This is a genomic window from Stenotrophomonas sp. JAG2, from assembly GCF_041080745.1.
Classification (GTDB): Bacteria; Pseudomonadota; Gammaproteobacteria; order Xanthomonadales; family Xanthomonadaceae; genus Stenotrophomonas; species Stenotrophomonas maltophilia_AA.
This window is the reverse complement of sequence record NZ_JBEUMH010000007.1, coordinates 227,371-283,357: the sequence shown is the minus strand read 5'-3', so window position 1 is coordinate 283,357 and position 55,987 is coordinate 227,371. Positions and strand designations below refer to the sequence as shown.

Annotated in this window: 51 protein-coding genes, 1 pseudogene and 2 riboswitches (2 of these 54 running past the window's edge); of the genes and pseudogenes, 26 read left to right on the top strand and 26 right to left on the bottom strand. The window is 68.4% G+C overall.

Annotation, left to right across the window (positions count from 1 at the left end; translation table 11 throughout):
• Both AB9O74_RS11670 and AB9O74_RS11665 read left to right on the top strand, forming a co-directional pair.
• Positions 1-362, top strand: partial view of a DUF6817 domain-containing protein gene (locus AB9O74_RS11670; protein ID WP_369349400.1) — the 3' portion only. The gene continues 190 nt to the left of window position 1, outside the view; 362 of the gene's 552 nt are visible here — the last part of the coding sequence; the start codon falls outside the window, past its left edge; its stop codon occupies positions 360-362.
• Positions 362-979 (top strand): hypothetical protein, encoded by a 618-nt coding sequence (locus AB9O74_RS11665; RefSeq protein ID WP_319210658.1) that lies wholly within the window; start codon positions 362-364, stop codon positions 977-979. Before AB9O74_RS11670 ends, AB9O74_RS11665 begins: the two co-directional genes overlap by 1 nt.
• Positions 980-1,010: 31 nt before the next feature.
• Here the strand turns inward: AB9O74_RS11665 and AB9O74_RS11660 are convergent, their stop codons facing one another.
• From AB9O74_RS11660 to AB9O74_RS11645, 4 genes are all read right to left on the bottom strand, one after another.
• A complete protein-coding gene (locus AB9O74_RS11660) occupies positions 1,011-1,571 on the bottom strand; it encodes a TlpA family protein disulfide reductase (RefSeq protein WP_369349399.1) in 561 nt (186 codons plus the stop codon).
• The gene (locus tag AB9O74_RS11655) at positions 1,568-3,928 is read right to left on the bottom strand and encodes a protein-disulfide reductase DsbD domain-containing protein (protein ID WP_369349398.1); all 2,361 of its coding nucleotides are present in this window, start codon (positions 3,926-3,928) and stop codon (positions 1,568-1,570) included. Before AB9O74_RS11655 ends, AB9O74_RS11660 begins: the two co-directional genes overlap by 4 nt.
• Entirely contained in the window at positions 3,928-4,266 is a 339-nt protein-coding gene (gene cutA / locus AB9O74_RS11650; protein ID WP_346489049.1) for a divalent-cation tolerance protein CutA, read from the bottom strand. Before cutA ends, AB9O74_RS11655 begins: the two co-directional genes overlap by 1 nt.
• Positions 4,267-4,338: 72 nt before the next feature.
• Positions 4,339-6,123, bottom strand: a complete 1,785-nt coding sequence (locus AB9O74_RS11645; RefSeq protein WP_369349397.1) for an endonuclease — start codon at positions 6,121-6,123, stop codon at positions 4,339-4,341.
• Positions 6,124-6,416: 293 nt separating this feature from the next.
• Here AB9O74_RS11645 and AB9O74_RS11640 point away from each other — a divergent pair, with 293 nt between their 5' ends.
• Entirely contained in the window at positions 6,417-6,704 is a 288-nt protein-coding gene (locus tag AB9O74_RS11640) for a co-chaperone GroES (protein ID WP_019183551.1), read from the top strand.
• A gap of 99 nt (positions 6,705-6,803) precedes the next feature.
• The gene (groL, locus tag AB9O74_RS11635; protein ID WP_176988040.1) at positions 6,804-8,453 is read left to right on the top strand and encodes a chaperonin GroEL; all 1,650 of its coding nucleotides are present in this window, start codon (positions 6,804-6,806) and stop codon (positions 8,451-8,453) included.
• A 132-nt stretch (positions 8,454-8,585) separates the two neighbouring features.
• Here groL and AB9O74_RS11630 read toward each other — a convergent pair whose 3' ends face one another.
• On the bottom strand, positions 8,586-9,485 hold the full coding sequence (locus AB9O74_RS11630) for a LysR substrate-binding domain-containing protein (RefSeq protein WP_369349396.1): 900 nt from the start codon (positions 9,483-9,485) through the stop codon (positions 8,586-8,588).
• A gap of 173 nt (positions 9,486-9,658) precedes the next feature.
• On the opposite strand from AB9O74_RS11630, the gene AB9O74_RS11625 reads away from it, so the two are divergent.
• The 6 genes from AB9O74_RS11625 (at position 9,659) to aroG (ending at position 14,475) form a co-directional block, all read left to right on the top strand.
• Positions 9,659-10,294 carry a glutathione S-transferase family protein gene (locus AB9O74_RS11625; RefSeq protein WP_369349395.1) on the top strand — a complete coding sequence of 212 codons (636 nt, stop codon included), beginning with the start codon at positions 9,659-9,661 and terminating at the stop codon, positions 10,292-10,294.
• A 16-nt stretch (positions 10,295-10,310) separates the two neighbouring features.
• Positions 10,311-11,360, top strand: a complete 1,050-nt coding sequence (locus AB9O74_RS11620) for an LLM class oxidoreductase (RefSeq protein WP_369349394.1) — start codon at positions 10,311-10,313, stop codon at positions 11,358-11,360.
• 177 nt (positions 11,361-11,537) lie between these two features.
• Positions 11,538-12,032, top strand: a complete 495-nt coding sequence (locus tag AB9O74_RS11615; RefSeq protein WP_369349393.1) for a MarR family winged helix-turn-helix transcriptional regulator — start codon at positions 11,538-11,540, stop codon at positions 12,030-12,032.
• Entirely contained in the window at positions 12,029-12,769 is a 741-nt protein-coding gene (locus tag AB9O74_RS11610; RefSeq protein WP_369349392.1) for a DNA alkylation repair protein, read from the top strand. Before AB9O74_RS11615 ends, AB9O74_RS11610 begins: the two co-directional genes overlap by 4 nt.
• Before the next feature lie 14 nt (positions 12,770-12,783).
• A complete protein-coding gene (locus AB9O74_RS11605) occupies positions 12,784-13,131 on the top strand; it encodes a DUF6616 family protein (protein ID WP_176988045.1) in 348 nt (115 codons plus the stop codon).
• A gap of 270 nt (positions 13,132-13,401) precedes the next feature.
• Positions 13,402-14,475, top strand: a complete 1,074-nt coding sequence (aroG, locus tag AB9O74_RS11600) for a 3-deoxy-7-phosphoheptulonate synthase AroG (RefSeq protein WP_369349391.1) — start codon at positions 13,402-13,404, stop codon at positions 14,473-14,475.
• Positions 14,476-14,544: 69 nt separating this feature from the next.
• Here aroG and AB9O74_RS11595 read toward each other — a convergent pair whose 3' ends face one another.
• From AB9O74_RS11595 to AB9O74_RS11580, 4 genes are all read right to left on the bottom strand, one after another.
• Positions 14,545-17,670, bottom strand: coding sequence for an efflux RND transporter permease subunit (locus AB9O74_RS11595; RefSeq protein ID WP_369349390.1), 3,126 nt, complete (start codon positions 17,668-17,670; stop codon positions 14,545-14,547).
• Positions 17,667-20,774 (bottom strand): MdtB/MuxB family multidrug efflux RND transporter permease subunit, encoded by a 3,108-nt coding sequence (locus AB9O74_RS11590; protein ID WP_369349389.1) that lies wholly within the window; start codon positions 20,772-20,774, stop codon positions 17,667-17,669. The genes AB9O74_RS11595 and AB9O74_RS11590 overlap by 4 nt, the downstream gene beginning before the upstream one ends.
• Positions 20,771-21,886 (bottom strand): MdtA/MuxA family multidrug efflux RND transporter periplasmic adaptor subunit, encoded by a 1,116-nt coding sequence (locus tag AB9O74_RS11585; protein ID WP_369349388.1) that lies wholly within the window; start codon positions 21,884-21,886, stop codon positions 20,771-20,773. Before AB9O74_RS11585 ends, AB9O74_RS11590 begins: the two co-directional genes overlap by 4 nt.
• Before the next feature lie 254 nt (positions 21,887-22,140).
• Positions 22,141-22,758, bottom strand: a complete 618-nt coding sequence (locus AB9O74_RS11580; RefSeq protein WP_121040317.1) for a trimeric intracellular cation channel family protein — start codon at positions 22,756-22,758, stop codon at positions 22,141-22,143.
• Positions 22,759-22,849: 91 nt separating this feature from the next.
• A riboswitch (glycine riboswitch) is annotated at positions 22,850-22,941 on the bottom strand.
• An 8-nt stretch (positions 22,942-22,949) separates the two neighbouring features.
• Positions 22,950-23,043: riboswitch (glycine riboswitch) on the bottom strand.
• A gap of 44 nt (positions 23,044-23,087) precedes the next feature.
• Between AB9O74_RS11580 and AB9O74_RS11575 the strand changes: the two genes are divergently transcribed.
• From AB9O74_RS11575 to AB9O74_RS11565, 3 genes are all read left to right on the top strand, one after another.
• Positions 23,088-23,357: a GIY-YIG nuclease family protein gene (locus AB9O74_RS11575; RefSeq protein WP_176988051.1), complete on the top strand. Its 270-nt coding sequence runs from the start codon at positions 23,088-23,090 to the stop codon at positions 23,355-23,357.
• An 86-nt stretch (positions 23,358-23,443) separates the two neighbouring features.
• Positions 23,444-23,788: a ribonuclease E inhibitor RraB gene (locus AB9O74_RS11570; RefSeq protein ID WP_176988052.1), complete on the top strand. Its 345-nt coding sequence runs from the start codon at positions 23,444-23,446 to the stop codon at positions 23,786-23,788.
• A gap of 53 nt (positions 23,789-23,841) precedes the next feature.
• Positions 23,842-24,276: a nuclear transport factor 2 family protein gene (locus AB9O74_RS11565; protein WP_176988053.1), complete on the top strand. Its 435-nt coding sequence runs from the start codon at positions 23,842-23,844 to the stop codon at positions 24,274-24,276.
• A 48-nt stretch (positions 24,277-24,324) separates the two neighbouring features.
• Here the strand turns inward: AB9O74_RS11565 and AB9O74_RS11560 are convergent, their stop codons facing one another.
• Complete coding sequence (locus AB9O74_RS11560) at positions 24,325-25,617, bottom strand: NAD(P)/FAD-dependent oxidoreductase (protein ID WP_176988054.1); 1,293 nt, start codon at positions 25,615-25,617, stop codon at positions 24,325-24,327.
• A 162-nt stretch (positions 25,618-25,779) separates the two neighbouring features.
• On the opposite strand from AB9O74_RS11560, the gene AB9O74_RS11555 reads away from it, so the two are divergent.
• Both AB9O74_RS11555 and AB9O74_RS11550 read left to right on the top strand, forming a co-directional pair.
• Positions 25,780-26,541, top strand: coding sequence for an NYN domain-containing protein (locus AB9O74_RS11555; RefSeq protein ID WP_123730048.1), 762 nt, complete (start codon positions 25,780-25,782; stop codon positions 26,539-26,541).
• A gap of 76 nt (positions 26,542-26,617) precedes the next feature.
• On the top strand, positions 26,618-27,238 hold the full coding sequence (locus AB9O74_RS11550; protein WP_176988056.1) for a glutathione S-transferase family protein: 621 nt from the start codon (positions 26,618-26,620) through the stop codon (positions 27,236-27,238).
• Positions 27,239-27,251: 13 nt separating this feature from the next.
• Here AB9O74_RS11550 and AB9O74_RS11545 read toward each other — a convergent pair whose 3' ends face one another.
• Complete coding sequence (locus AB9O74_RS11545; protein WP_369349422.1) at positions 27,252-29,432, bottom strand: primosomal protein N'; 2,181 nt, start codon at positions 29,430-29,432, stop codon at positions 27,252-27,254.
• Between the two features lie 437 nt (positions 29,433-29,869).
• Here AB9O74_RS11545 and AB9O74_RS11540 point away from each other — a divergent pair, with 437 nt between their 5' ends.
• The 4 genes from AB9O74_RS11540 to sppA all read left to right on the top strand — a co-directional run bounded on the left by AB9O74_RS11540 (position 29,870) and on the right by sppA (position 34,897).
• A complete protein-coding gene (locus tag AB9O74_RS11540; RefSeq protein WP_369349387.1) occupies positions 29,870-30,874 on the top strand; it encodes a hypothetical protein in 1,005 nt (334 codons plus the stop codon).
• Positions 30,867-31,430, top strand: coding sequence for a DUF3106 domain-containing protein (locus AB9O74_RS11535; RefSeq protein ID WP_369349386.1), 564 nt, complete (start codon positions 30,867-30,869; stop codon positions 31,428-31,430). Before AB9O74_RS11540 ends, AB9O74_RS11535 begins: the two co-directional genes overlap by 8 nt.
• Positions 31,431-31,549: 119 nt before the next feature.
• Positions 31,550-32,914, top strand: coding sequence for an MATE family efflux transporter (locus AB9O74_RS11530; RefSeq protein WP_176988059.1), 1,365 nt, complete (start codon positions 31,550-31,552; stop codon positions 32,912-32,914).
• A gap of 75 nt (positions 32,915-32,989) precedes the next feature.
• Positions 32,990-34,897 (top strand): signal peptide peptidase SppA, encoded by a 1,908-nt coding sequence (sppA, locus tag AB9O74_RS11525; RefSeq protein ID WP_176988060.1) that lies wholly within the window; start codon positions 32,990-32,992, stop codon positions 34,895-34,897.
• A 73-nt stretch (positions 34,898-34,970) separates the two neighbouring features.
• Here the strand turns inward: sppA and AB9O74_RS11520 are convergent, their stop codons facing one another.
• On the bottom strand, positions 34,971-35,213 hold the full coding sequence (locus tag AB9O74_RS11520) for a hypothetical protein (RefSeq protein WP_369349385.1): 243 nt from the start codon (positions 35,211-35,213) through the stop codon (positions 34,971-34,973).
• 154 nt (positions 35,214-35,367) lie between these two features.
• On the opposite strand from AB9O74_RS11520, the gene AB9O74_RS11515 reads away from it, so the two are divergent.
• A complete protein-coding gene (locus AB9O74_RS11515) occupies positions 35,368-36,144 on the top strand; it encodes an SDR family oxidoreductase (RefSeq protein ID WP_019183576.1) in 777 nt (258 codons plus the stop codon).
• Positions 36,145-36,217: 73 nt separating this feature from the next.
• Here the strand turns inward: AB9O74_RS11515 and AB9O74_RS11510 are convergent, their stop codons facing one another.
• From AB9O74_RS11510 to AB9O74_RS11470, 9 genes are all read right to left on the bottom strand, one after another.
• The gene (locus AB9O74_RS11510) at positions 36,218-36,871 is read right to left on the bottom strand and encodes a DUF4124 domain-containing protein (protein WP_369349384.1); all 654 of its coding nucleotides are present in this window, start codon (positions 36,869-36,871) and stop codon (positions 36,218-36,220) included.
• 25 nt (positions 36,872-36,896) lie between these two features.
• A complete protein-coding gene (locus AB9O74_RS11505; protein ID WP_369349383.1) occupies positions 36,897-37,700 on the bottom strand; it encodes a DUF4124 domain-containing protein in 804 nt (267 codons plus the stop codon).
• 43 nt (positions 37,701-37,743) lie between these two features.
• Positions 37,744-38,304, bottom strand: a complete 561-nt coding sequence (locus AB9O74_RS11500) for a Sua5/YciO/YrdC/YwlC family protein (RefSeq protein WP_369349382.1) — start codon at positions 38,302-38,304, stop codon at positions 37,744-37,746.
• A gap of 64 nt (positions 38,305-38,368) precedes the next feature.
• Entirely contained in the window at positions 38,369-40,876 is a 2,508-nt protein-coding gene (locus AB9O74_RS11495) for a DNA topoisomerase I (RefSeq protein WP_369349381.1), read from the bottom strand.
• A 194-nt stretch (positions 40,877-41,070) separates the two neighbouring features.
• Positions 41,071-41,979, bottom strand: coding sequence for an RDD family protein (locus AB9O74_RS11490; RefSeq protein ID WP_176988066.1), 909 nt, complete (start codon positions 41,977-41,979; stop codon positions 41,071-41,073).
• Between the two features lie 45 nt (positions 41,980-42,024).
• Entirely contained in the window at positions 42,025-42,756 is a 732-nt protein-coding gene (locus AB9O74_RS11485) for a GYF domain-containing protein (RefSeq protein ID WP_369349380.1), read from the bottom strand.
• Positions 42,757-42,794: 38 nt separating this feature from the next.
• Positions 42,795-43,268, bottom strand: a complete 474-nt coding sequence (locus tag AB9O74_RS11480) for a DUF494 family protein (protein ID WP_088433666.1) — start codon at positions 43,266-43,268, stop codon at positions 42,795-42,797.
• 42 nt (positions 43,269-43,310) lie between these two features.
• The gene (dprA, locus tag AB9O74_RS11475) at positions 43,311-44,450 is read right to left on the bottom strand and encodes a DNA-processing protein DprA (protein WP_369349379.1); all 1,140 of its coding nucleotides are present in this window, start codon (positions 44,448-44,450) and stop codon (positions 43,311-43,313) included.
• A 74-nt stretch (positions 44,451-44,524) separates the two neighbouring features.
• Positions 44,525-45,655, bottom strand: a complete 1,131-nt coding sequence (locus AB9O74_RS11470; protein ID WP_369349378.1) for a LysM peptidoglycan-binding domain-containing protein — start codon at positions 45,653-45,655, stop codon at positions 44,525-44,527.
• Positions 45,656-45,781: 126 nt separating this feature from the next.
• On the opposite strand from AB9O74_RS11470, the gene def reads away from it, so the two are divergent.
• The 5 genes from def (at position 45,782) to AB9O74_RS11445 (ending at position 51,817) form a co-directional block, all read left to right on the top strand.
• A complete protein-coding gene (gene def, locus AB9O74_RS11465) occupies positions 45,782-46,294 on the top strand; it encodes a peptide deformylase (protein ID WP_176988070.1) in 513 nt (170 codons plus the stop codon).
• Between the two features lie 99 nt (positions 46,295-46,393).
• Positions 46,394-47,317 (top strand): methionyl-tRNA formyltransferase, encoded by a 924-nt coding sequence (gene fmt, locus AB9O74_RS11460; RefSeq protein WP_369349377.1) that lies wholly within the window; start codon positions 46,394-46,396, stop codon positions 47,315-47,317.
• 1 nt (position 47,318) lies between these two features.
• Positions 47,319-48,662 carry a 16S rRNA (cytosine(967)-C(5))-methyltransferase RsmB gene (gene rsmB, locus AB9O74_RS11455; protein WP_346489077.1) on the top strand — a complete coding sequence of 448 codons (1,344 nt, stop codon included), beginning with the start codon at positions 47,319-47,321 and terminating at the stop codon, positions 48,660-48,662.
• A 26-nt stretch (positions 48,663-48,688) separates the two neighbouring features.
• Positions 48,689-50,410 (top strand): ArnT family glycosyltransferase, encoded by a 1,722-nt coding sequence (locus AB9O74_RS11450; protein WP_369349376.1) that lies wholly within the window; start codon positions 48,689-48,691, stop codon positions 50,408-50,410.
• Between the two features lie 111 nt (positions 50,411-50,521).
• Positions 50,522-51,817, top strand: a complete 1,296-nt coding sequence (locus tag AB9O74_RS11445; RefSeq protein WP_369349375.1) for an O-antigen ligase family protein — start codon at positions 50,522-50,524, stop codon at positions 51,815-51,817.
• On the opposite strand, the gene AB9O74_RS11440 is transcribed toward AB9O74_RS11445, so the two are convergent.
• Entirely contained in the window at positions 51,802-52,620 is an 819-nt protein-coding gene (locus AB9O74_RS11440) for a glycosyltransferase family 2 protein (protein WP_176988075.1), read from the bottom strand. The genes AB9O74_RS11445 and AB9O74_RS11440 overlap by 16 nt on opposite strands.
• On the opposite strand from AB9O74_RS11440, the gene AB9O74_RS11435 reads away from it, so the two are divergent.
• Positions 52,619-53,677 carry a CDP-glycerol glycerophosphotransferase family protein gene (locus AB9O74_RS11435; RefSeq protein ID WP_354274883.1) on the top strand — a complete coding sequence of 353 codons (1,059 nt, stop codon included), beginning with the start codon at positions 52,619-52,621 and terminating at the stop codon, positions 53,675-53,677. The two genes, AB9O74_RS11440 and AB9O74_RS11435, sit on opposite strands and share 2 nt — an antisense overlap.
• Before the next feature lie 117 nt (positions 53,678-53,794).
• Here AB9O74_RS11435 and AB9O74_RS11430 read toward each other — a convergent pair whose 3' ends face one another.
• The 4 genes and pseudogenes from AB9O74_RS11430 to ribA all read right to left on the bottom strand — a co-directional run.
• Complete coding sequence (locus AB9O74_RS11430; RefSeq protein WP_369349374.1) at positions 53,795-55,321, bottom strand: PH domain-containing protein; 1,527 nt, start codon at positions 55,319-55,321, stop codon at positions 53,795-53,797.
• Positions 55,318-55,770, bottom strand: coding sequence for a PH domain-containing protein (locus AB9O74_RS11425; RefSeq protein WP_369349373.1), 453 nt, complete (start codon positions 55,768-55,770; stop codon positions 55,318-55,320). Before AB9O74_RS11425 ends, AB9O74_RS11430 begins: the two co-directional genes overlap by 4 nt.
• A pseudogene (locus AB9O74_RS11420) lies at positions 55,751-55,882 on the bottom strand (hypothetical protein); the annotation flags it as partial. The pseudogene AB9O74_RS11420 and the gene AB9O74_RS11425, both read right to left, overlap by 20 nt.
• A gap of 43 nt (positions 55,883-55,925) precedes the next feature.
• Positions 55,926-55,987 carry the final stretch of a GTP cyclohydrolase II RibA gene (gene ribA, locus AB9O74_RS11415; RefSeq protein WP_179459941.1) on the bottom strand. 1,054 nt of this gene lie beyond the right edge of the window, so the window shows 62 of its 1,116 coding nt (coding positions 1,055-1,116); the start codon falls outside the window, past its right edge; it ends in the stop codon at positions 55,926-55,928.

Here is a 55,987-nt window from a genome sequence, read left to right as displayed (position 1 = left end):
GAACCAACGCATTCTCCTTCGCCTGCCAGTCGCCGCAGCTGCGTGAGGAGATCGTCGCGGCCATCGGGCGGGAAGCGGAACATCTGGTGTATCTGTTCGCGATCAGTCACAGGCCTTCCGCCTGGTTGACGGCGTTCCATGAGGGCTCCGTCGTCAGTCGTCTGGACGGCAGTCGGCATCCCGTGACCGGCGAGCAGCTGCGCGAGCTGATCGCCATCGAGTGCGCCAACCTGGTCGAGCAGGGCGCGGTGGCGGGTTTTGTCGAGGCGCTGCTGAAACTGCCGGCGTCCCATCGGCAAGCGCTGATCAGCGCCGAGGTCCACGAGGGAATCATTCAATTGACAGAGGAGAGGACGAAATGATGGAACCGGCGCTGGCGATCGAAACGCCCCCCGCGACCGCCCTTTTTGAACAGCGCGGGTATGAGGTCGTCCCCGCACTCATCCCCCGCGAGGTCCTGGACATCGCGTTCCGGTACTACCTCTCGTTCACCAATTGCCCTGGCTACTACACGGTCAAGCCGGGCGTCCAGGCACTTGACCGATATGCCGACGCACTCGGCGAGGCGATGCTGCCCACCGTACAGGCCCGGCTGGAGACCCTGACCGGTTTGAAACTGCTGGCGACCTATTCTTTCGCACGGATTTACACCACCGCGTCAAGGTTGCGCAAACACGTTGATCGCGGGGCGTGCGAGGTCAGTGCCACCATGACGGTCGGCTTCCGGAATGCCGATGGACTCTGGCCCATCTTCGTCGAGTCTGACGGCGTCGACGTGGCCGTTCCCCTGGATGTCGGTGATGCCCTGGTGTACCGGGGAATGCAGGTGCCGCACTGGCGTGAACCGCTGGCCAAGGGCATCTGGTGTCAGCTGTTCTTCCATTTCGTAGAGGCGGACGGCGCCATGCGGGAGCACGCCATGGATGGTCGCGGACGGCTCGGCCCGTGGACGGGTGATCAGCTGCAGCAGGCCGACTGAGCCGGGAATCCCGGCATGCGCAGCACTGTCGTCAGTGCCTCGCCCAGGCCTCGATCTCACCGGCCGCGAACGGCCCCAGCTTCTGTTTCACGATCCGTCCCTGCGCATCGACCAGGACCGAGTACGGCAGCAGGCCCTGCGCGTTGCCCAGCCGCACGCTGGCATCGGCCGGCCCGGGCGTCTCGAGCACGATCGGGTAGGTGACCGGAATGCGGGTCAGAAAATCGCGCACGCCCTCGGGCGTATCCAGCGCCAGCCCGAGCACCTGCACCCCGCCGGCACCCTGGCCGGCGGCAAACGCGGTCAGCGCGGGCATTTCTTCCACGCACGGTCCGCACCAGCTGGCCCAGACGTTGATCAGCAGCGGGCGCCCGCGGAAGCGGGCCAGATCCACCGGCTGGCCGTGGAGGTCCGGCAGGGTGATCGCCGGCAGCGGGTCGCCGGGCCGGGCCGGGGCCACCACCAGGCGCGGCGGTGGCGGGGCAGAGGCCGGACCGGTTTCCCGTCCCGGGAACCACACGCCGGCGCCGATACCGAGCACGGCGGCGATCACGACCACCACGACCGTCCGGCGTGGTGGCCGCGTCCTCATCGCGCGGTCCGCAGCAGCGCTTCTTCCACCAGCGCCTGGGTGAGCACGGTCGGCAGCACGGTCGGCGGTGCGCCGGGGCCGTAGACCACGTACAGCGGCACGCCGACGGCCTTGTGTTCATCCAGGAACGCGGTGATCTGCGGGTCGACATTGGTGTAGTCGCCGCGCATGTAGACCGCGTTGGTCCGGCGCAGGGTGTCGCGGAAGGCGTTGGTGCCGAGCACGGCGCGTTCGTTGGCCTTGCAGGTGACGCACCAGTCGGCGGTCATGTTGACGAACACCACGCGGTTGTCCTGGCGCAGGCGATCAAGCATCTGCGGCGAGTACTCGACCACGTTGTCGCTGGCCGGCTGCGCGGCCTTAGCCGGCGGATCCAGGCGGGTCACGCCCCAGACCGGATACAGCGCGGCCAGGATCAGCAGCATGGCCAGTAGGCCGGCGACGCGCTGGCTGCGCCAGCGGCTGCGCTCGAACCACCACAGCGCCAGCGACAGGATCACCAGGCCGCCCAGCACCAGCGCCATCGCATCCACGCCGCGCTGCTTGCCCAGCACCCACAGCAACCAGATCGCGGTGCCGTACATCGGGAAGGCCAGCACCAGCTTGAGGGTCTCCATCCACGCGCCCGGGCGCGGCAGGCGACGGGCCAGCGAGGGCACGAAGCCAATCAGCAGGAACGGCAGCGCCAGGCCCAGGCCGAGTGCCAGGAACACCAGCATCGCCTGCAGGCCCGGGGCGGCAAACGCATACGCCAGCGCCGGGCCCATGAACGGGGCCACGCACGGGCTGGCGACCACGCAGGCGAGCACGCCGGTGAAGAAATCACCCACCGGGCCGCTGCGCGAGGCCAGCGACTGGCCGACACCGCCCATGCTGCCGCCCAGGGTGAACACGCCCGACAGGCTCAGGCCGACGGCGAACATCAGGTAGACCAGCGCGGCGATGAACCACGGGTGCTGCAGCTGGAAGCCCCAGCCTGCGGCCTGGCCAGCCGCACGCAGCGCGATCACCAGCGCGCCGATGGCGGCAAAGGCGACCAGCACGCCGGCGGTGTACCAGAGCGCATGGCTGCGCGCACGCTGGCGGCTCTCGCCGCTCTGCGCCACGCCCAGCACCTTCAGCGACAGGATCGGCAGCACGCACGGCATCAAGTTGAGGATCAGGCCACCGGCCACGGCGAACAGCAGGAGCACCAGCAGGTTGCCCGGTGCGGCCGCTGGTGCGACCGGCGGCGGCGTGCGCTGCGCGTTGTCCGCGCTCGCATCGGGCGTGGCGGCGGTGTCGCGCGGCACGGCCAGGGCAGGTTCGTTCGGGCGGATCAGCATCGGCTGGCTACCGGCGTCGCCGCGGGCCAGGGCACGCTTGTCACGCGTGGGCAGCGGTGCGATGACCTCGGTCTTCTGCGCGACCTCATCGGCCTTGGCGTTGATCGTGCCTGCCGGCAGCGCCAGCTTTACCCGGCGCGTCATCGGCGGGTAGCAGATGCCGTCGGTCTGGCAGCCCTGGAAGGTGATCACCAAGGTGGCATCGGAGGCACCGGCGGTGCTGCGGCGCAGGGGCAGCGGCACGTCGACCTGGTCGAAATACACCGCCACGTCGCCGAAGTGCTCATCGCGGTGGGATTGGGCGGCCGGCCACTTCGGCTTGTCCGCGCGGATGCCCGGGGCGCCTTCCAGCGCCAGCGAGGTGCGGTCGCGATACAGGTAGTAACCCGGCGCGGGGGTGAAGCGCAGCAGCACGGTATTGCCATCGCCGACGATCGCATCGAAGCCGAACGCGCGCTCGGACGGCAGCGGCAACGCCTGGGCGTTGCTGGTGCCGGGCAGGCGCAGCCCGGTGCCGGTGTTGCCGGCCAACGGGTTGTTGAACGGGGAGGCGGCAGCGCCGGTGGCGGCCGGGGCGCTGCTGGCCGCGCCGCTGCCACCGGCCGGCAGCTTCACCTGCAGCGTGCGCTTCTGCGGCGGGTAGCACACACCCGCATCGGCGCAGCCCTGGTAGCGCACTTCCAGCGTGACGGTGTCGGTGCCGTCGGCGGCCTTGCCCGGCAGCACGCCGGTCAGGCGTTCGCGGTAGGTCTCCACCTCGCCGAAGAAATCATCGTGGTGCTTCTTGCCGGCGGGCAACTGCAATGCCTCGGCATCGAAGCCGGCAGCGGCCTTGACCGTGGTGCGATGGCGATACAGGTAATAGCCCGGGGCGATCTTCCAGCTGATCTCCACCCGGTCGCGATCACGCGCCTGTGCGGTGAGCCCGAAAGCCTCATCGACCGGGAGCAGGTCCTTTTCGCTGACCGCCCAGGCCGGCAGGGAGAGCACGAGCAACGCGCACAGCGCGGCAACACGACGAAACAGCGTCATCAATCACTTTCCTCACGGGTCTGGGCCCGAATCCAATCCAGGTACGCCGGCAGGCCGGCGCGGGTTTCGACCGCGATGCACTCAGGGAGTTCATACGGGTGCAGGGCCTGCACGCGCGCGATCGCGGCCTCCAGGCGGCTGCCGGTGGTCTTGATCAACAGTTGGACCTCAGGGTCCTCGGTGACCTCGCCCTGCCAGCGGTAGGTCGAGTGCGCCCCGTCCAGGCGCGTGACGCAGGCCGCCAGCCGTTCGTCCACCAGCGCATGTGCCAGCCGCGTGGCGCAGGCCACGTCGGGGCAGGTGGTGAACAGCAGGAAGACGGGATCGGCGATCGACATGACCGCCGAGTATAGGACCGTGGGAGGCCAATGGTCCGACCGGCGCCGCGAGGGGGCGCCGGTCGGCCGGGCTCAGTTGGCCAGCTGGCAGGTCGCCGGCTGGGCCGAGGTGAACAGCGCCGGGGTGGCCCACTCCGGGTGGTCGATGAACGGATTGCGGTTGCCCTGGAAACTGAAGATGACCTCGTTGCGGGCGCGTTCTGCCGCGTCCGGCGGGTCTGACAGGTGCCAGTCGATCAGGGTCGAGAGCAGGCCCATGTAGGCCGGCGAGGCCGAGGTCTTGACGATCCTGCTGCGGTCGTCGGTCAGCTCCAGGTCCGGCTCGGACTGCCCGGTTTTGGCATCTTTACCGCCTTCATAACGGATCGCCATGTACATCACCGCACGCGCCATATCGCCCTTGCGGTGGCCCCACACTTCGAACGAGCCGCCATTGCCATCCGGCGTGCGCACCCAGTTGGACGTGCCGGGGTAGCCGCCGCTGCCGCCGCCGAATCCGTTGTTGGCTTCGGTCGCGCGTTCACCGCAGTTGCTGTCGCATTTGGCAAAGGGCTTGTTGCCGCGGTCCGCATTCCACTGCGCATCGGTCAGATACAGCATGTGGGTGTCGGTGTAGGGCGCGTAGGGCAGGCCCTTGTCGCCGGTGGTGCTGGCAAAGCCCAGCGAGTTCGGCCAGGTGTGCTCGCGGTTGTAGGTCAGCCCGCTGCCGGTGCCCGCACGGCCGCTGACCTTCGTGTAGCTGCGGTTGCGGTAGGCATCGAGGATGTTGCCGCTGTTGTTGGGATCTTCGTCGGCGATCTCGAGGATGGTCCAGGTGCTGGTGCCCGAGCCGCTGTAGGGATAGGCGGTGTGGCCCTTGATGGTTTCGTGCAGCGAGCAGCGCAGCTGGCTGGGGGTGGAGGTGTTGACCCTGGCGTAGTACTCCCCGGGCGTGCCGGGATTGCCCGGATCGGGCGTGGTGGCGGTGGCCACGGTGAAGGCGATGCGCGTATCGGCGGCCGGGCGCGCGCCCTGGGCATCCTTCACGCGGGTGGCGCGGATGTCGAAGCGGCACGCTTCACCCGCCACCAGTGCGGTGTTGGTGGCCAGGGTGAAGCGGGTGCCGGTGGTCGGGTGGCTCAGCGCCACGCTGCCGGACTGGCCGCAGCTCAGCGCGAAGGCGCCGCTGGTGAGGGTGACCGGCTCACTGAAGGTGACGCTCAGGTCGGCGGCGGCGGGGAAGGTGCTGGCGCCCTGCTCGGGGGTGGTGGCGGTGACCGAGGGCGCCGTGTTCGGGCCGGTCGGGCCGCCGCCGCTGAAGGTCTGGCCATGGTTGCAGGCGCCGAAGGTCTGCGCGGCCGAGGCGGTCCAGGTGAAATGCGCGTACTGGCTGCCGGCGCCGGTCAGCTGGAGGGAGGTGCCCGGGGCGGTGCCGTTGGTCTCGCTGACCGGGATGTTCTGGCTGGTCAGGCCCGCGGCGGGCCCCCCGGCGGCGGTGATGGTGCCCTCGTAGCTGAGGAACTGGACCACCTTGCCACTGGCATCGACCAGGGCGATGCCGTCGTTCGGGCCGTTCTGGATGCCGTTGGTCGGGTAGGTGACCGTGGCCAGCCGCGCGCTGCCGCAGCTGGCGGTGCCGGCCGGGACTGCGTTGTTGGCGTAGACCGCGGCCGCCGAAGGGTTGCTGCCGTTGTAGAGGTAGAGCCGGTAGCCCGACAGGTCTTCACCGGCGGTGGCGACCACCTCGATCGCCTCGCCGACGTCCCCGGCCGGGGTGCTGTCGTCGTAATGCAGTTCATTGATGAATACATCGGCCCGGGCCGGGCTGCTGGCCAGCGCCAGCAGGCAGGCCAGGGATAGCGGCGTCAGCAACCTCATCTACGGCTCCTTGTGATTGGTCAGTGCCGCTCGAATCTACGCAATCCAGATGACACATCCATGGGACCGTCGCGTTCGACCTTTCGCATTGAGAACTGCGTCAAACATTCACATCCAGGGGCGGCCCGGGAAAAAAATCCGACCGGCTGCCCTTGAAAGGGGAGGGGCCAGCACCATCTCTGCTTTGTCCCGCACCGTCGGGTTTTTTCGTGAGCGTGGCTGGCAGTCGCCCTGTGCGAGTGCTAACATCGCCAGACTTTCCTAGACCAATCAACAACTTAAAAGGGTCTCACATGAGCATCAAGCCGCTTCATGACCGCGTCGTAGTCAAGCCGATCGAAGCCGACGAAATCTCGTCCGGCGGCATCGTGATTCCGGATTCCGCCAAGGAAAAGTCGACCAAGGGTGAAGTCGTGGCCGTCGGCCCGGGCAAGCCCCTGGACAACGGCAGCGTGCGCGCGCCGTCGCTGAAGGTCGGTGACAAGGTCATCTACGGTCAGTACGCCGGCAGCAGCTACAAGTCCGAAGGCGTCGAGTTCAAGGTCTTGCGCGAAGACGACATCCTCGCCATCGTCGGCTGAGTGGGCGTCACCGGGCCTGGCCTGGTGCTGCCGGATGTTGCTTCGTTCCGTCATTCATGAAGCCGGGCATGGCCCGGCTCTACATAAAAGGTAATCGCAATGGCTGCCAAAGATATTCGTTTCGGTGAAGATGCCCGCGCCCGCATGGTGCGCGGCGTCAACGTTCTCGCCAATGCCGTCAAGGCCACCCTGGGCCCGAAGGGCCGCAACGTCGTGCTCGAAAAGAGCTTCGGCGCGCCGACCATCACCAAGGACGGCGTCTCCGTCGCCAAGGAAATCGAACTGGCTGACAAGTTCGAGAACATGGGCGCGCAGATGGTGAAGGAAGTCGCGTCGCGCACCAACGATGACGCCGGCGACGGCACCACCACCGCCACCGTGCTGGCCCAGGCCCTGATCCGCGAAGGCGCCAAGGCCGTCGCGGCCGGCATGAACCCGATGGACCTCAAGCGCGGTATCGACAAGGCCGTGATCGCCGCCGTCGCCGAGCTGAAGAACATCTCCAAGCCGACCGCTGACGACAAGGCGATCGCCCAGGTCGGCACGATCTCGGCCAACTCGGACGAGTCGATCGGCAACATCATCGCCGAAGCGATGCGCCGCGTGACCAAGGAAGGCGTCATCACCGTTGAAGAAGGCTCGGGCCTGGACAACGAGCTGGACGTCGTCGAAGGCATGCAGTTCGACCGTGGCTACCTGTCCCCGTACTTCATCAACAACCAGCAGTCGCAGACCGCTGACCTGGACGATCCGTACGTGCTGCTGCACGACAAGAAGATCTCCAACGTGCGCGACCTGCTGCCCGTGCTGGAAGGCGTCGCCAAGGCCGGCAAGCCGCTGCTGATCATCGCCGAAGACATCGAAGGCGAAGCGCTGGCGACCCTGGTGGTCAACACCATCCGTGGCATCGTGAAGGTCGTGGCCGTCAAGGCACCGGGCTTCGGCGATCGTCGCAAGGCGATGCTGGAAGACATGGCCGTGCTGACCGGCGGCACCGTGATCTCCGAGGAAATCGGTCTGTCGCTGGAAAAGGCGACGATCAAGGACCTGGGCCGCGCCAAGAAGGTGCAGGTCTCCAAGGAAAACACCACGATCATCGATGGCGCCGGCGAGAAGGCCAACATCGAAGCGCGTGTCACCCAGATCAAGACCCAGATCGAAGACACCTCGTCGGATTACGACCGCGAGAAGCTGCAGGAACGCGTGGCCAAGCTGGCCGGCGGCGTTGCCGTGATCAAGGTCGGCGCCTCGACCGAAATCGAAATGAAGGAAAAGAAGGATCGCGTCGACGACGCCCTGCACGCTACCCGTGCAGCCGTTGAAGAAGGCGTGGTCCCGGGCGGCGGCGTTGCGCTGGTCCGTGCGGTCACCGCGCTGAGCGGCCTGAAGGGTGCCAACGAAGACCAGAACCACGGCATCCAGATCGCCCTGCGCGCGATGGAAGCCCCGCTGCGCGAAATCGTGGCCAACGCCGGCGAAGAGCCGTCCGTGATCGTCAACAAGGTCAAGGAAGGCACCGGCAGCTTCGGCTACAACGCGGCCACCGGCGAATTCGGCGACATGCTGGAATTCGGCATCCTGGACCCGACCAAGGTGACCCGTTCGGCGCTGCAGAACGCTGCCTCGATCGCTGGCCTGATGATCACCACCGAAGCCATGGTTGCCGACGCTCCGAAGAAGGATGACGGCGCTGGCGCAGCTGGCGGCGGCATGGGCGGCATGGGTGGCATGGGCGGCATGGACTTCTGATGCAGAGGCCGGCCTTCGGTCGGCACGCATCGGAGCGGTAGGTGCCGACCGTTGGTCGGTACCCGCCAAGCGCCAAAGCAGTACGAAAAACCCCGCCGGAAGGCGGGGTTTTTTTGTGCGCGTGTCACTGGCTCACAGCGCGCTGGTCGCCGCCTCGACTTCCTCCTGCAGCCAGCACAGGAACGCCGCGATGGCCGGATTCTCCCCGGCCCCGGGCAGGGTGACAGCGTAGTACGCAAACCGCGTTGGCCACGGTTGATCCAGCACGACCGCCAGCCGCCCGCTGGCCACTTCGGATTCCACATACAGGTCACGCACCAGTGCGATGCCCTGGCCCGCTTCCGCGGCGCGGATCAGCAGCACGTCATCATCGAAGGCCGGACCACGCTCGATGCGTGGATCGGGCGGCAGGCTGAGCGCGCTGAACCACAGCGACCAGTCGCTGCGGTCTGAATCCTGCAGCAACGGGTACTGCAGGCAGTCCACGGCCGACCGGATCGGTGGGCCATCGGCGAGCAATGTCGGGCAGGCCACCGGCAACAGCACCGGCGCCGCGAGCGGGCGTGAGATCAGGCCGGGATACTCGCCGAGACCGTGGCGGATGGCGATGTCGATGCGGTCGCGACGCAGATCCGCCAGCGCCGACGACGCCTCCACGCGGACTTCGATCGCCGGATGCTGTTCCGTGAAGCGCCCCAGCCGCGGCACCAGCCAGGAGGCGGCAAAGCTGGGCACGGTGCTGATCGTCAGTGTCTGCCGCGCGTGGATGGCATCCAGCATCGCCATGCTGTCCTGGATCTGATCGAACGCACGCAGCAGGGCGGGGTGCACCTGTGCGCCGGCCGGTGTGAGTGCGACGCCCTGCCGCGTGCGGGTGAACAGCTCAACGCCGGTGCGCGCCTGCAGCAGTTTGAGCTGCTGGCTGATCGCGCCCGGGGTCACGCCCATGACCGCGGCGGCGGCCTTGAGGCTGCCATGCCGCCCGGTTTCGACGAAAGCGCGGAGTGCGAGCAGGGGAAGAACGGCGCCCATGACCTTAGATTTTCTCTCTTGAGTGCGCAGGATAAATCGTTCTACAGCACGTGTTGGCGTGCGTAGCATCGTGATCATGTTGAACCGGTCGTGTTTAGTCCAGCTGCATCGGCAGAGCCCCGATGCCGCGACCACGTTCCTCCCGTCATCCATCGCCCGCCAAGGAGACCGCTGTGTCCCCCGCTTCGCTGCACCTGTACACCGACAGCTCGCCCAACGGCTTCAAGATCACCATCGCGCTGGAAGAACTCGGCATCCCGTACGTACTGCATCACGTGCGCATCGACGCCGATGAGCACCGCCATCCCGATTTCCTTCGGTTGCATCCGCACGGCCGCATTCCGGTGCTGGTCGACGAGGCAACGCGTATCACGGTGTTCGAATCCGCCGCCATCCTGCTCTACCTGGCCGAGCAGAGCGGACGACTGTTGCCCCAGGCGCCCCGCGCGCGCTGGGAAGCGATCACCTGGTTGATGTTCCATGCCGCCAGCGTCGGTCCCATCCTGGGCCAGCGCGTGCACGCCGAGATCTTCGCAGAGGAGCGATATGCGCCTGCCATCGAACGTTATCGGCGTTTGAGCGCGGAGTTCTTCGCCACGCTGGACCAGCGCCTCACAGGCCGCACCTGGCTCGTAGGCGAGGAGTATTCCATCGCAGATATCGCCGGCTACGGATGGACCCACATCGCACAGCTCATCGGCTTCGATTTCAGCGCATACCCCCACCTGAGCGCGTGGCACGCGCGGATGTCGCAGCGGCCTGCGGTGCAGCGCGGCGTGCAGCTCCCCGAACCGGCCACCGGCCCCTGATCCAGGAATGACCACGATGAACCTGTTGACCGAAATCACTGCCACGCAGACGCCGCTGGCCGGTGCCTCCGCACCTGCCTTCGCCCGGCATGCCGGCTACCAGCGCATGTTCCGCGAAGGCGCACTGACGCTGGGCGTGTTCCTGCCGTTGCGCTTCTACCAGGGCGACATGCAGGTGCTGGCCGGCCAGGCCGATCTGGTCGCACAGCTGGACCGTGACGGCTTCGCCGCGACTTGGGTACGTGACGTGCCGCTGTTCGATCCCCTGTTCGGCGATGCCGGGCAGGTGTTCGATCCGTTTACCTATCTGGCCTTCCTGGCCGCGCGCACGGAGCGGCTGGCGCTGGCCACCGGCAGTGCGATCTTCTCGCTGCGGCACCCGATCGATCTGGCCAAGTCGGCCACCACCATCGACCAGCTGTCCGGTGGGCGGCTGGTGCTGGGCATCGCTTCCGGCGACCGCCCGGTGGAGTTCCCGGCGTACGGTCTGGAGCACGCCGACCGCGGCCAACGCTTCGCCGACTCGGTGGCGTACGTCAGGCAGTTGATGCAGACCGGTCCGCTGCATATCGATTCGCCACTGGGCGCGCTGCAGGGTGTGGAGCTGTTGCCGAAGCCGGTGGCCGCTGCGATCCCGCTGCTGGTGACCGGCACCTCGCGGCAGACCTTGGACTGGGTGGCACAGCACGCCGATGGCTGGCTCACCTATCCAGACGCGACCCACCACGCAGGCGGTCCGCAGCGCCTGGCCGACAAGATCCGGGCGTGGCGTCGTCTGATCCCCGACGGTGGCTTCCGCCCGCACGTTACCAACGAATGGCTGGATCTGGTCGATGATCCGAACCATCCGCGTAACCCGATCAATGGGGGCTACACGTTGAAGACGGGGCGCAACGGATTGATCGATCTGCTCGGCGAGTGGCAGCGCGCCGGCGTGAACCATGCTGCGCTGGGCATCCAGTTCTCGCAGCGCCCGGCGGCCGAGGTGCTGCAGGAACTGGCCGAGTACGTACTGCCGTTGTTTCCTTCGCATGACGGACCCTCACCGGCCAGCACGCGCTGGTAGGCATGCCCACCGCTCCGCCCTCAGCAGCGGCACCTCTGAGGCGGGAGCAAGCGTCCTTGCGGGTGATCCTGTTGCCGATCTTCACCTGTCACCAGCAGTGCGTAACGTGCGGCGGGCCTTCCACATGCCTTGCAGTGACGATATGATTAGCCGCCGTACTATTCCGGATCCGCCTGCATGCTGGAAATCAAACACCAGGCCTTCCTGACCGAACTGGAGCGACGTGGCCAGCCGGACGCGGGTGAGTTGGCGTTGTGTTTCCAGGTGCTGTCGCTGGCCAGCGCGATCGATCAGGATTGCGCGAGTCGCCTGGCCCCGCTCGGACTGAGCGAAGGACGTTTCGTGCTGCTGTTCCTGCTGCGTGGCGCCGACACCGCGCTCTCGCCCCACCAGTTGGCCGAGCGCGCCGGGGTGACCCGCGCCACCATCACCGGCCTGCTCGATGGGCTGGAGCGCGAGCAGCTGGTGAGCCGTCACAGCGATCCGGAGGACAAGCGGCGCATCCATGTGCAGTTGACCGCGGCAGGCCAGACCCTGGCCGCGCAGCTCTTCGACCAGCAGACGCACTGGATCGCCTCGTTGTTCGCCGACATCAGCCCCAGCGAGCGCCGCACGCTCGGCATGCTGCTGCAACGCGTGTGGTCGCGCACCGACGCGGGGCGCGCCGCATGAAACAACCCATCACCCGCGAGCGACGCGGGCAGCTGGATCGTGGTGAAACCGAAGCCACCCATCTGGCCGAAGTGCTGGCAGTGGACTTCGCCAAGCTCATGGCCAATATCGCGCCCGGCCTGCCAGCCTCGGCGATCACCCCGATGCGCAACGCGGCCAAGCGCGGCATCACGCTGCGCATGCAGGGTGCCGCCACCCTGCTGCGCGTGCATGGACACGGTGACCACGCGCCGTGGTCGCGGCACACCAGCGACACCGTGCGTGGCTGGGCCTGCTATCTGATCGGCAGCGATCCTGCCTTGTCGCTGGAGCTCAAGCTGGATGCGCTGCGCCCGCTGGCCGATGACGCGCACTTCGGCGTGCGTGAGTGGGCGTGGCTGGCGGTACGTCCGCATGTGGTGGCCGAGCCGCTGCGCGTGCTGTCGCACCTGCACGACTGGACCACCGACGCCTCACCCAATGTGCGCCGGTTCGCCTGCGAAGCGCTGCGCCCGCGTGGCGTGTGGGCCACGCACATCACGCTGTTCAAGCAGGAACCACAGCAGGCCCTGCCGCTGCTGCAGGCGCTGTGCTGCGACGCCTCGCGCTACGTGCAGGACTCGGTGGGCAACTGGCTCAACGACGCCGGCAAGACCCAGCCGGACTGGGTCCGCGCGCTGTGCGGCGAATGGCAGCAACAGCACGCCGACGATCCGGCCAACACCTACATCCGCAAGCGCGCGCTGCGCTCGCTCTGACCTCAAGGAATGCCATGTCGCACATGTTGATCGAGCTGTACACCGCCACCCCTGCCTGGACCGCGCTGGATCCGGTATCGCGCGGCGCCTTCTTCGCCCGCATCGGGGCCGGCATGCAGCACGTGGATCCGGCCCGGATCACGCCGGTGGCGATGGGCCGCATCGAGCAGGACGTGCCGCACACCACGGCCGAGCAGTTCTATGCGGTGTGGCAGTGCGCCGAGCGGCTGGATGCCGATGCCCTGCTGGCGGCGATCGGCGCCACCGGCTGGCATGAGTATTTCACCACCACCCATGCGCTGGGTGCCGCGGGAACCCTGCAGCAGCATCTGGCCGAGCTGGCGGCGCTGCCGCGCGGGTGATCGGGCGGTGGGGCGGATGACGGCTGAACGCTCATCGCAGTTGCGAATGAAACAGTTGGCACCTCCAAACCCCTGTGTTATCAATACTCCCCAATGAACGCACGCCCCGCCAATTCCTACTTTTGGTATTACTTTCCGAAGCCACCGGCGGAGGAAGGCATGCGCTCACCCTGAAGAAACCTTCAGACGCATTCCCGAAAGCCGCCAGCGCACCTGGCGGCTTTTTTGTTGCCGCCGCGCTGGGGACCCCCACTTCCAAGGAGTTACCCCATGCCCCCCCATACCGACGACCTGCGCATCCGCAAGATCGAACCGTTGACCCCGCCGGCACAGCTGCTGGCGATGCTGCCCTGCGACGATGAAGCCTCCGATACGGTCAGCGCCTCGCGCGCGGCCCTGCACGAGATCCTGCACGGCCGTGATGACCGCCTCGCGGTAGTGATCGGCCCGTGCTCGATCCATGACCCGGTGGCCGCCATCGAATACGCACAGCGCCTCAAGCCGCTGCGCGATGCCTTTGCTGACGAGCTGGAAATCGTCATGCGCGTGTACTTCGAGAAGCCGCGCACCACGGTGGGCTGGAAGGGCCTGATCAACGATCCGGACCTGGACGGCAGCTTCAACATCAACAAGGGCCTGCGCGTGGCGCGTGGCCTGCTGCGCGACATCAACAAGCTCGGCCTGCCGGCCGGCGTTGAATTCCTCGACGTGATCTCGCCGCAGTACATCGCCGACCTGGTCGCCTGGGGCGCGATCGGCGCGCGGACCACCGAAAGCCAGGTGCATCGCGAACTGGCCTCGGGGCTGTCCTGCCCGGTAGGGTTCAAGAACGGCACCGACGGCAACATCAAGATCGCCGCCGATGCGATCGGTGCGGCCTCCAATCCGCATCACTTCCTGTCGGTGACCAAGGAGGGCGGCACCGCCATCGTCGCCACCGCCGGCAACCCGGATTGCCACGTGATCCTGCGCGGCGGCAAGACGCCGAACTACGATGCCGACCACGTTGAAGCGACCAGCCAGACCCTGGCCAGGTCGCACCTGGCCGCGCGCATCATGATCGATGCCAGCCACGCCAACAGCAGCAAGAATCCGGAGAACCAGCCGAAGGTCATCGCGGACATCAACGCCCAGCTGGCCAATGGCGAAGAGCGCATCGTCGGTGTCATGGTGGAGAGCCATCTGGTGGCCGGCCGGCAGGACCTGGTCGACGGCCAGCCGCTGACCTACGGGCAGAGCATCACCGATGGCTGCATCGGCTGGGACAGCTCGCTGGCGGTGCTGGAAAGCCTGGCCGAAGCGGTGCGTGCGCGGCGGGCGGTGCGGATCAGCGAAGCGGCATAAGCGTGCGTTTATCCGGGGTAGAGCCACCCCATGGGTGGCTGCGTACAGCGCCGCGACGCTTCATGCAGATCATGCAGAAGCAGCCACGCATGGCGTGGCTCTACCCCTGGGGTGTCGCGCGTTCGATGAGCACGCGGCGCGCCTCAGCTTCGCCAACGCAAGATAGATCGCCGGCGTGGTGTACAGGGTCAGCCACTGGCTGACCAGCAGGCCGCCGACAATCGCAATGCCCAACGGCTGACGCATCTCCCAGCCCTCACCGGTCGCCAGCATCAGCGGTAACGTGCCCAGCAGGGCCGCCACGCTGGTCATCAGGATCGGTCGGAACCGCAGTCGTGCCGCCTCGCAGATCGCGTCGTATGACGACAGGCCGCGCTCGCGTTCGGCCGACAGTGCGAAGTCGATGATCAGGATGGTGTTCTTCATCACCACGCCCACCAGCAGGAACAGGCCGAGCAGCGAGATCAGGTTCAACTCGTTGCCGAAAGCCATCAGCGCCAGCAATGCGCCCACGCCCGCCGAGGGCAGGGTGGAGAGGATCGCGAGTGGCTGTACGAAGCTCTCGTACAGCACGCCCAGCACCAGATACACCGCCAGCATCGCGCCGAGGATCAGCCACAGCTGGCGCTCGCGCAGCTTCTCGAAGCCACCGGCCTCGCCACTGAGCCGCGCCTGCACATGGGTGGGAAGCATGATCCTGGCCATGGCCTGGTCCACCGCTTTCACCGCCTGGTCGAGGGTGACGCCGGGCGCCAGCGCGAACTCGATCCAGACCGAGGCGAACTGCTGGCTGTGATAGATCCGGTCCGGCGCCATGCCGTACGCCCACCGCGCGATGGACGACAGCGGCAGGCGCTGGCCGTCCTTGCCGATCACATGGATCTGCTCCAGCGTGGAGGGATCCTGGGTGTAGCGCGGGTCCAGCTCCATCACCACGCGGTACTGGTTGAGGGTGTCGTACAGCGTGGCGACCTGGCGCTGGCTGAAGGCGTTGTTGAGCACCGAGGCGATCATGCGCATGTCCACGCCCAGGCGTGCCGCGGCATCGCGGTCGATGTCGAGCACCACCTGGCGCATGCCTTCATCGCCCTTGGATTCCACATCGACCAGCTCGGGCAGGGCGCGCAGTGCATCGGCCACCCTGGGCGTCCATTGCCTGAGCGGCTCCAGCTCGCCGGAGAGCAGCTGGAACTCGTACTGGCCGCTGTCGCCGCTGCCTTCCAGCTTGATGTCCTGGTCCACCCACAGGAACATGCCGCCGCCGGGAATCTTCGGCATGTTGGCGCGCAGGCGGTCGATCACCTGCTGGCTGGAGACCTTGCGCTCGGCCAGCGGCTTCATCTTGATCATGATGAAGGCGTTGTTGACCCCGCTGCGGCCACCGATGTACCCGATGATGTCGCTGATCGCCGGGTCCGCCAGCAGCAGTTTGCGGTAGGCCTCGATCTTGGGCTGCATGACCTGGAACGAGAGGCCGTCGTCGCCGCGCGCGAAGCCACGCAGCTGCGCGGTGTCCTGCTTGGGCACGATGCCCTTGGGCACCTGCTGGAACAGCCACACGTTCAACGCGATCACGCCGGCGAACAGCAGCAGCGGCAGCGCGAGCCAGCGCAGCATCGTCTGCAGGCTGCCCACGTAGGCGCCGCGCAGGCGCTCGAACAGCGCGGTGCCGGCGCGCTGCAGTCCATTGCCGGGGCCGGGCCGTGCCTGACCGAGCAGGCGCGCGCACAGCATCGGGGTCAGGCTGAGCGAGACCAGCAGCGAGACGCCCATCGCTGCCACCAGGGTCAGCGAGAATTCGCGGAACAGCTTCTCGACGAAGTCATCCAGGAACAGGATCGAGATGAACACCACGGCCAGCGCGATGTTCATCGACAGCAGCGTGGCACCGACTTCACCCGCGCCGCGCAGCGCGGCGGTCATCGGCGAGGCGCCCTCCTCGCGATGGCGGGCAATGTTCTCCAGGACCACGATCGCATCGTCGACCACCAGCACCGCCGCCACGATCAGGGCCATCAGCGAGAGCGTGTTGAGCGAGAACCCGAGCAGGGCGATGATCGCCAGCGCGCCCAGCAGCGAGACCGGGATCGCCACGGTCGGCACCAGCGCCGCGCGCCAGTGGCCGAGGAAGGCCAGCACCACCAGCACCACCAGGGCGATCGCCAGCAGCAGGGTCAGTTCGGCCTCGCGCAGGGTGGCGCGGATCACCGGCGAGCGGTCCATCACCACCTGCATGTCGATGTTGGCCGGCAGCAGCGCCTGCAGCGTGTCCATCTGCGCCTGGATGGCGTCGACGGTCTCGATGATGTTGGCGTCCGGCTGGCGGCTGACGATCAGCAGCACCGCCGGGCGCTCGTTGTGGAAGCCGCTGGCGTAGCGGTCCTCGACGCCTTCGCTGATCCCGGCCACGTCCTCCAGGTAGACCGGGCGGCCATCGCGCATCGCCACGATCAGGCGGCGGTACTCGGCGGCGGTGCGCAGTTGCAGCGTGGCTTCCAGCTGCCACTGCTGGGCTTGGCTGGCCACCGTCCCCAGCGGCTTGAGCGCGTTGGCATTGCGGATCGCCGCGGCGATGTCGTCCAGCGCGATGCGGTGGTGGTTCAGTGCATTGGGATCCAGCGACACGCGCACGGCCGGCAGCGAACTGCCGCCCACCTGCACCTCGCCGACGCCGGGAATCTGCGCCAGCTTCTGCGCGATCACGGTGGAGGCCACGTCGTAGATCTGCCCCGGCGAGAGGCTGTCCGAGCTCAACGCCAGCGCCATGATCGGCGCCTGCGAGGGATTCACCTTGCGGTACTGCGGCATGCCCGGCATGCCGCTGGGCAGCTGCGCGCGCGCCGCGTTGATCGCCGCCTGCACGTCGCGTGCGGCATCGTCCACGTTGCGGCCAAGCGCGAACTTCAACTCGACCTGGGTCGAGCCCTGGGTACTGGCCGAGTCGATCCCGGTCAGCCCCGGGATGGTGCCCAGGGCACGTTCCAGCGGCGTGGCGACGTTGGCCGCCATCGATTCGGGGCTCGCGCCGGGCAGGCTGGCACTGACGTTGATCGCCGGGTAGTCGACCTGCGGCAGCGGCGCGACCGGCAGCAGGCGCAGGCCGAGCAGGCCGGCCAGCACCACCGCCACCGCCAGCAGCACGGTGGCCACCGGATGCTGGACGAACCAGCCAATCGCCCGCGACAGCGGACTCACGCCAGCGCCTCGTCAGCCTCGTCGGTCACCGGCGCGGGGCGCTGGCGGAAGCGGTCGAAGAACAGATAGATCACCGGCGTGGTGAACAGGGTCAACACCTGGCTGACGATCAGCCCGCCGACCATGACCAGGCCCAGCGGCTGGCGCAGCTCCGCGCCCGAGCCACTGGCGAACATCAGCGGGATCGCGCCGAACAACGCGGCCAGCGTGGTCATCAGGATCGGGCGGAAGCGCAGCAACGCGGCCTGATGGATGGCCTGACGCGGCGCCATGCCGTGCTCTCGCTCGGCCTCCAGCGCGAAGTCGATCATCATGATCGCGTTCTTCTTGACCAGCCCGATCAGCAGCACGATGCCGATCACCGCGATCAGGTCCAGGCTGCGCCCGCTGACCAGCAGGGCAAGCAACGCGCCCACCGTGGCCGAGGGCAGAGTGGAGAGGATGGTGATCGGGTGGATGAAGCTCTCATAGAGCACGCCCAGCACCAGGTACATCACCACCACCGCCGCCAGCACCAGCCACAAGGTGCTCGACAGCGACGCGCGGAACGCATCGGCCGCACCCTGCAGGCGCAGCTCCACGCTGGTCGGCAGTCCGATCGCCGCGCGTGCGCCCTCGATCGCCTCCACCGCTTCGCCCAGCGACGCCTCCTGGGCGAGATTGAACGAGAACGTCACCGCCGGGAACTGGCCGACGTGGTTGATCAGCAGCTGCGCGGGGCGCTGCTCGATCCGCGCGATGCCGCCCAGCGGCACCTGCCGTCCGTCCGGCCCGGTGACATGCAGGCGGGCGATCGCATCCGGGCCGAAGGCCACGTCCGGGCGCGCTTCCAGCACCACGCGGTACTGGTTGGCCTGGGTGAAGATGGTGGAGATCTGGCGCTGCCCGAACGCGTCGTACAGTGCGTCGGCGATGGTCTCCACGCTGATCCCCAGGCGCGCGGCAGCCACGCGGTCGATCACCACGTGCGCCTGCAGACCCTGGTTCTGCAGATCACTGGCGACGTCGGCCAACGCCGGTGCCTGCTGCAGATGCGCGAGCAGGCGCGGTGTCCACGTTTCCAGCTGCGCGATGTCCGGGCTGGTCAGGGTGAACTGGTACTGGGTCCGGCTGATCCGGTCCTCGATGCCCAGCTCCTGTACCGGCTGCAGGTACAGCTTGATGCCCGGCACGTGTGCCACGCGCTGCTGCAGCCGCGCGATGATCGCCTGCGCATCGGCGTCGCGCTGCGCGTGCGGTTTCAATTCGATCAGCAGGCGCCCGCTGTTGAGCGTGGCATTGTTGCCATCCACGCCGATGAACGAGGACAGGCTGGCCACGTCCTCGTCGTCCAGCAACGCCGCCGACAGTGCCTGCTGGCGCTGCGACATCGCCTGGAAGGAGATCGACTGCGGTGCCTCGCTGATGCCCTGGATCAGCCCGGCATCCTGCACCGGGAAGAAGCCCTTGGGCACCCACATGTACAACAGCGCCGTCAGCACCAGCGTGGCCACGGTCGCGGCCAGCATCAGCGGCTGGCGCTGCAGCACCCAGTGCAGCTGGCGGTCGTAGACCGCCACGACGCGGTCGAAGGGATCGCCCTGCTGCGCAGATTCGTGCCCGTGGGCATCGCGACGGGTGGCATGCCCGGCCTTGAGCAGGCGCGCGCACATCATCGGCGTCAGCGTCAGCGAGACCAGCAACGAGATGCCGATCGCCACCGCCAAGGTGATTGCGAACTCATGGAACAGCTTGCCGACCACGTCGGCCATGAACAGCAGCGGGATCAGCACCGCGATCAGCGACAGGGTCAGCGAGATCAGGGTGAAGCCGATCTGCCTGGCGCCCTTGAGTGCCGCCTGCATCGGCGTGGCGCCGCGCTCCAGGTGGCGGGCGATGTTCTCCAGCATCACGATCGCATCGTCCACCACGAAACCGGTGGCGATGGTCAGCGCCATCAGGGTGAGGTTGTTGAGCGAGAAGCCGGCCAGCAGCATCACCCCGAACGTGCCGACCAGCGACAGCGGTACCGCGATGCTGGGAATGATCGTGGCCGGGATGTTGCGCAGGAACACGAAGGTGACCATCACCACCAGTGCGATCGCGATCAGCAGCTCGTGCTGCACGCCGCGGATCGAGGCGCGGATCGATTCGGTGCGATCGCTCAGGATGGCCACATCCACACCGGCCGGCAGCGAGGCCTGCAGCTGCGGCAGCAGCGCACGCACCTGGTCGACCACGGCGATCACGTTCGCGCCGGGCTGGCGCTGGATGTTGATCAGCACGGCCGGGGTGGTGCCCGACCACGCGGCCAGCTGGCGGTTCTCGGCGCCGTCCTCGATGGTGGCGACGTCGCCCAGGCGCAGCGGTGCGCCGTCCTTCCAGGCCAGGATCAGGGCACGGTACTCGGCCACCGAGCGCATCTGGTCGTTGGCATCGAGCATGATCGCGCGGGTCGGACCGTCGAAGCTGCCCTTGGGCATGTTGACGTTGGCCGTGCCGATCGCGGTGCGGATGCTGGCCATGCTCAGGCCGTTGGCGGCCAGCGCGGACGGATTGACCTGGATGCGGACCGCCGGACGCTGACCGCCGGCCAGGCTGACCAGGCCAACGCCGGGCAGCTGCGAGAGGCGCTGCGCCATGCGCGTATCGACCAGATCGTGCACCTGCGGCAGCGAGAGCCCCTGCGAGGTCACCGCCAGGGTCAGGATCGGGGTGTCGGCGGGATTGACCTTGCGATACACCGGTGGCACTGGCAGATCGTCAGGCAGGAAGCTGTCGGCGGCGTTGATCGCGGCCTGCACTTCCTGTTCGGCCACGCCGAGCGCGACCTCCAGCGAGAACTGCAGGGTAATCACCGACGCCCCGCCGGAGCTGGTCGAGGACATCTGTTTCAGGCCGGGAATCTGCCCGAGCTGGCGTTCCAGCGGCGCAGTGACCGCGCTGGTGGTGACCTCCGGGCTGGCGCCGGGATACAGCGTGGTGATCTGGATGATCGGGTAATCGACCTGCGGCAGCGCCGCGACCGGCAGCAGGCGGTAGGCCATCACGCCGGACAGCAGCAGCGCCACCATCAGCAGCGTGGTCGCGACCGGGCGCTCGATGAAGGGGCGCGAGAGGTTCATGCGCCGGTCCGCGGCGGGTCCTGCTCCACCACCTCGACCTTGGCGCCGTCGCGCAGGCCGTCGATGCCTTCCACCACCACACGCTCGCCGGCTTTGAGTCCTTCGCGCACCGAGACACGCTCCCCATCGGCCGGGCCGAGCACCACGTTGCGCAGGTGCGAGGTGGCATCTGCGGCGATCACGTAGACGTAGCTGCCCTTGCTGCCGAACTGCACGGCCGCGTTCGGAATGACCACCGCATCGCTGCTGCTGACCTGGAGGCGCACGTTGACGAACTGGTTGGGGAACAGCGACTCATCGGCATTGGCGAACTGCGCGCGCAGCTTCAGCGTGCCGGTGGCGGTGTCGATGCGGTTGTCCAGGCTGGAGAGCACGCCGTCGCCGAGCGCGGTGCGCTCTTCGCGGTCCCAGGCTTCCACGGTCAGCTGCGGATTCGCGCGTGCCGCGGCGACCACCGCCGGCAGGTCCGGCTCGGGCACGGTGAACAGCACGCTGATCGGGATAGTCTGGGTGATGGTGGCCAGCGGTTCGGTATCGCCACTGCGTACCAGGTTGCCGACGTCCACGTTGCGCAGGCCCATGCGCCCGGCCACCGGCGCGGTGATGCGGGTGTACTGAAGTTGCAGGCGCGCTTCATCCACGGCCGCCTGGTCGGTCTGGCGACGGCCCTGCAACTGGCGCACCTTGCTCTGCTGATCACTCAGGTCCTGCGCGGAGACGAAGTGTTTGCTCTGCAGTTCCGTGAAGCGCTTGAGCTGGCTCTCGGCGTTGTCGAGCTCGGCCAGGTTCTGCTGCTGGGTGCCCAGCGCACGCGACAGCTGTACCTGGAACGGGCGCGGATCGATCTCGGCCAGCAGCTCGCCGGCCTTGACGTGCTGGCCCTCGGAGAACGCCAGCCGCAGCAGCTCGCCATCCACGCGGCTGCGGATACCCACCGTATGCAGCGGCGTCACCGTACCGAGCGCCTTCAGGCGCACCACCAGGTCTTCCTGCTGGGCGGTGGCCACACGTACCGGGGTCGGCTGCGGGCCACCGGCCGGGCCGGCGGCGGGCGCGGGCGAGAGCAGCTTCCACGCGGCGAGGGCGGCCAGGCCGACAGCAGCGGCGATCAACAACGGTTTGGCGGAACGACGGCGAGACGACGGGGGCGTTGAAGCGGACATACGCATCCTGCGCACCCTCCACCGGAGCAGTGCGTCCATGGGGACCAGCCAACAGCGGCGGGTCAACGGGGGAGAGGGTGTCTGGCGGGGCAGCGGGTGGAACACCGCCGCGTGGCTGGATGCCGTTCGAACGGAACGGGAGCGCCATGATACAGGGCCGCGCCGCTCAAGCTCCCGTGACCTTGGTCATGCCCGTGGGCGCGTCAATGCACCTCGTCGCGGTACACGAACTTCGGCATTTCCCATTTGAAATGGATCGCCAGCAGGCGGAACAGGAAGCCGCCGCCCAGGCACCACAGCGTCGCCGCGTTGAGCGACACGCCGAGTTCCAGCAGCGCCAGGTAGGCCGCCCCGGTGAGCAGGGTGATCACCGCATACAGTTCTTTCTGGAAGATCAGCGGCACCTCGTTGCACAGCACATCGCGCAGCACGCCGCCGAACGCACCGGTGAGCATGCCGGCGATCAGGATGATCGGCACGGTGTGCCCGCCCTCGCGTGCGACCGCGCAGCCGATCAGAGTGAAGGCGATCAGACCCAGTCCATCGAGCACCAGGAAGGTCCGGCGGAAATGATGCATCCAGCGGGCGACCCAGGTGGCGATCAGTGCCGCGCAGATGGTGAAGCCCAGGTATTCCGGATGTTTCACCCAGCCCAGCGGGTAGTGGCCGAGCACGATGTCGCGCAGCGAGCCGCCACCGAGCGCGGTGACGCAGGCGATGATGACCACGCCGAACAGGTCCATGCGGCGGCGGCCGGCCGACAGGGCGCCGGTCATGGCTTCGGCCGAGATGGCGATGAGGTAGATCAGGGAGAGCAGCATGGGGGTGGCTCCGGGGACACGGCAGGCGGGGACGGAAACGCGCACGCGTCACGCCAGCGCTGCTGCACTGTCGTGGGTGGGATTCCGTTGCCGCTCCCGCTGTCCTTTTGCCTGAGAGTTCGGTGGCCAAGGCCACGTGCCCCTTCGGCGGGTCATTGAAGACCTCTCTCCAGATCGGCGTGTCGGATGCATGGTTGGTGGCTGTGCAGCCACCGGCCTGAGCGATTATGGGAGCCTGCGCCTTCGGCGGGCGCCAGCGCGGCGCCTCTCTCCTGCATCCGGGGCGGATTCTAGCAGCCGCCGGGCCTGCACCGGGCGATAATCCCGGTATGCCCGCTGAACCCGCCCTCTGGTACCTGTACCTGCTTGAATGCCGCAACGGCAGCTATTACGCCGGCATCAGCAACGACGTGGACGCGCGCTTCCAGGCCCATCTGGCCGGCAAAGGGGCGAAGTACACGCGGGCCAACCCGCCGGTGAAGGTGCTGGCGATGCGTGCCTACCCGGACCGCGCGGCGGCCTCGAAGGCCGAGTGGCAGCTCAAGCGGCAACCGCGGGAGCGCAAGCTGGCATGGCTGGCGCTGCCTGATTCCACGTAGCTCCGCGCGCGGGTTGTTTGGGGCTCCGCTGGGGGCATACCATCGAGCATCGTTCGTTGATCCGCTTGCCCAAGCCTTGGAGTCCCATGTCCCGCGATCTGTCGTTGTACCCGGAAGATGAGAATGGCGATGTGCTCTGGAACATGCTGCAGGACGGCGACGATCTGACGATTCCGCGCGAGGTGGATTTCGCGCTGATCTTCCCGACCCAGGACGTGGCGATCGCCTTCGCCGTGCACCTGCTCAAGAACGACCAGAAGGTGTCCTTCGCCGCGTACGAGGGCAACGATGAGTTCCCGTGGCAGGTGGTGGTGCATCCGCTGATGCTGCCGACGCACCAGAACATCTCGGGCTTCGAAGGTCTGCTGGCCAGCGAGGCTGTCTCCTACAGCGGCCAGGTCGACGGCTGGGGATGCCTGTCCCAAGGGTGAGCCACCGCAACGCTGCGTGATCCATTCGAAGGTCCGCCTGCCGGAGAGAATCGATGTCGACGTTGTCCCTGATGCTCGCGGTTGCCACGGCCGCCACACCGGCGGTCCATGGTCCTGATCCGGCCACGGTGGCCGCCATCGAAGCGACCTGTTTCGATTATGTGGATGGGCAGCTGGAAGGAAATCCCGAGCGCGTGGCGCGCTCGCTGCACCCGGACCTGGCCAAGCGCGCGATCCTGGGCGATACGCCGGACGAGCGGCTTGGCCTGCGCCGGATGTCGAAAGAGGAACTGGTCGGGTTGACCAGGGCCGGCGCGCTGAAGACGCCGAAGGCCGCGTGGAACCGGCAGTGCAAGGTGCTCGATGTCGTTGGCAACGCCGCCTCGGTGCGGCTGGAAACCCCGTGGTTCGTGGATTATTTCCACATGGGGCGGTTCGGCGAGCGCTGGGTGATCGTCAACGCGCTGTGGTACAGCAAGCCGAAGTGAGCGATGGCAGCCAGGTGCGTCCGGCTGCCACTGTTGCGGCAAGGAAGATCAGGGCGTCGGCGGTCGTTTCGGCCGACGATCATCCTGTGCATCGCCGAAGATGATCCGCGCGCTGCGCTGATAGCTCCAGTACGCCACCGCCCAGTTCAACAGCACCACGACGCGGTTGCGGAAGCCGATCAGGAAGAACACGTGCGCGGCCAGCCAGAACCACCAGGCCAGCACGCCGGAGAGCTGCAGCCGGCCGAGGTGGACGATCGCGGCCATGCGGCCGATGGTCGCCAGGTTGCCGAAGTCCTGGTATTTGAACGGGCCCGGTGCAGGCTTGCCAGCCAGCCGTGCCTGGATCGTGGTCGCCACGTGCTTGCCCATCTGCTTGGCCGCCGGCGCGACCCCGGGCACCGGTTTGCCGTCGGCCTGGGTCAGTGCGGCGAGGTCGCCGGCGACGAAGATCTCCGGGTGGCCGTCCAGCGTGAGATCGGGCTGCACCGGCACGCGGCCGGCGCGGTCCAGCGGAACGTCCAGCGTACGCGCCAGCGGTGAGGCGGCGACACCCGCGGCCCAGACCACGGTACGGGCCTCGACGAAGCGGTCGCCGAGCTGGAAGCCTTCGGCATTGATGTCGCTGACGGGGGTGCCGGTGAGCACTTCCACGCCCAGCTTCTCCAGCTGCCGGCGCGCCTTGAGCGAGAGCACCTCGGGGAACGTCGACAGCACGCGCGGGCCGGCCTCGACCAGGCGGACCTTGGCCGAGGCGGGATCGATATGGCGGAACTCATTGCGCAGCGTGTGCCGTGCGATCTCGGCCAAGGTACCGGCCAGTTCCACGCCGGTGGGGCCACCGCCGACCACGGCGAAACTGAGCCACGCCGCCTTGCGCGCGGGATCGGGTTCGGCCTCGGCGCGCTCGAAGGCGAGCAGCAGCTTGCGGCGTAGGGCGATGGCATCGTCCAGCGTCTTCAGGCCCGGCGCATCGGCGGCCCATTCGTCGTGGCCGAAATACGCGTGGGTGGCGCCGGTGCACAGCATCAGGGTGTCGTAGGCGATCTGCGTGCCATCGGCCAGGGTCGCGGTGCGCGCCGCCTTGTCGATGTCGGTCACTTCGCCCAGCCGCACTTCAACGTTGCGCTGGTCGCCGAGGATGTGGCGCAGCGGCGCGGCGATATCCGGGGCCGACAGTCCCGCCGTGGCCACCTGGTAAAGCAGGGGCTGGAACAGATGGTGGTTGCGACGGTCCACCAGGGTGATGCGCACGTGCGCCGAGGCGAGGGCACGGGTGGCCCAGAGGCCGGCAAAACCACCACCGATGATGAGCAGGTGGGGCGTGGGATCGCGGGTCATGCTTCACTCCTTGGCGGGCGCCGGAGGGGGGCGGCGCAGGTCGTCTCGTGATGCGGCCCATGGTCGCACGTGAAGCGCGATGTTCACGTCCATGGCCGATACTGGGTTCAGGGGCCATCGCGCTTGCCCGATGGCCGATCCGATCCCCCGCTGGAGACCGAGATGTCCGAACCGGAAAAGCGCATCGCCCTGCTGATCGATGCCGACAACGCGCCCTCATCCAAGATCGATGCGGTGCTGGCCGAAGTCGCCCGCTACGGCGTGGCCAATGTCCGCCGCGCCTACGGCAACTGGAAGAGCCCGCGCCTGAAAGGGTGGGAATCGGTGCTGCACGAATACGCGATCCGCCCGATCCAGCAGTTCGCCTACAGCCGCGGCAAGAACGCCTCGGACATGGCGATGGTGATCGACGCGATGGACATGCTGTACGCCCGCAATCTGGACGGCTTCGCGATTGTCTCCAGCGATGCGGATTTCACCCCGCTGGTGATGCGCCTGCTGACCGACGGGGTCAAGGTATATGGCTTCGGCGAGAAGAAAACGCCGGAGCCGTTCGTCAACGCCTGCTCGAAGTTCACCTACATCGAGGCCCTGGGTCAGCCGCATGCAGCCGATCAGGAGGTGGAGCAGGACAACGAGGAAACCCGCCCACGCAAGAGCGGCCCGGAGCTGCGCAACGACACCCGGCTGGTGCAGATGCTGCGGCGCGCGGTGACCTCGGCCGAAGCCGAGGATGGCTGGTCGCATCTGGGACCGGTCGGCAGCCAGATCGGCAACCAGGCCTCCTTCGATTCGCGCAATTACGGGTACGGAAAACTCAGTGATCTGCTGGCCGCGACCGGCCTGTTCGAGATGAAGAAGGACGGCAAATCGACCTATGTGCGCGCGCTGCCCAAGAAGAGTGCGGCGAAGGCGGCGAAGTAACGGCGTGCGGTTGGGCGTATCGTAGCGGCACCGCGCGACCCCGGTGCCGCGCATCGCCCGATACGAGAGTCCGACCATGCTGAAAATCTGGGGCCGTCGCAATTCCAGCAACGTGCGCAAAGTGCTGTGGTGTGCCGAGGAGATCGGGGCGCCGTACGAGTCGATCGAGGTCGGCGGCGCATTCGGTGGCACGCAGTCGCCGGAATACCGTGCGATGAATCCCAACGGACTGGTGCCGGTGATCGAGGACCATGGCCTGCCGCTGTGGGAATCCAACACGATCGTGCGCTATCTCTCCGCGCGCTACGCGCTGGGCACCTTGTACCCGGAGGACGTGGTGGCGCGCGCACAGTCGGAGAAGTGGATGGACTGGACGACCTCGACCTTCGCCGGGGTGTTCCGCGATCTGTTCTGGGGCACGCTGCGGACGGCCCCGGCCGACCGTGACGAGGCCCGTATCGCGGCGGCGCTGGTGCGCTCCGGCGAGCTGCTGGCGATGGCCGATGACGCGCTGTCGCGGCAGCCGTATCTGTCCGGCGAGCAGTTCGCGATGGGGGATATCCCGCTGGGCGCCTTCATCTACGCCTGGTTCGAGATGCCGATCCAGCGCCCGGACCTGCCGCATCTGGCGGCGTGGTACGAGCGGTTGAAGCAGCGGCCGGCGTACCAGCGTGGGGTCATGACGGCGTTGACCTGATCGGGTTGCCGGCCTAATACAGATCCATCGGATCCACATCCAGCGACCAGCGCACCTTGCGTGCCTGGGGCAGCGCGGAAATCTGCGGCGTCACCTGATCCAGCACGCCATGCAGTGGACGCCGGGCGGGTGAGGACAGCAGCAGCTGGGTACGCTGGTAGCCGGCGCGGCGGGGCATCGGTGCCGGCATCGGGCCATAGCGTTCCACGGCGGCATCGTCGGGAATCAGGGCACGCACGGCACTGAGCATCGCGTTGGCATGCTCCACCTGCTGGGCTTCGGCACGCAGCAGCGCCAGGTGCGCGAACGGTGGAAAACCGGCCGCTTCGCGCTGCTGCAGTTCGGCCTCCGCGAAGGCGTGGTAGCCGCCGTTGACCAGCGTCTCCAGCAGGGGATGCCCGGGGTGATGCGTCTGCAGCCAGACCTCGCCGGCATCGACCGCGCGCCCGGCGCGGCCAGCGACCTGGATCAGCTGCTGCGCGAGTTTTTCGCTGGCGCGGAAGTCGGCCGAGAACAGGCCTTCATCGATCCCCACCACCACCACCAGGGTCAGCTTCGGCAGGTCGTGGCCCTTGGCCAGGATCTGCGTGCCGACCAGGATGCCCGCGCGATCGCCGAGCGAGGCCAGCTGGGTTTCCAGCGCATCGCGCTTGCCGGTGGTGCCGCGGTCGATGCGGATTACCGGGAAGTCCGGGAAGGCCTCGACCAGGTGTTCTTCCAGCCGCTCGGTCCCGATGCCCTGCGGCTGCAGCGCGAGGCTGCCGCAGTCCGGGCACGCCAGCGGCGCGGACTGGCGTGCGCCACAGTGGTGGCATTGCAGGCGGCGGCCGCCGGCGTGCACGGTCATCGGCGCATCGCAGCGTTGGCACGGTGCGGTCCAGCCGCAGTCGTGGCAGAGCAGCACGGGGGCATAGCCGCGGCGGTTCTTGAAGACGAGCACCTGGTGCCCGGCCTGCAGGTGCTGGGTGATGCCGGCCAGTACTTCCGGCGAGAGCCCATCGCGCAGCGGCCGTTTGCGCACGTCGAGCACGCGGACCACCGGCGGTCGTGCGGCGCCCGCGCGCTGCTTCAGGCGCAGGTGGGTGTACCGCCCGGCATGCGCGTTGTGCAGTGATTCCAGTGACGGCGTGGCGCTGCCGAGCACCACCGCCACGTCCAGCGCCTTGGCGCGTACCAGCGCGAAATCACGCGCGTGGTAGCGGATGCCGTCCTGCTGTTTGTAGCTGCCGTCGTGCTCCTCGTCGATCACGATCAGGCCCGCATTCGGCAGCGGGGTGAACACCGCCGAACGCGTGCCGACGATGACCTGTGCTTCGCCCCGCGAGGCGGCCGCCCAGACGCGGGCACGCTCGTTGTCGTTCAGGCCCGAGTGCAGCACATGCACCGGAATGCCCAGGCGGTTGCGGAAGCGCGACAGCGTCTGCGGGGTCAGCCCGATCTCCGGCACCAGCACCAGCGCCTGCTTGCCCCGCGCCAGGCAGGCGACGATGGCCTGCAGATAGACCTCGGTCTTGCCGCTGCCGGTCACGCCATCGAGCAGGTAGGCGGCAAAACCGTCGGCGGCGGTGATCGCGGCGATCGCGTCGGCCTGTTCGGCATTGGGGGCGGGGCCGCTGGCGGGCGATGCCGCGGCCGGCGCGTGCGCCAGCGCGACCCGTTCAACGAGATCGCGCTTGGCCAGCGACCGGGCAGCGCTGCGCCAGTCGTCCATCAACGTATCCAACCGGTCTTCGTCCACCACGCCCTTGGCCAGGCATTCGGCCAGGCGCTGCGGGCGAGTACCGCTGCGCAGCCTGGGCTGCGGGTCGCGGCCAGCGTCCGTCAACTGCCAGCCCCACTGATGGGTATCCGGCACGGCCTCCCCGCGCCGCAGCGGGCCGGGCAGGGCGGTGCTGATCACTTCGCCCAGGGGGGCATGGGTGTAGCGCGCCAGCCACTGCAGCGAGCGCCACAGCTCGCCGGTGACCAGCGGCGTGGTGTCGATCCACTCGATCGCCGCGCGCAGACTGCCGGGGTCCTCCACCTGGCCGATCCCCGCTACGAGCCCGACCAGCTCCCGGGAGCCGAACGGCACCCGGACCCGCTGCCCGGTCATCGCCGGATCCGGGGCCGGGCCGGGCGGCGGGGCGTAGTCGAACAAGTGCGGCAGCGGCACCGGGAGGGCGACGCGCAGGGTCGAAGACGAGGAGGTCATCGGGTCAGTGTAGCGGGCGGCGGCGGACCCGATCACGCCCATTCACCGTCTCAGCGGGGTGCGCGCCGAATCATAAATCCCACCTAAATATCCGACTTGATTGGAGATTCAGGCTTATCCACATCTTCTGTGGATAAGTCTGTGTGCCACTGCGTATGTGACCGCCTTGCGTCAGGAACTTCCGACGTTCTTCTCAGGTTGGTCAAAAAATAGCCAAGCGACAATGGTCAATTAAAACAACAAGATAGCTGTGAAACAAAGTTGAAACAGACTTGACGCGGGGCTCACGCGTGGTTCTACCCCGGTTTTACGTGGTGCTGTGCACAACCTTTTGCGCCGGAAGGCTTTGCAGACCGTGGCCGCTCACAGGAAATGAACATCCGCGCGCCGCTGGAGTGACGCAATCGCTATCATTTCCACACAATGATGGAGTTGCTATGACGGCTGCGCCCGCCCCTGTTTCCTCTACCGCAGCCGGCGCGCTGTCGGCGTTTCTCCGTGGCGTTGAACGCCGCGCCCTGGTCGTGGCCGAGCTGCAGTGCGGCGACCCGACCGTCGCCGAGCAGGCCCTGGTCGCGGTCATGCGCGCCTTTGCCGGAATCGCCAGCGACCTGCCCATGGCCCAGTGGCCGGAGCGGTTCTGGTCGCTGCTGGTGCACCGCGCGCCGCTGCGCGGACCGGCCGCGGGCCGTTGGCCGGCGCCGATGGAGCACCTGGCTGGCCTGACCCCGTCCGCGCGGCTCGCGTTCCTGTTGCGGATCGGCGGCGGTCTGGACGAAGCGGCGGCCGCACAGATCCTGGATGTGCCGATGGCCGACTACCAGCACGCCCTGGCCGATGCCTGCCCCCGCGATGCCCATGGCAACCCGGATGCCGCCGGCTGGCGCGCCCTGGCCGAGCAGGTCCAGCTGCGCATCCGCGATCTGCCCGCCAGCCGGCTGCAGCGCCTGCAGCAACCGGTCGCGGCGCCGGCCAGCCAGCAGCCGGATACCGCCTCGTGGCGCACCCCGGTCATGTCCGATGCGCCCGCCCAGCGCCGACCGGTCAGGCGCCCGCGTGGCCGTCGCTTCCCGTGGAAGGGCGTGCTGATCGTGGCCGTCACCGCCGGCGTGCTGATTGGCGGCGCGGCGTGGTGGAAGCACGCCCGCGAGGCCGGCGGCCCCGTGGTGGCGACCCCCGAAGGCGCGGTCGCCGATGCGGGCCCGGTCACCGTGGAAGCGTTGCCTGCCGACGATCTGCCGACCGTGGCCCCGAGCGCGTCGCCGTACGCTGCCAGCGATGCGGCGATGCTGGCCGATCCGGACCTGCCGACCGCCCGCGATGCCGATCTGTATGCGTGGTTCGCCGCTGGCGGCCCCGTCCCGGTCGACGAATCGCAGGCTCAGCCGAGCCGCCCCGAACCCGCCACCGCCGGCCTGGAGACGGCTGCCGCCGATGAGTAAGCCTGCCTTCCTGCTGATCGCCCTGGGGCTGTCGAGTGCCGCCAGCGCCGCCCCCAACCGGGTCGAGGTTCCCCTCGCCGTGCCTGCACCGACCAGTGCCACCGCGCCGGCCATCCCGGCGACCCCGGCAGCGCTGGACCCGGCCCAGCTGCGCGAGCTGCGCGGCCGCTATGCCGCCTGGCAGGCCATGGGCGAAAGCGAGCGTGCGCGCGTCCGTGCGGCCGCGGCGCGCGTTGCGGCGCTGCCCCCGGCCCAGCAGCAGGCGCTGCGGCAGCGCTTCGCCGAGCAGGACCAGCGCTTCCGCGACGGCTGGCTGCTCGGCCCGCAGCTCGGCCATGAGTTCACCAAGCTGCAGGGCCTGTTCGGCTATCTGCCGGCCGAGCAGCGCCCGACCGCGTTGGCGGTGCTGCGCCAGCTCACGCCGTCCCAGCTCACCCAGTTGACCCTGGTCGCCCAGCGCACCCCGCCGCAGGACCGCGACCGCGTGCGCGGCGAGTTCCTGGCCGTGGCCCCGGGCGCGCGTGATACCTGGCTGCGCGAGCACGTCGGCCACTGACGGCGTCACCCCGTTTACCTGAAAGCGCGGCTTTTCGCCGGCCGCGCGCGTAAGATGTCGGGCCGCAACCCGGTGCCTGTGCCCTCCGCGCGCGACCGTAGTTGCCGTCTGTGACGTCCATGTCTACCGCTTCCTCCACGCCGCGCCTCTCCCGGGAAGTGCGCGCCACCGGTCTGCTCGCGCTGCCGCTGGTTCTGGGCCATGTTTCCACCGGCCTGATCTCCTTCGTCGACAACGTGATCGCCGGTCACCACGGCACCGACACGCTCGCGGCCGTCACCATCGGCACGGCGCTGCTGTGGCTGCCGATGCTGATCCCGATCGGCACCCTGATCTCGCTGACCGCCTCGGTCTCGCAGCTGCACGGCGCGGGCCGCGAGCGCGAGATCGGTCCGTTGTTCCGGCAGGCGTTGTGGCTGGCGCTGGGCCTGGGCCTGATCATGTTCACCTTCCTCACGGTGGTGCCGCCGCTGCTGCCGGCGTTCGGCATCGCGCCCGACATCGTGCCCGGCGCGACCGCCTTCCTGCATGCGGTGCGCTGGGGTGGCCCGGCGCTGACGCTGTACTTCTGCATGCGCTACCTGAGCGAGGGCATGCACTGGACGCTGCCGACGATGCTGCTCGGCTTCGGCGGCCTGTTGGTGCTGGCGCCGCTGGGCTACGTGCTCTGCTACGGCAAGCTCGGATTCCCGGAGCTGGGCGCCGAAGGCCTGGGCATGGCCTCGGCGATCATGATGTGGCTGCAGGCGCTGTGCTTCGCCGGGTACCTGTGGAAGACCAAGCGCTTCGCCCACCTGCAGCTGTTCTCGCATTTCGAGGCACCGCGCTGGAGCGCGATCTGGGACCTGCTGCGGACCGGCCTGCCGATCGGCATCACCGTGCTGATGGAAGGCGGGCTGTTCATCGTCACCGCACTGCTGATCGGTCGCCTCGGCGCCACCGAAGCGGCCTCGCACCAGATCGCGATCAACGTCGCCCAGCTGTGCTTCATGATCCCGATGGGCGTGGCCGAGGCCACCACGGTGCGGGTCGGCCATGCGGTCGGCAGCGGCAACGGCCTGGGCGTGCGCCGCGCCGCGATCGCCGGGCTGCTGATCATCCTGGGCACACAGACGCTGTCGGCGCTGGTGCTGCTGTTCGGCCATGACGCCATCGTCGGTGTCTACACGAACGACCTGGGCGTGGCCGCACTGGCCTCGACCCTGCTGCTGTACGCGGCGGCGTTCCAGTTCCCCGATGGCATCCAGGTGCTCTCAGCCGGCGCGCTGCGCGGGCTGAAAGACACCCGCGTGCCGATGTTCATCGCGATGTTCTCGTACTGGGGCCTGGGCATGCCGCTCGGCGCCGGGCTGGGACTGGGGCTGGGCATGGGCCCGCAGGGCATGTGGCTGGGCCTGATCCTGGGCCTGACCGCCGCCGCCATCCTGATGGCCTGGCGGCTGCGCGTGAGCAGCGCCCGCGCCGGGCTCCCTTCGACCCCCTGACTTGTGTCCGATGCCGGCGCGCCCGGCACCGGCTATTCTGGCACCACGGCAAGAAGCCACTCTGGAGTTACCCCCATGAACCAACCCGCGCGTCGCAATCCCGTCGCCAGCTTCTTCATCGGGCTGTGGGATGTGATGAACTTTACCCGCCGGCTCATCCTCAACCTGGTGTTCTTCGGCCTGCTGTTCCTGATCCTGATCCTGTTCATCGTCGCGATGGGCAAGAGCGCGACCTCGAAGGCATCGCTGCAGGACCGCACGACCCTGGTGATCGCACCGGAAGGCCGTCTGGTCGAGCAGTTCAGTGCCGATCCGGTCAGCCGCGCGCTGGGCAAGGCGGTCGGTGACAAGGGCGCCGAAGAAATCCAGCTGCGCGATCTGATCCGCGCGCTGGAGGCCGCCAAGACCGACAAGAAGATCGAGCGCGTGGTGCTCGAGCTGGACAAGCTGCAGCCCAGCGGTTTCGCCTCGATGCGCGAAGTGACCGTCGCGCTGCAGGAACTGCGTGCCGCCGGCAAGCAGGTGGTCGCCTTCAGCGAGAACATGAGCCAGTCGCAGTACCTGCTGGCCTCGCAGGCCAATGAGGTCTACCTGGACCCGATGGGCGGCGTGGTGCTCGAGGGCCTGGGCCGCTACCGCCAGTACTTCCGCACCGGCCTGCAGGACAAGCTCGGCGTGGACGTGCACCTCTTCAAGGTGGGCGAGTACAAGTCGGCTGCCGAACCGTACGTGCTGGATGCCGCTTCGCCGCAGGCCAAGGAAGCCGATCTGTTCTGGATGAACGATGTGTGGCAGCGCTACCTGGCCGACATCGCCAAGGCGCGCAAGCTCGACCCGGCACAGCTGGCCGCCGGCATCGACACCATGCCCGAAGGCATCGCCGCCGCCGGTGGCGACCTGGCCAAGTTCGCCCTGCAGCAGAAGCTGGTGGACGGCCTGAAGACGCGCGAGGAAGTGGACACCCTGCTGACCGAACGCGGCATCGCCGACGATGACGCCGATGGTGGCTACCGCAACGTCAACCTCGATGCGTACCTGAGCGTGCTCGACAGCCGTCGCTCGCCGGTGGACTCGCGTCCGCAGGTGGCGGTGATCGTGGCCTCCGGTGAAATCTCCGGCGGCGATCTGCCGGCCGGCCGCATCGGGGGCGAGTCGACCTCGGCACTGCTGCGCGAAGCGCGCGACGACAAGGACGTGAAGGCCGTGGTGCTGCGCGTCAGCTCGCCGGGCGGTGAAGTATTCGCCTCCGAGCAGATCCGCCGCGAAGTGGTCGCGCTGAAGGAAGCCGGCAAGCCGGTCGTGGTCTCGATGGGCGATCTGGCGGCCTCGGGCGGTTACTGGATCAGCATGAACGCCGATCGCATCTACGCCGACCCGTCCACGATCACCGGTTCGATCGGCATCTTCGGCATGATCCCGAACGTGGCCCGCTCGCTGGACAAGATCGGCGTGCATACCGATGGCGTGGGCACCACCCGCTTCGCCGGTGCGTTCGACATCACCCGTCCGATGGACCCGGCCGTAGGCCAGGTCATCCAGTCGGTGATCAACAAGGGTTACGCCGATTTCACCGGCAAGGTCGCCGCCGCGCGCAACAAGCCGGTGGAAGCGGTCGATGAAGTCGCCCGGGGTCGTGTGTGGAGCGGTGCGCAGGCCAAGGAACGCGGCCTGGTCGATGAGTTCGGTGGCCTGAAGACCGCCGTCGCCGATGCCGCCAGCCGCGCCAAGCTCGGCGAGGCCGGCAAGTTCCGCGTGCGCTACATCGAGAAGGCGGCCACCCCGTTCGCGCAGTTCCTCAGCGGCTTCGCCGGCAGCCATGCCGGTGCCTGGATGCTGGGCGAATCGGGCATGGCCCGTCTGATGCTGGCCCGTTCGATGCCGGAGCTGGATACCCAGCTGCGCTTCGTCGAAGACGCCGCGCGTGACCCGCGCAACAACGCCGCGCCGGTCAAGACGCTGGTGTACTGCTTCTGCGGCCTGTAAGCGGGCTCAGCGGCGCCGTGTGACACCCGAACGCCCGGCCTGTGCCGGGCGTTCTGCTATCCGGCCCATCGGATCACGGGCTGGGCTCGGGCGGTGGCGTGTCACCGCTGGCGCGGTCGGCTTCGGCGGCGCGGGCGTCGGCGGACTGCTGCAGGGTGTCGCTGACCGACCGGGCGCGGTCGATCGGTTTCTGGATTGCATCGCGCAGTTCGGTGGCCTGCGGTTCCGGTGGGGTGTCCGGTGCTGGCGGCACCGGGCGGTCGCAGGCGCTCAGCGCGATCATCGCGAGCAGCGGCAGGGCAATACGGATCGTCATGGCAACCTCCCTCGTTGAGCCGGTAGCGGAGGACCAGTGTCCCACCGCCTCGCGCATCGCGCGTGATGGCCTCCGGTGCGCGGGCCATCGCGCGTTATCCTATCCGGGCAGCACCGTGGGTGCCGCATTCCATGGATCACCGCAGGAGAAGGGCGTGAGCGCGCAACGTTGGCGACTGGATGGACAGACCGCATTGATCACCGGCGCCAGTGCCGGCATCGGCTTGGCGATCGCGCGCGAACTGCTGGGCTTCGGTGCGGACCTGCTGATCGTCGGCCGCGATGCCGATGCACTGGAAATGGCCCGCGACGAACTGGCCGACGCCTTCCCGGACCGTGAGATCCACGGATTGGCCGCTGATGTCTCCGATGACGAGGATCGTCGCGAGATCCTGGACTGGGTGGAAGACCACAGCGATGGCCTGCACATCCTGGTCAACAACGCCGGCGGCAACATCAGCAAGCCGGCCACCGAATACACCGAAGACGAGTGGCGCGGGATCTTCGAGACCAATCTGTTCTCGGCGTTCGAGCTGTCGCGCTACGCGCACCCGCTGCTGGCCCGGCACGCGGCCTCGGCGATCGTCAATGTGGGCAGCGTTTCCGGCCTGACCCATGTACGCAGTGGTGCGGTGTACGGCATGACCAAGGCCGCGATGCACCAGATGACCCGCAACCTGGCCGTGGAATGGGCCGAGGACGGCATCCGCGTGAACGCCGTGGCGCCGTGGTACATCCGCACCCGGCGCACCTCCGGCCCGTTGTCCGATCCGGATTACTACGAGCAGGTGATCGATCGCACCCCCATGCGCCGCATCGGCGAACCGGAAGAGGTGGCTGCGGCCGTGGGCTTCCTGTGCCTGCCGGCGTCCAGCTACGTCACCGGCGAGTGCATCGCGGTGGATGGCGGGTTCCTGCGCTACGGGTTCTGAGCCGGCCAGCGGCCGGCACTACCGGTGACAGGATGCGCGGCCGGAACGCGGTCATGGCATACGGTGTATCCAGTCACGGCACCGGGCAATCGCTCTCGACCAACACCGCTTCCAGGCGCGCGCGCTCGGCGGTCGCGGCGGCCTCCTTCTCCGGCGCGGCGAAACGCTCGCGGCCGCGCGCATCGCGGAAGCGCTGCTGCCAGCTGCTGCAGCGCTGGGCCTCCGCCACCGGCGCGCAGACATCGCGCACGACTTCGCAGCTGGCCGCATTGCTCGGCGCGCTGCTGCCGCCCAGGCCGGTGATGGCCAGCGACTCGCAGCGCGACGGCGCCGGTTCGCGTTCGTGCAGGTAGCGGCTGCCCTCGGCGGAGACGCACTGATAGATCTCCGGCAATGGGGACTTGGCCGGCACGGTGTCGTCGGGCCCGGCCGTCGGCGCGTCCGGGCGCAGCGCGGCGCTGTCGAGCAGGCCGCTGTCCTCGTCACCTTCCTGCGGCAGCGGCGGCATGGTGTGACGGGAGGGGGGTGCGACCGGCGCGGACGGCACGTCGGCCGGTGCGCGGACCGGTGCGCTGATCCGCTGGATGCGCTGCTCGCTGCCGGCCGGGCAGGCCACGCTCTGGATGGTCAGGTTGCCGCCCGCATCCGTGCAGCGGAAGAACACCGCATCGTCGGCAGCCGCCGGCAGGGGCACGAGCAACAAGAGCAGCAGGAACCGTCGTTTCATCGCATCAGTGTAGAGCGCAGCGCGCTCAGTGGCCGCCGCAGTCCTGGTCCAGGCGCGCATCGATCCCGCGCTGCTCGCGGGTCAGCGCGTCGCGCTCGCCCTGCAGCGCGCTGTTGTAGCGGCGGATCAGGTCCCAGCGCCGGTCTTTCAGCCGCGAGCAGACTTCCTGCGCGGGCAGCGCATGGCATTCGTCGCGGACCAGCACGTTGCCGGCCGGTACCACCACGCTGTTCTCCACACCCGGGTACGGATAGCCACCGCCTTCCCACTGCGAGCTGCCACCACCGATGTTGATGCTGCCGCCGACCCGTGAGCCGCCGCCACTGACGGAGAGCGAGCCTCCACTGCTGCGCACCGAGCCGCTGCCCATCGGCATGATCGGTGGCAACGGCCGTGAGGGCGGGTAGCCACCGGGCGGTGGCCGCGGGCCGGGCCGATAGGGCAGATAGGCATTCGTCCAGATCGGCACCCAGCGCGGATTACCTTCGTTGCTGTCGCTCACATAGGTATCGCCATCGCTGGTGGTGCATTCGTACATCGGCTGCGGCGGCTGTACATGCACGTAGCGCACTTCGCGTTCGGGCGCGCGCGGGGCAGGCGCCGGGTCGGGCGTACGGTCGCTGCGCACCACCTGCGGCGCCGGGTCGCGCGGGCGCTGCAGGTCGCGGACTTCCTGCCGGCCTTCGCGACACGGTGCGTCCTGCAGCGAGACGGCGCCGTTGCTGCCCACGCAGCGGTAGACGCGCACATTGTCGGTCTGCGCCGCGGCGGACACGACAGGGCTCAGCAGTGCGAACAGGGACAACCACAGGGCAGGGCGCAGGGTCATGCGCGCAGTGTGCGGGTTTGGCCGCCGCCGCGCAAAAGCCGGCTCAGCTGCGCAACACCTGGCCGCTGAGCGCATCGCGGATCGGCGTGGGTTGCGCCAGTCCACCGGTGTGGCCATCGATCAGCCCATCGAGCAGGGCCAGCAGGCGCGGGTCCAGCTCGGCGCGGGTGCGGGCCGGTGGTTCGCCGGCGAGGTTGGCGCTGGTGGAGACCAATGGCCCGCCCCAGGCCCGGCACAGCGCGGCAACCAGCGGGTGTGCGCTGATCCGCACCGCGATGCCGCTGTGCTCGCCGGTGATCCAGCGTGGGGCACGTTTGCCGGCCGGCAGGATCCAGGTGTTGGCGCCGGGCCAGCTGGCCAGCACCACGCCCTGGCGGTCCGGCGGCAGGGCATCCATGCGCACCCAGCCGTCCAGTTGGGCCGGATCGGCGGCGACCAGGATCATGCCCTTCTCGACCGGGCGCTGTTTGAGCTGCAGCAGCTTCATCACCGCCGCCTCGTGCGCGGGATCGCAGCCCAGGCCCCAGACCGCTTCGGTGGGATAGGCGATCACCCCGCCGGCGCGCAGCGCAGGCAGGGCGGTGTCCACAGTGAGTTCGTTCATGACAGGCGGGCCGGATGCATGGCCCGCATTATCCTCCCGCCGTGGCGGGAGGGGTCAACCAGGCTCAGGGAGCCGCGACCTTCTTGACGGCCTTCTTCACGGTCTTCTTGGCCACTTTCTTGGTGGCCTTCTTCGCCGTGGCCTTCTTCGCGACCTTCTTCACCGCGGCCTTCTTGGTGGCGGTCTTCTTGGTCGCTTCGCCCGCGGCGGCTTTCTTGGCCGGTGCCTTCTTGGCCACGACCTTCTTCGCGGCCTTCTTGCCGAAGCCCTTGCGCACCGGCTTGCCGGTGTCTTCCATCAGCTTCTGCACTTCCGCCAGGGTCAGCGACGCGGGTTCGCGATCCTTCGGGATCTTGCCGTTCATCTTGCCGTCGCTGATGTACGGGCCGAAGCGGCCGTTGAGGACCTGGATCTCGCTGCCCTCGAATTCCTTGATGATCCGGTTGCGCGCGATCTCTTCCTTCTCTTCGATCAGGAACACGGCGCGGGCCAGGTCGATGGTGTACGGGTCGTCTTCCTTCTTCAGCGAGGCATAGGTGCTGCCGCGCTTGGCGAACGGACCGAAGCGACCGATGCCGACGCTGACATCCTCCTCCTTGTCCTGGCCGAGCGCGCGCGGCATCAGGAACAGCTCCAGCGCGTCTTCCAGGGAGATGGTGTGCATCGACTGGCCCGGGCGCAGCGAGGCGAACTTGGGCTTGTCCTCGGCGTCCTCGGCGGTGCTGCCGATCGCCGCGTACGGCCCGAAACGGCCCAGGCGCACGCTGACCGGCTTGCCGGTCTTGGGGTCGGTGCCGAGCTCGCGCGCGCCACTGGCTTCGGCGCGGTCGACCGATTCGTTCTTTTCGCCGACCAGCTTGTGGAACGGTTCCCAGAACCGTGCCATCAGCGGGATCCAGTCTTCCTCGCCACGCGACACCGCATCGAGCTCGTCTTCGAGCTTGGCGGTGAAGTCGTAATCCACGTACTGGGTGAAGTGGCTGGACAGGAACTTGGACACCGCACGGCCCACGTCGGACGGGCGGAAGCTGCGTCCTTCCATTTCCACGTACTTGCGGAACAGCAGGGTCTGGATGATCGAGGCGTAGGTCGAGGGGCGGCCGATGCCGTATTCCTCGAGTGCCTTGACCAGCGCCGCTTCGGTGAAGCGCGGCGGCGGCTGGGTGAAGTGCTGTTCGGCCAGGATGCGCTCGAGCGGCACGCGGTCGCCGGGCTTCATCGCCGGCAGCTTGCGGCCTTCATCGTCGTCCTCGGCGCTCTTGTTGTCCTTGCCTTCCTCGTACACGGCGAGGAAGCCGGGCACGACTACGGTGGTGCCGCTGGCGCGGAACACGTGCTCGCTGCCGGCCGAGAGGTCCACGCTGACGGTGTTGAGCGTGGCCGGGATCATCTGGCAGGCGACGGCGCGCTTCCAGATCAGCTCGTACAGCTTGCGCTCGTCATCGGTGAGGAAGCGCGCCACCTGGGCAGGCGTGCGCAGCGCCGAGGTCGGGCGCACGGCTTCGTGGGCTTCCTGGGCGTTCTTGGATTTGGTCTGGTAGGTGTTCGGCTGGTCCGGCAGCGAGCCGATGCCGTAGTCGCGCGCGATCACATCGCGGATCTCGGCCAGCGCGTCCTGCGAGAGGTTCACCGAGTCGGTACGCATGTACGAGATCAGGCCGACGGTGCCTTCTTCCTCACCGATCGCCATGCCTTCGTACAGCTTCTGCGCGACCTGCATGGTCTTGCGCGTGGTGAAGCCGAGCTTGCGCGAGGCTTCCTGCTGCAGCGTGGAGGTGGTGAACGGCGGAGCCGGGCGGCGCTTGCGCTCCTTGCTGACCACGTCGGTGACATGCAGGGCGCCCTGGGCGGCCTGCTGGATGCGCATGCGCGCGGCCTCGGCGGTGTCGCCGTCGGTCACGGTGAACTGTTCGAACTTCTGGCCGTCCAGCTTGATCAGGCGCGCATTGAAGTGCTGCGAGGGATGCGCGCACAGCGCATCGATGCTCCAGTACTCGCGGGCGATGAAGGCTTCGATCTCTTCTTCGCGCTCGACGATCATGCGCAGCGCTGGGCTCTGCACGCGGCCGGCGGACAGGCCGCGCTGCACCTTGCGCCACAGCACCGGGGACAGGTTGAAACCGACCAGGTAGTCCAGCGCGCGGCGCGCCTGCTGGGCATCGACCAGGTCACCGGCGATCTCGCGCGGGTGGCCCATCGCTTCCTTGATGGCGCGCGGGGTGATCTCGGTGAAGACCACGCGCTGCATCGGCTTGTCCTTGACCAGCCCGCGTTCCTTCAGGATTTCGGCGATGTGCCAGCTGATCGCTTCACCCTCGCGATCCGGATCGGTCGCCAGGAAGATGTCGTCGGCGGTTTTGGCCGCCTTGACGATGGCATCGACATGCTTTTCGTTCTTCTCGATGAGGTCGTAGCGCATCGCGAAGTTGTTGTCGGGATCGACCGCGCCTTCCTTGGGCACCAGGTCACGCACATGCCCATACGAGGCCAGGACAGTGAAGTCCTTGCCGAGGTATTTGTTGATCGTCTTGGCCTTGGCGGGCGATTCGACGATGAGCAGGTGCTTGGGCATGGCGTCAGGATTCTATGGGCAGGGCCCCGGGGAGGGCCGCTAGGGTGGAGCAAATGGCCGCATTAGTGAAGCGGCGCGGGCGATATACATAAACCGAACGCCCGGGGGTGGGCCGGGCGTTCAGCTTTCTGCCTATTAGTGGAATCACGCCGGGACCGCTCATGTCAAGCGGCCCGATGTGAGGACGGCTCAGATCAGGACATCGAGGCGATCACGCCGATCATGGCGATCATCACGCCGAACAGGGCCACCACGGCCAGTGCGGCGATCACCAGGATCACGATGGTGACCGTGCCCAGGCCGCGCTGCTGCAGCTCGGGATGCTCGGTGAAGGCCCACTTGTCCACCACCAGGGTGTCGCACATCATGTCGTGCAGCGCCTGCTTGCGCTCGGTGAAGGCGGCCATGATGAAACCGATCATCAGGATCAGGCTGCTGACGATGGTCGCCAGGTAGCGGCAGAAGGCCCGCAGGAAGCTGATCCGCTCGCCGTTGCCGCGCACCACCTTGATGCCGACCGCCATCTTGCCCAGCGTGGCCCCGCCGCGCGAGGCGTGGAAGCCGGCGTAGTAGCCGATGCTGATGACCAGGCTGAGCAGCATCACCACCAGCGTCAGCGCGACCTGCACGCCTTCGTTGCCCGAGCTGGCGCCCATCACGTTGATGATCATGCTCAGCGGCAGGGTGACCACGGTGAGCAGGATGTAATCGATGAAGTAGGCGGCGTAGCGCTTCCAGAAACCGGCATACACCACGTCCTGGCCGTCGACCACGGCCGACCCGGCATAGCCGGTGGCCGCGGCAGGCGCGGTATACGGCGAGTAGGTGCCCCCACCGGTGCCCGGCAGCGGCGCGGTGCCGTTGTCGATCGCGGTGTAATCCCCGCGCAGATCGATGCCGTTGCCGAGGTTGCTGGCGGCCGAGGCCAGGTTCTGCAGCTGCAGCTCATCGACGGCCTCGGACAGCGGCGCCCACTGCGCGAACCCCTCGCGCCACACCAGCGTGGCCAGGGTGATGTCACCACGCTGGAAGCGCTGGCGCATGTCCTCTGCGCTCAGCGGACCCTGACGTTCCTGGCCATCGGCGAAATACCACTCAGTCATTGCTTCAATCCCCTGTTGGGTGCATCCATGGACATGCGTCCGTTATCAGCCGTGGCATTCCAGCGGCAGGTACTTGTCATCGGGCTCGCCGCTGCATTCCCAGTGCCCGGCGCCGTTGTAGTCCAGCCACAGCAGCTTGCCGTCCAGCGAGGTGCTGCCCGGGACGGTCAGCTCGGCTTCCACGCCGCAGTGGCCGTTGTCGAAGCGACCGATGCGCACCGCACCGATGGCACCGTCGGCATAGCTTTCGGCCGGCTGGAAGCCTTCGTCATCATTGACCGGGCAGCGGCCGTACTCGCCGTGGAATCCAGCCACCGCGAGCTTGATCGGGGCCAGCGTCACCAGCGCCTCGCTGGTCTTGGACCGCGCGACGTACTCCTGATAGACGGGCAGGGCGATCGCGGCGAGCACCGCACCGACGATCAGCACCAGCACCACGATCACGGCCGCGACGATGCCCACGATTGCGCAGCCGCTCAGTCCCTTGCGGGGCGGCGGAACGGCGACGGGCGGGGCGGGCGTGACGGGCGCGGCCGGTGTGGCGGGAAGTGCCGGCGGCACGGCGGGCTCCGGGGTTTCCACCCTGTCAGCGACAGGGGGGATGTCCAGGCCGATCTCGGCCGCCACCGTTTCCAGCGGCTGCCACTGGGCCATGCCGTCGCGCCAGACCAGCGTATCCAGCGCGATGCGGCTGGAGCGGTAAAGCGCGATCAGTTCGTCAGCAGGCAGCGGACCGCGCTGCTGACTGTTTCCTTCTGCAAAGAACCACTGGTCCACCGGCCCGCTCCTGAATGCGCAAGGCGCTCAGTGTACGGTCAGTGAAGCGGTTCCGGCTCGTCCACGAACATCTGGGTTTCCATCCAGGCGTACGCGGCCTCGGCCCCGGGCTGGTTGAACAGCACCATCAGCACGACCCACTTGAGGTCGTCCAGGTCCAGTTCGTCCTGGTCCAGCGCCATCGCCCGGTCCAGCACCAGCTCGCGCTGGCTGGCGTCGAGGATGCCGTGCTGCTCCAGGAACATCAGGAAGCCGCGGCCTTCCACGTCGAGCTTGTCCAGCTCGGGACCATGGAAAATCCGCACCGGGCCATTGACGCGGCCCAGCACGACGGCCGGCCGCTGCTCGGCGAGCGCGTCCAGCCAATCGAAGGCTTTGTTGATCTCGGTGGGGCTGAAGCCAGCCTGGATCAGGCCGTTCTGGAGGGAGTCGCGGTCGCGGATGAGGTCCGCGTCTTCGCTGAAATAGTGTTCGAACAGGTACAGCAGGACATCCAGAATGCTCTCTTTCATTGCCCCTCGGCCTGCGTCAACGACGCTGTGGAGGTGAAGAAACTAGGGTTTTCGACAGTAGCGACCATGGGCGGCCATTACCTTTCCATCCAGTTCCATGACCAGCAGCATGGCCGACAGCTGGGCCGCCGTCAATCCGCTGCGCTGGATCAATGAATCCATACCCGTTGGGTCGTGATCCAGGGCTTTCCACAAGCACTGGTAGTCCGGGTCGGTGTAGGAAGGGGCGCGCTCGGGCGCCGGTCGTGCCTGTTCAGTGGGGGCGTCCAACCGGGTTCGCAAGGCCCCGGCCAGGGTCTGGGCCAGGGCAGCCAGGCCGGCAGTCACCTCGGCCGGTTCCTCGACCAGCGCCGCGCCCTGCCGGATCAGCCGGTGGCAGCCGCGGGCCCGCGGGTTGCGGATCGAGCCGGGCAGGGCGAACACCTCGCGGCCCGCTTCGGCGGCGCAGCGGGCGGTGATCAGCGCGCCCGAGCGCTGGGCGGCCTCGATCACCACGGTGCCGAGGCTGAGCCCGGCGATGATCCGGTTGCGCGCGGGAAAGTGCGCCTGGGTCGCCGGCATGCCGGGTGCGTATTCGCTGACCACGGCCCCGATAGCGGCGATCCGTTCATGCAGGGCGGCATGCCGGGGCGGATAGGTCTGGTCCAGTCCAGTGGCGACGACGGCCACGGTCATGCCACCGGTCACCTGCAGCGCGCCGTCATGGGCCTGGGCGTCGACCCCGGTCGCCAGCCCGCTGATGACCGACCAGCCGTCCGCCGCCAGCGCGGTGGCGAAGGCGTGCGCGTGCTCGCGGCCGCCGGGGGAGGGCGAGCGGCTGCCGACCACCGCCACGGCCGGATGCCAGAGCCGCGCCGGGTCGCCGTCGACGAACAGCGCCACCGGCGGTTCCTCGATCTGGGCCAGCAGGGCCGGGTAGTCCGGATCGGTCAGCCCGAGCAGGTGATGGCGGTCATCGACCAGCCACGCCAGGGCATGCGCCAGATAGCGCTCGTCCGGCAGGGCCAGCCGGGCGCGTTGCGCGGGCGTGCAGCCGGCGGCCCGCCAGGCGGTCGGGCCGGCCCGCAGCGCCGCTGCGGAATCCGGAAACTGGCGCAGCAGGCGCAGGCGGGACGGCAGGGCACCGCCGGCGAGGGCCAGGGTGAGCAGGGCGGTGGACGAGGCCAGGCAGGGAATAGGCATCCCTGCAGCGTGCGGCGCAGACGACGACGGCGCCCTAGGGCGCCGTCGAATGGAAGCGTAGGACTCTGCCGCGCTTACTGCTTATCGGGATGCAGTGCCGAATAGCCGACCTTGACCGGCTTGATCCCTTCCATCACCAGCGCGTAGCTGACGTTCTCGAAGGTGCGGAACACCATCGCGTGAGCGGCGTACTCGTCCGGCAGGGTGACCCGGCCGGCGCCGCTGGTCAGCGAATCATCCATCCGCGACGCGTTCGGGTAGTCCATGCGGTGGGCGACATGGCGGCCCTGGCGCCACAGCGAGAACACCGTGCCGTTGTCGACGCCGTTGGCGCTGCCGGCGGAGATCGCGATCACGTCGCGCGGGCCGCCTGAGGTGAAGGTGTCGGCCACCGCGAGCACGCGGACATCCAGATCGGCGGTCTGCGGTGCGGGCACATGCGGCACGAACTGCAGGTCGTAGGGGCGGGCCTCGACCGGGACCAGGCGGTCGCCGGCGCGGACTTCACGGCCGTCGACCTGGCCCTGCAGCACCAGCGAGGTCACCTCGACGTTGCCGCTCTGCACACGGCTCACCGTACCGACGTTGATCTGGGCCAGTTCGTAGCCCAGCGTCTGGTGGCGCTTGCTCGGCACGATGAAGGCCTTCCAGACGTTGCCGCTGCCGGGCGTGGTATCGCCGCGGGCGTTCAGGTCTTCGGTCGGCTTGGGCAGGGCGTACTGCACGGTCGGGCGGACCACGGCGTAGCGCTGGCCGACCTGGGCATTCTCCAGGCCCCGCACGTAGGCGGTCTGGCCGGTGGTGGCGCGCAGGCGGTTGTCTTCCAGATTGACCACGTAGGGCAGCGACTTGACCTCGTCGACCACGCTCAGCTGCTTCAGGAAGGGCTCGACCTGTTCCAGCGGGACGCCGTTGATCGGGGCCTCCTGGCGCGGGCCGGGCTGGGCCACGACGCGGTCCAGATAGGCCAGGCTCAGCACGTCACCCGGGTAGATCAGGTGCGGATTCTTGACCTGCGGGTTGGCCTGCCAGATCTCCGGCCACAGCCAGGGCTTCTGCAGGAAACGCGCCGAGATGTCCCACAGCGTGTCCCCTTTGCGCACGACATAGGTATCCGGGTGCCCGCCATTCATTTCCACGGCGGTAGCATAGGTAGCGACGGTCAGCATCGCCACGGCGACGACCGTACGAGTTCGTTCAAACATAGATGTGGTGCCTGATTCCCCAACAGGTTCGCGCACTATAGTCCAGAAACCGGGGCGCGGGGCAAGCGTTGGCGATAGAATCGCCCTGTACGCCGCTTCGACCGGCGCCCCCTACCGGTATTTGCCATGGCTCTCCTGCCCATTCTCGAATTTCCCGATCCGCGCCTGCGCACCAAGGCCGCGTTGATGGATGCCGCCGACGTGACCACGCCGGCGTTCCAGACCCTGATCGATGACATGTTCCACACCATGTACGACGCCCCGGGCATCGGCCTGGCCGCCAGCCAGGTCGACGTGCACAAGCGTTTCATGGTGATCGACGTCAGTGAGGAGAAGGACACCCCGATGGTGTTCATCAACCCGGAGATCGTCGCCAACGAAGGCGGCCAGGTCTACCAGGAAGGCTGCCTGTCGGTGCCGGGCATCTTTGCCGACGTCACCCGCGCCAACCAGATCACCGTGCGCTACCTGGACCGCCACGGCGTGGCCCAGGAGCTGACCACCGATGGCGTGCTCGCCGTGTGCGTGCAGCACGAGATGGACCACCTGGACGGCAAGCTGTTCATTGATTACCTCTCGCCGCTCAAGCGCGAGATGGTGCGCAAGAAGCTGGCCAAGCAGCGCAAGCACGTTGCCTGAGGTGTCTGCAGAGACCGCCGCGCGGGTTGACCGCGCGACGGTGCCTGTCGCGCGGCGCCGGACTTCGGCGCCGTTTTACGTTCTGTTAGTGGGGTCGCCATGAAGATTGTCTTTGCCGGTACGCCGGCGTTCGCCGTGTCCTCGCTGCGTGCCGCAGCCCGCCACCATGAAGTGGTCGCGGTGTACACGCAGCCTGATCGCCCCGCGGGCCGTGGCCGTGGCCTGGCGCCATCGCCGGTCAAGTTGGACGCGATCGCACGCGGCATCCCGGTGTTCCAGCCGGACAGCCTGAAGACCCCCGAAGCCCAGCAGCAGCTGCGCGACCTGGCGCCGGACCTGATGGTGGTGGTGGCCTATGGCCTGATCCTGCCCAAGGCCGTACTGACCATCCCGACCCACGGCTGCTGGAACGTGCATGCCTCGTTGCTGCCGCGCTGGCGCGGTGCCGCGCCGATCCAGCGTGCGATCCAGGCCGGCGACGCCGAGACCGGCGTGTGCCTGATGCAGATGGAAGCGGGGCTGGATACCGGCCCGGTACTGCTGAAGCAGCACATCGCGATCGGCCCCAACGATACCGGCGGCCAGCTGCACGACCGCCTGGCCGCGCTGGGCGAGCAGGTGTTGTCCGATGGCCTGGGCCTGCTGCGTGCCGGCATCAAGCCGATCGCGCAGCCGCAGCCCGAGGCCGGCGTCACCTACGCACACAAGCTGGACAAGGCCGAAGCCCGCCTGGACTGGGCGCAGGACGCCCACGCGCTGGCGCGGACCGTGCGTGCCTTCAATCCCTGGCCGATCGCCGAGGCGATGCTGGCCGGCGAGCGCGTGCGCATCCACGGCGCGATCGCGCTGGATGACAACCAGAGCAAGGCCCCGGGCACGCTGCTGGGCGCGTCGCGCGACGGCATCGACATCGCCTGCGGCCAAGGCGCGCTGCGCCTGCGCGTGCTGCAGCGCGAGGGCGGCAAGGCGATCACCGCCGCCGACTACCTCAATGCCCGTCGCGACCTCGGCGTGGGTGCCTGAGATGACCAACGCGCGCTCCGGCAAGCCTGCAGGCCCCTACACCGCCCATACCGCCCCCGGCGTGCCCACCCGCGTGCTGGCTGCGCGCGTGCTGGCCCAGGTGATCGGTCGCGGCCGTTCGCTCAAGGCCGAACTGGCCACCGCCCTGCCGACCCTGGATGACAGCCGCGACCGCGCGCTGCTCGAGGCGCTGTGCTTTGCGGTACTGCGTCGTCGCGCCGCCTATGACGCCGCGCTGGCGCAGTGGATGCCGCGGCCGCTGAGCGTGCGTGAGGATGAACTGCGCGCGCTGCTGCTGGTCGGCTTTGCCCAGCTGGATGCGCTGGAACTGCCGGCGCACGCCGCGCTTTCGGCCACGGTCGACGCTGCGCGTGCGATGGGCCGTGATCGCCAGGCCGGCATGGTCAATGCCCTGCTGCGCCGCGCCCAGCGCGAAGGCATTCCGCCGCTGCCCGCGCGCGATGCGTTCCCGCTGTGGATGGCCGAGAAGATCGAACAGGATTGGCCGGAGGAGGCCGATGCCGTGTTCACCGCCAGCCTGCAGGCCGCGCCGCTGTGGCTGCGGGTCAACCGTCAGCACAGCAGCCGCGAGGCGATGCTGCAGCAGCTGGAGGCGGCAGGCATCGCGGCCGAGGCATCGAGTGTGGGGGCTGATGCGATCCGTCTGCCGGTGCCCGTCGCCGTGTCCGCGCTGCCCGGCTTCGCCGATGGCGCGCTGTCGGTGCAGGATCTGTCCGCCCAGCAGGTCGCCGATGCGCTGGCGCCGCGCCCGGGTTCGCGGGTGCTGGATGCCTGCGCCGCACCGGGCGGCAAGGCCGCGCATCTGCTGGAGCGCGATCCGACCCTGCAGCTGCTGGCGTTGGACATCGATGCGCGCCGGCTCAAGCGCATCAGCGAAACGTTCGTGCGTACCGGCGTCGGCCAGAACGCGAAGGTGCTCGCGGGCGACGCGACCGATCCGGCCAGCTGGTGGGACGGGCAGTTGTTCGACACCATCCTGCTTGATGCGCCCTGTTCGGCCACCGGCATCATCCGCCGGCAGCCGGATGTGCTGGCGCACCGTCGCGCGACCGACATCGAGGCGTTGATGGCCTTGCAGGCCCGCCTGCTGGATGCCTGCTGGACGATGCTTACCCCGGGCGGAACCCTGCTGTATGCGACATGCTCGATCCTGCGCGATGAAAATCAATTCCAGGTCGAAGCCTTCCTGCAGCGCACCCGGGACGCGGGCTTCCTGCCGCTGGGAGAGGCGTATGGCCACGATTCCTGGGCCGGGCGCCAGCGCCTGCCCGGTGAGGACGGTGCTGACGGCTTCTTCTATGCGCGTCTGCTAAAGAAGGGTTGAACCGAACCCGGCTAGAATCCCGCCCCATGCTTAAAACCCGCGCATCCCGAGAGTTCTGGCTGCTTGCCCTGATGGCCCTGCTCGTTCTGGGGGCCGGCCTGGGCATGCGTGACCCGTGGCCGTCCGACGAGCCCCGCTTCGCGCTGGTCGCCAAGCAGATGGTGGAGAGCGGCGACTGGCTGTTCCCGCATCGCGGCACCGAGCTGTACTCGGACAAGCCGCCGATGTTGATGTGGTCGCAGGCCGCGCTGTACTCGCTGATCGGCGACTGGCGCGTGGCCTTCCTGCTGCCTTCGCTGCTGGCCGCGCTGGGCACGCTGGCCTGCGTCCATGACCTGGGCCGGCGCCTGTGGACGCGGCGGGTCGGGCTGTATGCCGCCTGGGCGCTGCTGTTCGCGCTGCACTTCACGTTCCAGTCCAAGAAAGCGCAGATCGACCCACTGGTGGTGTTCTTCATCACCCTGGCCAACTACGGGCTGCTGCGCCACCTGCTGCTTGGGCCGGCCTGGCGCTGGTGGTGGCTGGGCTGGTTCGCCGCCGGGCTGGGCGTGATCACCAAGGGCGTCGGCGTGATCGCGCTGCTGATGATCCTGCCCGCGGCGGTGGCCTCCGTGCTGGGCTGGCCGCGGGTGAAACTGCATGTCCGCGATTGGCGCTTCTGGGTCGGGCCGCTGGCCTTCGTGCTGGCGATCGCGCTGTGGCTGGTGCCGATGGTGGTGACCGCGCTGGGCAGCGGTTCGGCCGAGTACCGTGCCTATCTGGACGACATCCTGTTCCGGCAGACCGCCAAGCGTTACGCGCAGTCCTGGGATCACCACCAGCCGTGGTGGTATTTCCTGGGCACGATGCCGTCGATGTGGATCCCGGCCTTCCTGGCGATTCCCTGGGCCATCCCCGCCTGGCGCCGACGCCTGCAGCGCCGCGATGCGCGCTATCTGCTGCCGTTGGTGTGGTGGCTGCTGATCGTGCTGTTCTTCTCGATCCCCAACGGCAAGCGCGACGTCTACATCCTGCCGGCGCTGCCCATGTTCTGCCTGGCGCTGGCACCGCTGCTGCCCGGGCTGCTGCGCAAGCGCGCCTTCCAGTGGCTGCTCGGGGGCTTCGTGGCCCTGCTGGCCTCGGGCCTGCTCGGCATCGGCATCTCGATGCTGCTCGGTCAGCCGGGTTTCGAGCGCAAGCTGATCCTCGACCGCGGCATCGACACCGCGGTGACCTCCGGCCTGGGCTGGGTGGCGGTGGCGCTCGGCTGCTGGGCCGTGCTCACCCTGTGCATCGCCGGCGTCCGCCGCTTCCATCTGGCGGTGGTGGCGACCCTCACCATGGCCTGGGTGGCATTCGGCCTGATCGGCTATCCGCTGTTCAACGACTCCAGCTCGGCACGTGGCCTGATGCAGCAGGTCGGCCAGCGCATCGGCCCGGAGGCGGAACTGGGCCTGGTCGCGTGGAAGGAGCAGAACCTGCTGATGGCCGACCGCGATGCCGCGACGTTCGGCTTCAATCGGCGCTGGGACCGGCAGCTGGTCGATGGCGCCGCCTGGCAGGCGGCCCAGCCGCAGCAGCGCTGGCTGCTGGTGCAGGAAGACGCGCTGCTGGCCTGCGTGGACCGCACCAGCGCCGAACTGGCCGGGGTCGCCAACCGTCGCCGTTGGTGGTTGGTGAGGCCGGGCGATATCCATGGGCCCTGCGTCGCCAGCGCCGAAGAGCAGGCACGCGAACGCGCACTGCACCGGATCGACGGCGATGAATGAATTCTGCAATGCTGGCCGCCTCCCCGGGCACCTGCCGCAGGTCCGTGGGCGCCGGTCGCGTCCAATGCAATCACGGGCGTGCGTGCCTGGGTGTGGCAATCGAGGTTGGCAATGACGTTCTCCCCTGCATCCGAGCCGGCCCTGCCTGCCTCCCTGCCGCCACTGCAGGGGCGTGCCGGCGTGGCCCATTGGATCGCTACCGTGGGCCTGTTCTGCATGCCCGCCCTGGTGCTGACCCTGCCGCAGAACCTGCTGCCGTACGGCATCCTGTTGCTGCTGAGTACGCTGCTGGCGCCGGACTACCTGTGGCGCGCGCGTGGCCTGGCGGGGCGGCCGGTGAAAGTGCTGACCTGGCTGGTGGTGGCCGCGATCGCCTTCGCGCTGCTCTCGATCTATCTCTTCGAGCAGGGACTGCGCGATATCGACAACCGCTCGCGGTTCGTGGTGATTCCGTGGATCGCGCTGTGGGTCTGCGCCCTGCGACCGGACATCCGCTGGTTGTGGGCGGGCGCCCTGGCCGGCCTGCTTGGCACGATGGTGCTGTCGATCCTGCAGGTGGCCGGCGGCGCCCCGCGTGCCGACCTGAGCACCAATGCCATCGTGCTGGCCGACATCGTGCTGGTGCTGATGGTGCTGCTGGTGTTCTGCCGGCCGCACCAGCGCTGGACCTGGGTGATCGTGGGCATGGTCGCGGGCTGCGTGACCATCGTGCTGAGTGGCAGCCGCGGGGTCTGGCTGGCCCTGCTGGCGCTGCTGGTGGTGATGGCGATGAGCCTGCGCTGGCGCACCGGCCGCGCGCGCCTGGGCGTGCTGCTGGCACTGGTGGCGATCGCCGGCACCCTGACCCTGACCATTCCGAGCCTGCGCGAACAGGTCCGGCTGACCGAGCTCAAGCACGACGTGGTGCGGATGGAGCGCGGTGACAGCGATTCCTCTGCCGGCGCGCGCGTGGAGCGCCTGCAGGTGGCCTATGAGACCTTCCTCGACCATCCGCTGACCGGGGTGGGCATCGGCCATTTCGACAGTGCCATGCAGCGCCTGCCGGTGTGCCGGGACGATCCGGGCGAGCAGCGCTGCCACCTGGGCCACGCGCACAACGATCTGGCCGAGTGGGCCGCGACCCAGGGCGCCCCCGGCCTGCTGCTGCTGCTGGCCATCTATGGCGTGCCGCTGTGGGTGTTCACCGGCCTGCACCGGCGCAGCGGCGAGCAGACCTTCCGTGGCCCGGCCGCGGCCGGGATCATGGTGGTGGTGACCTACGTGCTGTGCGGGATCACCCAGTCGATGTTCGCGCACCAGATCACGGCCAGCTTCTACGTCACCATCGTCGGCCTGCTGGCCGGCCTGTCGATCGTCCAGGGCCACACACGCCGCCTGGCGCTGGCCCGGGCTCAGGCCCCGGGCTGATCCCGCGGCGGGTCGGTGACCGGCTGCCCGTTCTGCAGCATCCACAGCATGATGGTCTTCTGGCGCACGTAGTTGGCACGCACGTAGGCGTAGACCAGCCCGTGCCAGCCATCGCGGAAGCCGCCACGCAGCAGCAGCCCGCGCCAGAACCGCCACGCCGGGGCCAGGATCAGCTTGGGCAGGGTGGCGCGCTTGCCGCGCGCGAACTCGTGCTCGGCCATCATCCGCGCATAGCGCTGGGTCTTGAGCAACTGCTGCTCCAGCGAGCGGTAGGGGTAGTGGATCAGGTCGCCGCGCAGAGTGCCCACCGCGCCATCGACACTGGCCGCCTCATGGATCTCACGCTTGCCACGCCAGCCGCCGTGGCGGCGGTCGAACAGGCGCAGGACCCGGTCCGGGTAGGCATTGCCGTGCTTCAGGAATTTACCGAAGTACTCGGAGAGCCGTGCGAACCGGTAGCCGTGGTGGCCGGCGAACCCGCTGGCCTGGGCGGCCAGGATCGCCTCGCGCAGGGCGTCGCTGATGCGCTCGTCGGCGTCCAGGCACAGCACCCAGTCATGCGAGGCCTGCTCGACGCAGAACGCCTTCTGGCTGCGGAAGCCATCGAACGGCCGCTGCAGCACCCGCGCCCCGGCGGCCGTCGCGATCGCCACCGTGGCATCGGTGGACTGCGAGTCCACGACGACGATCTCGTCGCAGAAGGCCAGCGAGGCCAGGCAGTCGCCGATGCGGTCGGCTTCATTGAACGCGATAATGCAGGCCGAAATGCGAGGCCGTTCAGTGGGAGCGGTCGAGGAGGACATGATGGCCGAGTACCTGCTGTTTGCGACGGAGCGTTATGCGCTGCCCATTCTCGCCCCTCTGGCGCAGGCGTTGCACGCATCCGGTCAATCGGTGTCGGCCTGGTTCGCCGATGGCGCCGCCGGCGCGTCGCTGCCCGGCGTGCCCAATGTCGGGCTGAAAGAGGCCCTGGCCCTGCGCCCGCGCGCGGTGTTCAGCGCGGCCAACTGGGTGCCGCCGTTCATCGCCGGGGCCAAGGTGCAGGTGTTCCATGGCTTCAACGTGCAGAAGCGCGACAGCGCCCGTGGCCACTTCCGCGTGCGCGGCCTGTTCGATCTGTACTGCACCCAGGGCCCGGCCACGACCACCCCGTTCCGCGAGCTGGCCGCGCGCGAGGGTCACTTCGCCGTGGCCGAAACCGGCTGGCCCAAGCTGGACCCCTTGTTCCGCGACGATGGCGGCCTGAGCGCAGGAATGCGCGTGCCCGCACAGGGTCGCCCGGTGATCCTGTTCGGCTCGACCTTCACCGAGCGGCTGAGCGCGGCGCCGCATCTGTATGACGCGATCGCCGCCGACATCGCGCGCGGCGACCACTACTGGCTGCTGACCCTGCACCCCAAGTGCGCCCCCGAGCTGTTCGAGCGCTACCGCGCGCTGGCCGGCGCGCATGCGCGCTTCATCGAGCCGGAGCAGGTGATGGCCGCGCAGCGTGCGGCCGATGTGCTGGTCTCGGACACCTCCTCGATCGTGTCCGAATTCATCGTGCAGCACAAACCGGTGGTGACCTTCCGCAACCGTGTCCCGCAGCCGCACATGCTCGATTTCGACGATGCCACGCAGCTGCCGGTGATGCTGGCCCAGGCGCTGAATCCCGCCCCGGCGTTGATGGCCGAGATCCGGCGCTATGCCGACACCATCCATCCATTCCGCGATGGGTACTCCTCCGAGCGGGTGATCGCGGCGACCGAGGATTTCCTGTCCGGTGAACTCGGCACGCTCAAGCGCAAGCCCTTCGGCGCGTGGACGCGCGGCCTGCAGATCCGCAGGGATCTCGGGTATTGGGGGCCGGCGAAGCGGTAAGGCAGCGTTTGCGATGCCTGCCGGGATGGCGAGGAGCCGGCCAGCGGCCGGCACTACCGGGCAGATCGACGTGGATGCACGTCACCCGGTAGATCCACGCCATGCGTGGATGCTCTCCTACCAGCGCAGGCGGCGCCTGGCCAACGCGCGGCCCAACTGCTCATACACCGCGCGCGCCTCCGCTTCCGGCAGGTACTGCAGCACCAGCGGCGTGCCCAGCCCCGCGCCGGCGGTATCCAGCCACACGCTGGCGGTGCCCAGCCGGCGGTCCAGTGGCGAGCGGGTCAATCGCAGCGCCTGCAGCTTGTCCAGTTCGGCAAAACGCCACCAGCGCTGCCACCAGCCGCCGCGGATGGCCACATAGCGCTCATCCAGGTAATAGCCGATACGCGCCATCTGCCGGTGCGCGCGGAACGCCGACCACGGCAGCCACGCGAGCACTACAGCGCCCCACGGGCCGAGTTTCCCTACCGCAGCGGCGGCCAGCAGCGGCACGATCAACAGCGCCGGCAGGCACAGCCGCCACCACTGGCGCTGCTGCACCGGCTGCCACTGTGTGGGTGGCCAGGCCACGGCGGGCAGCAGGTGCTGGATCAGCGCGTCGCAGGCGGGCACGGTGGCCAGCGGCGCCAGTTCGCGCAGGTCGCGGCGTTCGTTCTCGCCGGGGTTGCCGGCGGCGATGTCGATGCGCAGGTGGCGGCGGCCGACCCAGCGCTGCAATGTGCTTTCGCGCAGGGTCCAGGCCTGGATGCGACGCCGTGCCACGCTGGTACGCATGCGCGTGAGCAGGCCGGTGGCCACGGTCAGGCGGCGCTCGCGCTCGCTCAGGGTAAAGCCGTGGTAGCGCAGCAGCGCCAGCACCACCGACAACACCCGCAGCAGCAGCCAGAACACCACCACCATCAGCAACGCGGCCAGCGCCCAGCCCAGCGTGCTCACATGCAGGTCGCTGGCGTAGCCGAACAGCTGGCGGCCACCGGCTTCGATCGCGTCGGACATGCGTGCGCGCGGAAAGATCTGCAGCACCGCGCCGAGCGCGGCCAGCACCACCACCCAGCCGCGGTTGGAGAGCAGGCCGATGCGCACCACGTCGCCGGTACCCAGCGCCAGCAGCACGTCCTCGGCCGGTTCGGCCGGGGCGACGGTGTCCGCGCTGCCAGCGGTGTCGGCGGTCTGCACGGTACCGCGCTGGCGCACCAGCTGTTCCAATGCCAGGGCCTGCTCCAGCTTGAGCACGCGCATTTCGGCCTCGGGGCGGTGGCCGCCGGCCGATTCGAGCTTGAGCTCGGCCACGCCGAACAAACGGTGCAGCGGGTTCTGGTGGACCACCACGTTGTGGATGCGCGCGAACGGAATCTCGCGCCGGTTGCGCGAGAGCACGCCACTGCGCACGGTGATCGCGGCCGTGCCGATCTGGTAGTGGTAGGTGAGGTACTGCAGGATCGACACCGCCACCAGCACCGCGATCACGATCACCGCGCCGACGTAGGACCACATCTCATCGCGGTCGCCGCGCTGTCCGAACACCACCAGCGCGATCAGCGGCACCAGGAACTGGCGCAGCTGCATCAGCAGCACGAACAGCCATGACCAGGCATGCAGCCGCTGTTGCGGGGCGTCGTCGGCCGGCGCCACGGTACTCACAGCGCGTCGTCGTCCTGGTCCAGCTGGTAGGCCAGGGTGTCGCGCAGGCGCTCGGCGTCGTCGCTGTCCAGGCCGCCGATGGTCACCGCACTGAAGCGGCTGCCGGCGGTATGCACCACCAGCGTGCTGAGCCGCGCGTTGCGCTCGATCGGGCCGCGACGCAGGTCCAGGTGCTGCACGCGCGAGAGCGGCACGCGCGTTTCCTGCTGCCACAGCAGGTCACGGCGCAGGCCCAAGCCGTGAGCGTCCAGCCGCCAGCGGGTGCGGCGCTGGCGGCGGAAGCCGATCATCCCGCCGGCCAGCGTGCCCACCACCACCAGCGCAGCCACGCTCCACCAGCGCGCCGGCAGCTCGAACAGCACCCACAGCGCGCCAGGCACGATGCCGAACAGCAGCGCACCGCTGATCGCCCCGCTGACCGCAGCCAGCCAGGCCGAGCGCAGTGGCAACGGCTGCCAGTCCGGCGCCGCGGGAGCAGCGGGCAGGGGCGGTGGCAGGGGCGTGTCGAGGAAATCGGACAAGGCAGGCGCTCGGCAGGGAAACATGCGGGGCGCGTTCCACAGTGGACCCGCCCGTGGCGCAGACGTTAGCAGGTTGCCGCGGGCTATTGCGCCGCCTGGATCAGCGCGTCGACATCGAGCAGATGGCCGGCGCGTTCGGCCTTGG

Coding starts and splice junctions, on each gene's coding strand:
- AB9O74_RS11445 (WP_369349375.1), top strand. CDS start 50,522: ATGACGTTCTCCCCTGCATCCGAGCCGGCCCTGCCTGCCTCCCTGCCG.
- AB9O74_RS11480 (WP_088433666.1), bottom strand. CDS start 43,268: ATGAAAGAGAGCATTCTGGATGTCCTGCTGTACCTGTTCGAACACTAT.
- AB9O74_RS11615 (WP_369349393.1), top strand. CDS start 11,538: ATGCTGGAAATCAAACACCAGGCCTTCCTGACCGAACTGGAGCGACGT.
- fmt (WP_369349377.1), top strand. CDS start 46,394: ATGAAGATTGTCTTTGCCGGTACGCCGGCGTTCGCCGTGTCCTCGCTG.
- AB9O74_RS11510 (WP_369349384.1), bottom strand. CDS start 36,871: ATGAAACGACGGTTCCTGCTGCTCTTGTTGCTCGTGCCCCTGCCGGCG.
- cutA (WP_346489049.1), bottom strand. CDS start 4,266: ATGTCGATCGCCGATCCCGTCTTCCTGCTGTTCACCACCTGCCCCGAC.
- AB9O74_RS11500 (WP_369349382.1), bottom strand. CDS start 38,304: ATGAACGAACTCACTGTGGACACCGCCCTGCCTGCGCTGCGCGCCGGC.
- AB9O74_RS11580 (WP_121040317.1), bottom strand. CDS start 22,758: ATGCTGCTCTCCCTGATCTACCTCATCGCCATCTCGGCCGAAGCCATG.
- AB9O74_RS11550 (WP_176988056.1), top strand. CDS start 26,618: ATGCTGAAAATCTGGGGCCGTCGCAATTCCAGCAACGTGCGCAAAGTG.
- AB9O74_RS11655 (WP_369349398.1), bottom strand. CDS start 3,928: ATGACGCTGTTTCGTCGTGTTGCCGCGCTGTGCGCGTTGCTCGTGCTC.
- AB9O74_RS11520 (WP_369349385.1), bottom strand. CDS start 35,213: ATGACGATCCGTATTGCCCTGCCGCTGCTCGCGATGATCGCGCTGAGC.
- AB9O74_RS11560 (WP_176988054.1), bottom strand. CDS start 25,617: ATGACCCGCGATCCCACGCCCCACCTGCTCATCATCGGTGGTGGTTTT.
- aroG (WP_369349391.1), top strand. CDS start 13,402: ATGCCCCCCCATACCGACGACCTGCGCATCCGCAAGATCGAACCGTTG.
- AB9O74_RS11535 (WP_369349386.1), top strand. CDS start 30,867: ATGAGTAAGCCTGCCTTCCTGCTGATCGCCCTGGGGCTGTCGAGTGCC.
- AB9O74_RS11640 (WP_019183551.1), top strand. CDS start 6,417: ATGAGCATCAAGCCGCTTCATGACCGCGTCGTAGTCAAGCCGATCGAA.
- AB9O74_RS11470 (WP_369349378.1), bottom strand. CDS start 45,655: ATGTTTGAACGAACTCGTACGGTCGTCGCCGTGGCGATGCTGACCGTC.
- AB9O74_RS11665 (WP_319210658.1), top strand. CDS start 362: ATGGAACCGGCGCTGGCGATCGAAACGCCCCCCGCGACCGCCCTTTTT.
- AB9O74_RS11435 (WP_354274883.1), top strand. CDS start 52,619: ATGATGGCCGAGTACCTGCTGTTTGCGACGGAGCGTTATGCGCTGCCC.
- AB9O74_RS11605 (WP_176988045.1), top strand. CDS start 12,784: ATGTCGCACATGTTGATCGAGCTGTACACCGCCACCCCTGCCTGGACC.
- AB9O74_RS11645 (WP_369349397.1), bottom strand. CDS start 6,123: ATGAGGTTGCTGACGCCGCTATCCCTGGCCTGCCTGCTGGCGCTGGCC.
- AB9O74_RS11530 (WP_176988059.1), top strand. CDS start 31,550: ATGTCTACCGCTTCCTCCACGCCGCGCCTCTCCCGGGAAGTGCGCGCC.
- AB9O74_RS11620 (WP_369349394.1), top strand. CDS start 10,311: ATGAACCTGTTGACCGAAATCACTGCCACGCAGACGCCGCTGGCCGGT.
- rsmB (WP_346489077.1), top strand. CDS start 47,319: ATGACCAACGCGCGCTCCGGCAAGCCTGCAGGCCCCTACACCGCCCAT.
- AB9O74_RS11610 (WP_369349392.1), top strand. CDS start 12,029: ATGAAACAACCCATCACCCGCGAGCGACGCGGGCAGCTGGATCGTGGT.
- AB9O74_RS11505 (WP_369349383.1), bottom strand. CDS start 37,700: ATGACCCTGCGCCCTGCCCTGTGGTTGTCCCTGTTCGCACTGCTGAGC.
- AB9O74_RS11450 (WP_369349376.1), top strand. CDS start 48,689: ATGCTTAAAACCCGCGCATCCCGAGAGTTCTGGCTGCTTGCCCTGATG.
- sppA (WP_176988060.1), top strand. CDS start 32,990: ATGAACCAACCCGCGCGTCGCAATCCCGTCGCCAGCTTCTTCATCGGG.
- AB9O74_RS11545 (WP_369349422.1), bottom strand. CDS start 29,432: ATGACCTCCTCGTCTTCGACCCTGCGCGTCGCCCTCCCGGTGCCGCTG.
- AB9O74_RS11490 (WP_176988066.1), bottom strand. CDS start 41,979: ATGACTGAGTGGTATTTCGCCGATGGCCAGGAACGTCAGGGTCCGCTG.
- AB9O74_RS11630 (WP_369349396.1), bottom strand. CDS start 9,485: ATGGGCGCCGTTCTTCCCCTGCTCGCACTCCGCGCTTTCGTCGAAACC.
- AB9O74_RS11565 (WP_176988053.1), top strand. CDS start 23,842: ATGTCGACGTTGTCCCTGATGCTCGCGGTTGCCACGGCCGCCACACCG.
- AB9O74_RS11590 (WP_369349389.1), bottom strand. CDS start 20,774: ATGAACCTCTCGCGCCCCTTCATCGAGCGCCCGGTCGCGACCACGCTG.
- AB9O74_RS11555 (WP_123730048.1), top strand. CDS start 25,780: ATGTCCGAACCGGAAAAGCGCATCGCCCTGCTGATCGATGCCGACAAC.
- AB9O74_RS11540 (WP_369349387.1), top strand. CDS start 29,870: ATGACGGCTGCGCCCGCCCCTGTTTCCTCTACCGCAGCCGGCGCGCTG.
- groL (WP_176988040.1), top strand. CDS start 6,804: ATGGCTGCCAAAGATATTCGTTTCGGTGAAGATGCCCGCGCCCGCATG.
- AB9O74_RS11570 (WP_176988052.1), top strand. CDS start 23,444: ATGTCCCGCGATCTGTCGTTGTACCCGGAAGATGAGAATGGCGATGTG.
- AB9O74_RS11575 (WP_176988051.1), top strand. CDS start 23,088: ATGCCCGCTGAACCCGCCCTCTGGTACCTGTACCTGCTTGAATGCCGC.
- AB9O74_RS11495 (WP_369349381.1), bottom strand. CDS start 40,876: ATGCCCAAGCACCTGCTCATCGTCGAATCGCCCGCCAAGGCCAAGACG.
- def (WP_176988070.1), top strand. CDS start 45,782: ATGGCTCTCCTGCCCATTCTCGAATTTCCCGATCCGCGCCTGCGCACC.
- AB9O74_RS11440 (WP_176988075.1), bottom strand. CDS start 52,620: ATGTCCTCCTCGACCGCTCCCACTGAACGGCCTCGCATTTCGGCCTGC.
- dprA (WP_369349379.1), bottom strand. CDS start 44,450: ATGCCTATTCCCTGCCTGGCCTCGTCCACCGCCCTGCTCACCCTGGCC.
- AB9O74_RS11660 (WP_369349399.1), bottom strand. CDS start 1,571: ATGAGGACGCGGCCACCACGCCGGACGGTCGTGGTGGTCGTGATCGCC.